Here is a 57,671-nt window from a genome sequence, read left to right as displayed (position 1 = left end):
CTGAAGACCCTTTCAAAACAAAAAATCCTTCTTCATTCTTACTGATGGATTCCACCTTTTCATTTAGCACAACCGTCGGATTAAAGGTCAGCCCCTGCTCGACCAGCTGTTCAATCAGCTTTGCTCCCGGAGTAGGAGTCAACCCGCCGACATCCCAAATCATTTTCTCGGGATACACATGGGTCTTTCCGCCCAGCTGCGGCTGAAATTCAATCAGTTTCGTTTTCATTTCTCTTAAACCGCTGTAAAAAGTGGAGTAAAGTCCAGCCGGACCTCCTCCAATAACCGTTACATCATAGATCTCCATCTGCTTCATTCCCGTTCACTCCTATAACCAATTATTATTGATTATCATTCTCACTTCAACTATACGTCCTTTCTTCTTCTTTTACAATGAAATTTTTTTCTTAGATGTTTTCCTTTATATTCTATTGACAGAAAAAACAGATAGACTTATAGTAAAATAGAACCGACACTGATAATCATTATCACTTATTTAAAATTTATTCTTACATAAACGGAGGTTACATAATGGTCCGTCTATATACAGATGGCTTGAACATTGGGTATAGCGAACGACTAATTGTAAAAGATCTCAGCGTCCAGATTCCCGATAAGAAAATCACAACAATTATTGGACCAAACGGCTGTGGGAAATCAACCCTTTTAAAAGCCATTACCAGGATCATTTCCCATCAATCAGGCACTGTCATTTTAGATGGGGAAAACATTTCAAAGGAAAATACGAAAATCCTTGCCAGGAAGATGGCAATCCTGCCTCAAACACCTGAAAGTGCAAGCGGTTTAACAGTAGGCGAGCTCGTCTCATACGGACGCTTCCCTTATCAAAAGGGATTCGGAAGATTGACGAAAAAGGATTATGAAGTCATCGACTGGGCTCTTGAAGTGACAGGCACCAAAGAATTTAAATTCCGCCCTGTTGACTCTCTGTCAGGCGGCCAGCGCCAGAGAGTGTGGATCGCCATGGCACTTGCACAGGAAACCGATATCATTTTCCTTGATGAACCAACCACCTATTTAGATATGGCACATCAGCTCGAAGTTCTCGAACTTCTTCAAAAGCTGAACGAGGAACAGGAGCGCACCATTGTAATGGTCCTCCATGATTTAAACCAGGCAGCCCGTTTTGCCGACCATATCGTCGCTCTAAAAGATGGTGAGATTGTTAAATCAGGAAGCTATGAAGAAGTCATTACACAGGATGTTTTAAGAAAGGTGTTCAATATTGATGCAGTCATTGGACGCGATCCCCGCACAAACAAACCAATGTGTATAACTTATAATTTACTAAAAGGAGAAAATCAACATGAAGAAACTTTTGATCCCATTTACGATCTTGCTGCTTCTGCTAATTAGCGCCTGCGGCAATACAGAAGAAAAAGATACAAGCTCGTCTGAACCAAAGGAAGATGAAAAATCCGGTACGATCACTTATGAATCTGAAACTGGACCGGTTGAGGTTCCAGCTGATCCTAAGAGAGTTGTCCTCCTTTCAGGCTTCACAGGAAATGTTATGCAATTAGGCGTAAATATCGTTGGAGTGGATACATGGTCTAAAAATAATCCTCGTTTTGAAGAACAATTGAAGGATGCTGAAGAAGTATCTGAAGATAACCTTGAAAAAATAATTGAACTGGAACCAGACTTGATTATTGCCTTATCTACTGTTAAAAACTACGATAAACTTAAGGAAATTGCACCAACTGTAACGTATACATGGGGTAAATTAGATTACCTTTCTCAGCATGAGGAAATCGGCAAGCTGCTTAATAAAGAAGAAGAAGCAAAGAAATGGGTAGCTGACTTCAAACAGCGCGCTGAAGCAGCCGGGGAAGACATTCGTGCAAAAATTGGCGAAGATGCAACCGTTTCTGTATTTGAAATCTTCGACAAACAGCTTTATGTTTTTGGCGATAACTGGGCTCGCGGAACTGAAATCCTCTATCAGGCAATGGACTTAAAAATGCCTGAAAAGGTTAAGGAAATGGCCTTAAAAGATGGCTACTATGCCATTTCAGCTGAAGTGCTTCCCGAATATGCAGGAGATTATATTGTTATAAGCAAATACTCTGATGCAGATCATTCATTCCAGGAAACCGATACGTACAAAAATATTCCTGCTGTGAAAAATAATCGTGTCTTTGAAATGGAAGGCAATGGCGCTTCCTTCAGTGATCCAATCACACTTGATGCGCAGCTGGAGTTCTTTAAAGAATCATTTTTAGGCAACTAATACGGCAGGAGGGATTCTTAATTTTTAGGAATTCCTCTTTCCTATTTAAAAAGCAGTTCCCCAATGGCAAAATAAACCCGAAGAAAGATGGAAGTACAATGACTAAAGAAGCTCAACCCTTCATTCCATTTATATATAAACTTGCAGCAAGCTTCATCCTTTTTGCCGGCATGTTTGTAGCTGCCTGTGTGTTTGGGGCAGCCGATGTTACGGTCAGAGATGTTTGGCTTGCACTAACCTCCAATACTTCCGGAGAAAAAATCTCCATCATTCGTGAAATACGTCTGCCCCGAGAAATTGCGGCCATTTTTGTCGGAGCAGCACTTAGCATCTCTGGCGCCATCATGCAGGGAATGACAAGAAACCCTCTTGCTGATCCAGGCCTGCTCGGATTGACGGCCGGAGCAAATGCTGCACTTGCCATAACGCTTGTTCTTATCCCTTCAGCAGACTACATTGGAATTCTGGTCGCCTGTTTCATCGGTGCGGCTATCGGTGCAGGGATGGTTTTCGGCATTGGCGCCATGAAAAAAGGAGGCTTTTCTCCGATTCGAATCGTTTTGGCCGGAGCCGCGGTTTCTGCCTTCCTTTTTGCAATAGCTGAAGGGACTGGCATCTATTTTAAGATTTCAAAAGACGTCAGCCTGTGGACAGCAGGCGGGCTCGTCGGCACATCCTGGACCCAGCTGCAAATAATTGTCCCGGTTATCTCAGCAGGCATACTTCTATCCCTTTTTCTTTCCAAGCAGCTTACGATACTAAGCTTAAATGAAGAAGTGGCTGTAGGCTTGGGACAAAATACAACTCAGATTAAAGTCATCCTGTTTATCTTAGTCACCCTGCTTGCAGGGGCAGCTGTTGCACTGGTCGGCAATATGGCATTTATCGGATTGATGGTGCCTCATATCGTCCGTGCTTTAGTCGGAACAGATTATCGTTTTATTCTTCCCATGTCAGCTCTCACAGGAGCGTCATTTATGCTTCTTGCCGATACACTCGGGAGAACTATCAATGCTCCTTACGAAACTCCTGTTGCGGCCATTATTGCCGTAATGGGGCTGCCTTTCTTCCTGTTCATTGTTCATAAAGGGGGTAAGGCGTTCTCATGATTCAGCCGGAATTAGTTAAAAAACAGCGAATTTTAATGGCAGTTTTATCCGTACTTATTATTGTTACCATTGTTATAGGAATGGGATTAGGCTATGCCTCCCTTTCATATGACCGGTTAATCCCGACTTTCCTGGGACAGGGAACTTTTAAAGAGGAGTTTGTGTTATTTTCCATACGGCTGCCGAGGGTATTTATCACAGTGTTAGCCGGCATGGCACTGGCATTATCGGGTGCGATTTTACAGGGAATTACACGCAATGACCTGGCGGACCCAGGCATCATCGGCATAAATTCAGGTGCAGGGGTTGCGATCGCCGTTTTCTTTCTGTTCGTCCCTATTGAAGCAGGCACTTTCATCTACATGCTGCCGTTATGCGCATTTTTCGGCGCTTTGCTTACCGCCATCCTCATCTATGCCTTTTCCTATAAAAGAGACGAGGGGCTTCAGCCAGTGAAAATGGTTCTTGTCGGAGTCGGGTTTTCCATGGCGCTATCAGGTGTAATGATTGTCCTGATTTCCTCAGCTGAAAGAGAGAAAGTTGATTTCATAGCAAAATGGCTATCAGGGAATATCTGGGGAACGGATTGGCCTTTCATCTGGGCACTACTCCCCTGGCTGCTAGTGCTTATTCCATTCACTTTATATAAGGCAAATCGTTTGAATCTATTAAGCTTAAGTGAGCCTGTCGCCATCGGCATAGGGGTATCCATTGAAAAAGAACGGATCATCCTTCTGCTTACAGCCGTTGCATTGGCAGCTTCTGCTGTTTCTGTAACCGGCGGGATTGCCTTTATCGGCTTAATTGCTCCGCACATGGCTAAAGCGCTTGTCGGACCTCGTAATCAGCTTTTCATTCCGATCGCTATTCTTTTAGGAGGCTGGCTTCTATTATTTGCCGACACGCTCGGCCGGAACCTGGCAGATCCGGACGGCCTGCCAGCCGGAATTATGGTTGCGATTATCGGAGCTCCATATTTTATGTATCTATTATTAAAGAAATGACGTGCCAGCAGGCACGTCATTTCTTATTATTTAGTTTTTTTTCTGGAATTCCTGGGCAAATATATATAGTCTCATAATTTAACAGTTTAATAGAATTGGAGGAATTTAGATGTTTTTTCATGTAAAGGAATTGCAATTTGAAGCGAAGCCGGAACGTCCGGATCCCGTTTTTGCGAAAAAGCTTCAGGAACTGATTGGCGGGCAATATGGTGAAATGACCGTTGCCATGCAATACATGTTTCAGGGCTGGGCCACTCGCGGAAATGAAAAATATCGTGATCTTCTCCTCGATATTGGAACTGAGGAAATTGGACATGTGGAAATGCTCGCGACAATGGTTGCCAGACTGATGGACGATGCCCCAATTAATCAGCAGGAAGAAGCAGCGAAGGATCCAGTCGTTGGCGCAATCATGGGAGGAATGAATCCCCAGCATGCCATTGTCTCCGGACTTGGTGCCCGTCCGACTGACAGTGTAGGGAACCCTTGGATGGGTACTTATATTACAGCCAGCGGAAACTTATTAGCAGATTTCCGTTCAAACTTAAATGCAGAGTCGCAGGGCCGGGTGCAGGCTGCACGCCTCTATGAAATGACAGATGATAAGGGCATTAAAGATCTGCTTTCCGTCCTGATTGCCAGAGACGCCTACCACCAAAACCAATGGGCTGCAGCAATAGCTGAGCTTGAGGAAAAAGAAGGCCTTCTTGTCCCGAGCACCTTCCCGCGGGAAAATGAACGCACAGATATCTCTTACACACTCTACAACCTGTCAGCAGGCGAAGAAAGCAGTACTGGCAGATGGGCACAGGGCCCTGCACTTGATGGCCAGGGAGAATACAAATATGGAAGCAATCCGAAGCCGGAAGGAGACAAGCCAATGCTTAAGCCTGCACCTCCAAATCTTCATAACACATTGCCAATGGATTAAAATACGTTCAAAACAGGCTGATGCATTCAGCCTGTTTTATTCTTTCAATCAAACGTTTGATTGAATTGTACCGGTTATCCTCTTTAATATTCATCATCTCCATTGACTTCCTTCAATTTTTTTATATGATAAAACCATCTCACCTTAAATCATGAATGGAATAATTTCCTTACATTCACACTGAACATTAAGGTTATCCTCACTATTAAAAGGGAATGAAAATAAGTGATTCACCCGCTGGAAAGGATCTTGTTTGCATGATTTATTTTATTACCGCCGCACTGATTATATTTATTAGTTACGCAGTTCTGCCCACTGTGCTCATACGATCTCTGAATTGGGGAATTGTAAAAGGTATAACGGAACCAAATTCCATTGCTTTAACCTTTGATGATGGCCCTGATCCCCAGTATACTGCGAGACTTCTGGATGTCTTAAAAAAGCATGAAGCAAAGGCAGCCTTTTTTGTTGTCGGAGAAAAAGCAGCCCAGCACCCATTGCTGCTTAAAAGAATGCAGGAGGAAGGGCATACAATTGGCATCCATCATTACCGGCATATCTCAAGCTGGATCCTTTCACCGGGATCATTAAAAAAACAGCTGGAGCAAACAAAACAAATTATTGAAGAAACAATTAATGAAGACGTCTATTTCTACCGTCCGCCATGGGGCCACTTCAATTTATTCACACTTTGGATCGCAAGGAATTATAAGATTATTATGTGGTCGGGGATTTTCAAAGATTGGAAGATCAAGCATATAAGGAACACGCTTTCCGAGTCGCTGGCAAAAGAAACCGTGCCTGGCCGTATTTTTCTTCTCCACGACAGCGGTGAAACTCTTGGCGCCGACTCCAGTGCACCTGAACATATGATTAGCCATCTGGACGAGTATTTGCAGCAGGCAGCACTAAAAGGAATACGGTTTATTTCTTTAAAAGAAGAATATCAGGGGCATCGGACATGAGTACTGAAACAATTATAGAATTTATTTCGTCATACGGGTATTGGATCATCTTTTTATTTTTATTTTTCGGGATTGTTGGCATTCCCGCTCCGGAAGAATCGCTACTATTCCTGATTGGCGTGCTAATTGGAAATCACAGATTAAGCTTTGCCGAATCTGCTGTGTGCGCTGAAGCAGGTGTGCTGCTCGGAATGCTTTCAGCCTATTGGATCGGTAAAAAAGCAGGTACTTCCTTTCTTAGAAAATATGGAAGATATATTGGCATCACGGAAAAAAGATGGAATACCGCACAGAAAAAATACATGGAAAACCACCGTTTTATGATATTTGCCGGTTTCTATATGCCGGGAATACGTCAGATTAACCCTTACCTTGCCGGCATTTCACAAGTTCCTTTTCATCAGTATCTTCTATATTCTGCGGCAGGCTCCTTAAGCTGGGTGCTCCCTATAATTGCTGCGGGATACTTTGCAGGAAGCTTTTTTGATATTAATCCTGAATACGTGCCATACCTCGGGGTTTTATTATTAGCTGTATTCGTAATCTACATGCTCTTTAAGTATGCCAAAAACAAACTCAAGTGACAGAAAGGAGGTTATTATGAAAGTTCTCCTGCTCCCATTATTTCAATTCCCCACGGGACACTCAAAAGTTGCAAAAACACTTCAGGACCATATTATAAGCCAATATCCTGATGCGGAAATCAAAATAATCGATTTTCTTTCCTATTGCAGTGATAAGCTCGAAAAGCTGGTCTCAGGCATATATTTAAAAGGATTCCTGGGGGCCCCTTTCCTTTACAGGGCCTTATATTACACCATTATGTATAAACAGCATCCCTTTAAATTGCAGCCTGATTTACAGGTTCTATCCTATTATTTTGAAAGAAAAATGCAGAAGTTCCTTGATGAAGAAAATCCTGATTTAATATTTTGCACTCATTCTTTTCCATCCGGGATCATCAGTTCACTAAAGCAAAAGGGACGATACCGGGACATTACTGCGGTGAATGTTTACACGGATTTTTTTATAAATGATATATGGGGAAAACGGGGAATTGACTTTCATTTCGTTCCTCATAATGAGGCAAAGGAAAAGCTTATTAAAAAACACCATATTCCGGATGATCATATTTTTGTTACGGGCATTCCGGTTCATTCTGCCTATCACCTCCCGGTTCCATTTAAGAAAGATGACCGGATACGCCATATCCTGGTTGCAGGAGGAAACAGCGGCTTGGTAAACTGTAACTTTATCGAATCTATACAAAAGGTTCGGCATATTCGGTTTCTGATCCTTTGCGGAAATAATGAGGAATTGTATAGCTCACTCAAAGCACTTGATTCAAAGCAAATCGAGCCCATTGGATATATTGATAACCCAAATGAAATGAACCAGCTGTATAATAAAGCGGATGCTATTTTGACCAAACCAGGCGGAGTTACAATTAGTGAAGCACTGCAAAAGAAACTTCCGATTCTGGTCCATACCTCACTTCCGGGACAAGAGGAAATCAATTTGGACTATTTGCTTGAAAAAAATTTGGTGACTGTCATTTACGACAGGCAAATTACTGAACAGCTTAAAAACGAAGAAGCTATACTTAGTCTAAGAAAACACATTGATTCTTATCTGGAAAAAATCACTTGCCCATTGGACTATGCCATCTTCATTTCAATTAAAAGCACTGGCAGAAGAACGCCGGACACTGTTCATTCCTTGAGAGCCGTTCCAACTATCAAGTAAACCTTCAGTTCATTAAAATATATAAACAGCCTGGAATCTCCAGGCTGTCTTACATTTTCAATCAAACGTTTGATTGATCAATCCTTCTTCATAAAGAATATCCTCAATACCTGGGCCATTGCCCTGATCAGCTATGTCTTCCTCACAGCCAATTGAAAAATAGGTATACGAATAGTCATATCCATCTCCCTGTACACCGCCTGCTCCGCCATGTGAAATACAGCTGTCCGGTATAGGTTCACGCTTTCCCTTGTCATCCACATAATAGTACAAGTCTTCAATATACCCTTCGCTCTGGGGTAAAGAGGTAATGGCATATCCCCTGTCATTCACCCGAAATACATCATACTCCCCTTCTGTCTCAGGCGCAGGAGCATTCTCTATTTCATGAACAATCCTCACCTGACCAGCATACCCTTTTGGAATCAAATAAAGGTCATGTGTTTTTTCTTCCAGATCTGCCTGCTGCAGCATCCAAAAGAACCCTGCCGGCAGCAGGCAAGCGATGAGAAAACCGGCTGTATTTAAGGTAATTCTCCTCCCTCCTGGCATCTCACGGTCCCACTTTCGCCACTCGTCAACTAAAAAGAAAAGAACCGCTGCAATTACTGCATAATAAGCAAACCCTTCCATAATAAAATAAGTCACAGCAGCTAAAAAGGTATGAAAAAATGCAGATGCCGGGAATCGCCATACTGCCAAATTTCTGGTTAGAAACTCAGAAAGCAATGAAACCGGAATGCCGTATATAACATTTCCGAATAAACAGTACAAAAAAACCACGATCAGGAAAAAAGAAAACAGTTCCCCTTCTGAAAAGAAAAAGAGAAGCCAAAATCCAAAGGTAAAAAGAATGGAAGCCTGCAGGGCCGTTTTTATTTTTGATCCCAGCATTGAAATAAACTCCCTCCCCTTATATTGTGATTATTTTCACATATATACTAGCATACAAACAAGGCAATTTCCCATACTCCCTATATAAATTTGCGCAGAAGGAATGTGGGGAGGCCTGCTCCCCTACCTGACAGACCCGGCCTCAATGACTTCTCTTGCCCATTGAATTCCTTCTTCTGCCATTTTTTCCGAAGGGTTCGTGTGTGGTGTATATTCCATGACAAAAAACACATCCTCACATTCCTTTGCCAGAAAATCCATCAGTTTCTTTATTTTATGATGACGGCCATCATTCTCATGAGATGGATGCACAGGGACCCAGATATATTTATCGTCCTGGTATTCAACATTATGTAAATGAACAACTCTCACAAACTCAGCCCATTTTCCTATATAATTTATGGCCTTGTCGTCCGTGGCTAATATATAATCCCCGATATCAATACAGAGGCTGAGGCCATATTTCTTCCATGTCTCTACTGGAAAACTGTCAAGATAATCGATTCCTGCCGGCGATTGCCTGAATCCTAATTTTGGTTCACACACGATCATAATCTCATATTTTTTCTGAAGAGCACTGAGTTTCTTGAGTCCCTCCTCAATAATCTCTGCCGGATTCCCACTTGCTTCCTTTTTAAAATAAGGAAAGTGCACCAATATGTATTCAGCACCAAGCCGGGACATCCTTTCCACTTCCGCCTCAAACTGGATCCAGGCTTCCTCTGGATTCATACTGACCTTTTCCAGAAGATCGTATTTGCTTTGTCCCCGGAAAAGAGGCGAATGAAGACCAAAGCTTTTGTTTGTTTTGCCCATCAATTTAATAAAGCATTGAAAGGATTCCTCATCTTGAAATTCCCCTATCTCAATATGCGGCAAATGACGTTTAAAAAGTTTATGAAACAGCTTGCTGTCTGACAAAATGACGCTTCCTGATACCCCTATTTTATGAACCATTATATCCCCTCTCTTATGAATGGTTATAACAATCTTATCATACCTTCATGTAACTTATTGGGAAATAATACCGTCTATTCAGTAAAATAGGTGAGGTGTACTTATGGTTAAAAAGGTATTTACTTCAATAATTGGAGTACTGTTATTTTTCATTCTTTTTTTTCGGGGTGGAATCATTCTGGATTCCATCGGCATTCATTTCGGAAATCCTTTTGCAAAGAAACTGGAGATGCCCTCTGATTACTCACAGGCCGATTCAAATCAAAACGGCATTGCTGATCCGCTTGATATGGTCCAGACAGCCAGAAAAGAAGTGGAACAGCGCACGCCATATAAAAGTGCCTACTATGCGGGAGGCTATCCGCCCGATGGCGAGGGTGTCTGTACAGACGTGATTTGGAGAGGTTTCCAGGGGGCTGATGTAACCATAAAGGATCTTATTGATCAGGATATCGCCGAAAATACGGACTTGTATTCAAGAGTCCATGGCAAGCCTGATCCGAACATTGATTTCAGAAGGGTACCAAACCAGAATATCTTTTTTAGCCGGTTCGCAAAGTCATTAACAACAGAACTGATTCCAGGAGATGTTAAGAACCTTCAGCAATGGCAGCCGGGTGATATTGTGGTTTTCCTTTCTCCTAAATTCGACCATGTGGCTTTCATATCTGACAAACGGACTAAAGATGGCATTCCATACGTAATACATAACTCCACCCCATTTGCAGCAGAAGTAAAACTATCTTCTTTTAAGACTCCCATTACCGCTCACTACAGATGGGATTTTGAAAAAACGCCTGCACTGCCATAAAGCAGATGCAGGCGTTTTTCTTATTAAATAAGAAAGTATAAAATTTTGAACTTCGATAACTCTCTAGCGCAAGCAGCCTGCACATCGAGGTGTCGAGGGTGAGCGAGTCGCTTACGCTTTTCTATCTGACTGCTGCCGGATTGCCCGCCGGCCACTCTTCGCAGGTATAAGCCATCTCCCAGAAACCAAGCTCCAGCTGGCAGCTTTTTCGGAAAGCATCCTTCATTCGCTGCCTTTCTTCCGGTGATGCCGCTTCAGCAAGTTCATCCAAACGGTTTCTCATATTCATGGTCACAGCTTCGACTCTAAGGTTTGCATAAAAAGAAATCCACGGATAAAACGGATGGTTCTCATCTGGCTCATATTGCTTCATGAGCTCAAGCCCAATTTCCCAATAAGTCCATGGGCAAGGCAATAATGCAGCGAGTATTTCACCCATGCCGCCTGTATGGGCATGATACATCATATGCTTTACATAATGATCGGCTGTCGGCGGAAGCGGATATCCCTGCAATGCTTCGTAATCCACCCCAATCTGCTGGCAAAAATTATGGTGGGGGTGTACTTCGCTGTTCAATACAAATTCTATTTGCTGGTTAAAGTATGCAATATCCTTACGTTCAGCTGACTTTGAAATCGCAATTCCGTAAATATGCATGAACGCATTCAAATACTCAAAGTCCGCTTTAATGTAATGAGCAAGCGCCTCTTTCGGCACATCCCCTCTCCCGATCCCCTGAACAAATGGATGTTCAAATATCAGCTGAAACAAATCTTCATTTTCCTTGCGCAGAATTTCTGAAAAAGTCATAAAAAATAGCCTCCTTAATTAAATACAGAAGCTGCCGGGGAAAAAGCATGAGGATATATAATGAGGTCCTCACTGCTTCCCTGCGCTGGCATTATCCAGATCAGGTTCCAAGGGACCAAGGAAAAGCTCCTTATCTCAGCCGTAGCGCCCCTAGCAGTTTTCTAACATTTTTAATTGTTTTTTTATCGATTGTCTAACTTGACGTTTTTCGCTCATACATTTTGGATCTCGCCCATAACTCTTGAAAATCGCTCATAAAGTCAGATTGCTATGCTGCTCTCCCTTACTCTGCTAACCAATCTTACTTCTCCAGCCCAAAATCATCACATATTCTGAACCAAATTCTTCTCTTTAACCTTCGCTAACACCAACCAGCCTATCGCCGCACCGGCAATGCTGCTGACCAGAAACGGCGGCACAAAGAAGAATGCACCAGCTTCACTGCCCATGAGAAATTTTGCATACGGAACAGCAAACAATGCTCCGATTATACCGGTGCCCAAAACCTCGCCAGCGGCAGCCCATATTTTCCGGCCGAATTTCAAATAAAGGACACCAGCCAAAAACGCACCGATCATGCCGCCTGGAAACGCAAGCAGCGTCCCGAATCCAAGCATATTACGCAGCAAAGCAATCATAAAAGCAATGGCTGCTGCCGGCAGTGGTCCAAGAGTCACCGCGGCCAATACATTTACCGCATGCTGAACCGGATAGGCCTTGGCTATACCTGCCGGAAACCAGAGCAAATGGGATCCCAGTGTCCCAATCGCCGTAAATAGTGCCATCGTAGTCAACAATCGGGTTCTGTTCATCTAAACCTCCTTTCTAAAAGGGCAGCCTGATTGCTTATCTGGATGAGAAGTATGTATACAAAAAAGCCAGATCCCCACAAAGGACCCGGCTTGGTTTAAGTATATGAATCGACATATTGTCAAATCCTACTTCCCTCCGCTGGCATTAACCAGATCAGGTCCATAAGAGTCGGAAAGCTATAAGCGCTTTCCTCTCAGCCCGCACATTCGGGGCACCCCTAGTAGTTACATAGATATTTAATTTGATAAGCTATTTCAAGCTTAACAAATTATTCCGGCACTGTCATCAAACTTTTAACTTATATACTTCTCTTGATGCACTGGATTAAGCGCTCTTCAATTTCTGCTGCGAAGCTTTGAACAGATTCGTCATTGATTAGCTCAATCATACTTGTCGGCTTAGGCATCCCAATTTTCGTTTTGCCCTTGTCTTCATAGACGACAATTTTACAAGGCAGGAAGTAGCCGGCCATTTTATTCTGTGTTAAAACGCGATGTGCTTCATTCGGATTACATACCTCTAACACATGGAATGCCTCGTTATATTCCAAGCCTTTTTCCTGCAGCTTCTCCTGAACATTAAACTGCCATAGAACTCCGAACTTTTCGTCCTTCAGACTTCCTTCCAGTGAGGATATCGCTTCTTCAATTGATTTTTCGGTTTCAGCTGTGTAATCGAACATAACTGCATCTCCTTTAGTAATGGCATATTAATAATGTACCCCTATAGGTATACTATTAAACACAGTCTCAACTGTCAACAACCCAGAATTTTTTTAAGAAGGTTTTATCGAATTAACCGCAGACCAGCAATATCCTTTAAATTCCCCACCCCCGCAAGAGACAGAGACACTTTTGTTTCTTCTATAAAGTTGGCAAGCACTTTTTCAACTCCTTCCTGCCCGCCAATGGCCAAGCCGTACACATACGGCCGCCCCAGACAAACGGCGTCAGCTCCCAGTGCCAGAGCTTTAACCACATCTGAGCCTCGGCGAATGCCGCTGTCAAACAATACTGGAATCCTTCCTTTAACTTCCTTCGCAATCGGTTCAAGCGCATCAATCGCCGCAATCACTCCATCAAGCTGTCTGCCGCCATGGTTGGAGACAATGATACCGTCTATCCCTCTTTCAACGGCCAGCCTGGCATCCTCAGGGTGGAGAATGCCCTTTAATAAAATGGGCAGGCTGGTTTTCTCTTTTAATCTGGCAATATGTTCCCAGCTTAATGTTGGATGATGAATATTATCAAGGATTCCCTGTACGACATCACCGTCCTGGAGAGAAGCCATAAAGAAGGGATCGCTTTCATAGTTTGCTTTACCATAGCCAAGCTTTAACGGGGAAAAATTGTTTCTTAAATCGGCTTCCCTCCATCCCATCATCACCGTATCAACCGTTAACACAATTGCCTCATACCCCGCTTCTTCCGCACGGCGAACCATACTGAAAGATGCTTCTTCATAATTGGACCAATATAATTGGAACCATTTTGGACTCGAGCCTGTTGCCTTTGCGATTTCTTCAATGGAATAACTGGATACTGTGCTCTGGATAAAAGGAACTCCAAACGAAGCTGCTGCCCGTGCAGACGCCAGCTCTCCCTCATTATGTTCAAGCCGCTGCATCCCAATTGGTGCCAGGAAAACCGGGTAAGGATATGTTTTTCCACATAATTTCACACTTATATCAGGCACTGAAACATCTCTCAGCATCCTCGGTACTATTGAGTATTTTGCCAAGGATTCGATATTCTTTTTCAGCGTTTCTTCCCCGCCGGCTCCTGATTGAACATAGCCAAATCCACCTGCTCCCATTACTTTCTCTGCTTCTTCTTCCAGTTCCTTAAATGAAATAGGAAAGTTTTCTGCGAAACTAATATTCTCTACTTTTGCCATCATCCAGCCCGCCTTTTTTTGAATTTATTGAAAATAATATCACTTTTTTAGATTTTAAGAAACTATGTAACAATTTTGGAGCCTTTTCTCTGCAAATTAGCAGGGATTTCACAAAAAATCGGGAATAACCATGTTAACTTAAGGCTCTTTTCGTAAAAATAGTTTTTTCGCCTATCAATGTTGTCCGTTGATTTTCGCTCCAGGATGCTCAGCGAACAGCGGGGCGGGCGGTGAGCCTCCTCAACACTGCGCGTCTGGGGGGTCTCACCTGTCACGCTACTCCCGCAAGTTTCCATTGAGTAAACACCGCACGAAGAAAATGCGAATGCATTTTCGAGGATCTCGCACCTTTCGCTCCAATCAACTCAGCAAATTAAATATATAAAGCAACAAACTTTGCGAAAACAGCCTAACTTAAAGAAATTGGAGTGTAGAAAATGCTAATCAAACAGCCTTTTGATGAATTTCTGAAATTCCATTACGAAAGAATCAGTGATAGCAAAATGAAAGTCACTTTGCCCATCCAGCCGCTCTTTATTAACAGCGCCGGACTGGTGCATGGAGGGATCATTTCCACTCTTGCGGATGTAGCAATGGGGAATATTTTCGAGCCGGATGAAAATCAGAAGCAGTCCGTGGTGACCGCTGACTTGAAGGTCAGTTTCTTAAAGGGGGCGACAGGGGAATATCTAGTTGCCGATGCTCACCTTGTTAAAAGAGGACGGACACTCAGCCACACAGATTGCCTGATTTTTAACGATCAGAATCAGGTGGTTGCCAAAGCATCGGGAATTTTCGCATCTATTTAGAGTGATTAATCCTATCGTTGCCTGAATAGTTTCGCTGACAGCGATAGGAGGAATCATTTAGAGCTTACGGAAAATCCTAATAGCTTCTTTTCTTCTTTTATAAAAGTGAAAAACACTGTAAAATACTCCCATCGCCATTGAAACAACAAATAAAAGCTGTAAGCCAGATAAAGATAGTGCATTGGCGAATGAAAGAGAGTAAGCCAGTAGCAAGGAAGTTGCTATTTTGGATATAGAAGCAATTCCCAGGAACTTTTTAAATGATACACCACCCATTCCTGCTCCAACACAAATGATCTCATCCGGCAATATCGGAATAACAAACAGCAGTACTAGTATGGAGTTTTCATTTCTCTCCATGTATTTTTGGTATTTGTCCAGGTGCCGCTCCTTTATAAACCTTGATACAAGCTTTAATCCCCCTATCCTTGCAGTCCAGAACATAATAATAATCCCCGAAAGTGTACCTGTGAATCCAAGAAAGGCAGCGGCAGCAGGACCGAAAACAGCACTTCCTGCAGGCAGTGTGACGGCTTCAGGAAGCGGCAAAAGGATGGGCTGTAAAAAGCAAATCAGGAAAAAGATGAGCTTTCCTTCCGCTTCATATTCCCTCAGTATACTCTCGAGCCCATAGGCATCAGTAAGAACGAGTATCTTGGTTAAATAAAAGGTAATAAAAACGATTAAAAGCAGACTGAACATATAAATCAGTGCCAGTCTGCTGTATTTCAACCGGGATAACCTGCCTGCAGAAATAAAGTAAACATCCATCACTAATATGGCAGCCATGCCTGTAATATTAACCCATTTATAAGCCGGCAAAAGTGTCGGCATAAAATTAAACAATATATACAATGATATTAAAATGATAAGCCCATGCAAACTAACTTCCAATTTTTCATTCATACATTTTCCCCTTCTTGCTTTTCTTACCTATAGTTTAAAAAGAAATACAAGAAGGATTAAGCTCCCTCAGCATTAAAATAATCTAAGGCCAGAGACTTAGTTAAGAAAAGCGCAAGCGCCTTGTTCATGAAGGAACGCAGACTAAGATCGCCACGTCCTGTGGCAACGTCTGCATGACCCGCATCCTCCCAAAAGCTATCCCTTTCGGTCGTGCGATGTTTATGCTGACGAGGCCTTCCTTGTCCTGCGGGCCTCAAGTACAAGACGAGCCTTACGGAAAGGCGTCCTTTGCCTTTTTGGGAGGATCGGCTTGTGACCTCGAGGGGGTAGGCGCTGGAGATAAGACAATTATCGACGTTCAAAATTTTATACTTTCTTACCTTAGAAAAAAAGCAGGGATTATCCTGCTTTTTCTAATACTCTATCTCATCATAATCCTTAGGCTGCGGAACCGGCTGATCCCCCTTATATTTTCCAAACTCATTGACAAGCTCCCTCTCCTCTTTTGGACCTTGTGTCTGTTTCTTTTTTTGCTCATCTTTTCTAGACAACTCATTCGCTCCTTCCTTATGGTTCTTTAAATTAATATGTACTCATTACTTTTATTTCACGCATAACTTAGAAGGATTTTTCCTGAACTCTGTAAAATAGATAAAAAAAGAACAATTAGATGATAAATATAAGGAGATTCCCATGGTAAAATTAGAACCTTTTACAGAAGAAGACTTCGATTTGCTCATCAGCTGGATCAGCACACCGGAATTAATGATTCAGTGGAGCGGTGCTCATTTCGAATTCCCGCTTGATCATGTGCAGCTTGCTAAGTATATAAGCTCTGCGAATCTGGATACCAGCTCGGATTATATATTCAAAGTTATGGCAAACGATGAAATCGTCGGTCATATTTCCCTAGGCAGAGTAGACCGTGTCAACGAAACTGCGAGGGTTGGAAAAGTTTTCATCCGCCCTGAAGCACGGGGGAAAGGGTATGCTTCAGAAATGATTCATCAAATCCTGAACTTAGCCTTCCAGAAGCTGAAATTAAATAGAATCAGTCTCGGAGTTTTCGATTTTAATTTGCCTGCTATTAAGATCTACAAGCAAGCAGGTTTCCAAAAAGAAGGGCTTCTCAGGCAGACCAATAAAGTTAAAAATGATTATTGGAGCTTAATAGAAATGGGCATCCTGAAAGAAGAATGGCAAGCTAGCTCCGGGCTCATGGGTATTCAATCAAACGTTTGATTGAAAGTGCTCATTAAAAAACAGGGCGGATAACCTCCGCCCTGCTTGATCAGCTTGCTTTTTCCTCTGCTGGCACTTCCTGTACTTCCTTGGAAAGAATCCATCCAGCTAATGCTATTCCAATTAAGACTACGTAGAAAGTAGCTTTCCATTCCGTCGACTTGGCAAATCCTTCAGGCAGGATCGCCAGCGCCGGATGGGACATTGTGTAGACAGCCAGTTTGACACCAACCCAGCCGACAATACCAAATGCTGCAACCTCAAGTCCAGGTCTCCTGTGAAGCAGATCCACAAATAGGTTAGCAGCAAAACGCATAATGATCAATCCGATCATACCGCCTGCAAAGATGACAAAGAACTTTCCGCCGTCAAGTCCGCCTACATGGCCAAGTCCTGAATCCGGAAGAGCCACAGCCAGGGCAACTGCTGCCAGAATAGAGTCTACAGCGAAAGCAATATCAGCAAGCTCTACTTTAAAAACCGTAAGCCAAAAGCCTGATTGCTTTTTTGATTTTGTAATCTCTGCTTCTTCCTCGCCTTTTTTCACAAGAAACTTTCTTAATATATGATTGGCCGCGATGAACAGAAGATACAGTGCTCCGATCGCTTGAACCTGCCATACGTCAACTAAATAAGAAATTGCAAATAACGATCCAAAGCGGAAAACAAACGCTCCAGCCAACCCGTAGAATAAAGCCTTCTTCCTCTGCTCCTCCTGAAGATGCTTTACCATAATCGCCAGCACCAGCGCGTTATCAGCAGCCAATAAACCCTCCAGCGCCACAAGCAGCAGCAGCACCCATCCATACTCAAGTATTAGTGATAATTCCATCTAAGCACCCTCCCTTATTTCACCTTTGTGTATTTTTCGTCTAAACGCTTTTCAATTTTCTCAAGCATTGCTTGATCTCTCAGCAGCTCTTCTTTGTTTTTCTTAATTAATTCAGCAAACGATATCTTAGCTTTTTTCATCTTGGTCTCCTTTCCTTTGTTTTTTAAGTATTGAAAGCTTCGCACTGTTTCCCTGCAGTTATGTCGATTGAGGATTTCCATTGCCAAGCTATATCAGGCAATAAAAAAACCTCTACCAGCAAGCGGTAAAGGTTTTAAAAAACAAAAAGACCTTTACCCGAAACAGGCAAAGGTCTTGCTAACAACGTTAAGGTTGCCAACAAAGCCGGGAGCTCTTAACTCCGAAATGACGACTCTGCTGTAAAAGCTACTCCCCTTTAGGAGAAACTATTCAACTATTTAAATAAATCATATTCTATTTTCATCAAAATGTCAATGCTTATGCAAATCGGTAATAAATTAAAATGAATGTCGCAAGGACGAAAATAAAGTTCAGGAATACAAACACAAATTGATCCGCCTTAGTTTTGTGCAGCTTGATCGGCGGGTTATAGAAAGACACCCCTTCAATGATGAAAATAATCAGCACAATATGAATCATAAAATGCCCGATCACTTCTGTCATGCCAAACAGCATTGTGGTAGTGATGAAAATAACTGTCACGACGAAGCCAACTACACGGTTAAGAATCCCTACTACAAGAAGGTAACCGACCACAAATTCAATGAATGCAGCCATAACAACGAATGCAGCAGGTGCAAATCCGAATGTAGGGACTCCATGATTGGCCACAATATCCAGTGACATGCTTGGATATACCCATTTTTCGACAGCCACCCAGCATAAAGATAAACCTGTGCCCAAATATAAGAATGGAAATCCAACCTTCTCGAGCTTCGTGCTGCCGACCATCAGGACTCCAATAATGGCAACATAATATCCATAATCAAGCATATGGAAAATGCCATTCTGCATGGTAACGTACACAAACAGCCCCAGTAAAATAACGGCCCCGGCCTTTGTTGAAATATGATGAGGAATTAGCAGAAAGCCAATCGCAGCCCACGTTAATATCATAGCAATCGTGCTGGTTAAATGAAATTCAGGCGCAAACAATGTTCCGTTCGTTACCTGGATTATTAACGCCGCAGCAGTTCCATACTTCAGGATATATCTGCTGTATTTGCGGAATCCTGAGAGCCAGTCATCAAGCTTTTTGACTTTAGCCCATTGTGAAGTCTTTGGGATAATCAATGTCAATAGCGCAAGGACAATCGCAGCCGCCAGGGCCAGTCCCATGAATAAAGGTGATAATATATTTTCAATGGTTTCCTTTTTAGGCGCCACATTCGTGAACCATTTCACATGAGCGCTTGTAAAAAAAGGCGTCATGACTAAGCCTATTATTAATAATAACTGAAATATTTTTTTCATGGTGAAGGTGCCTCCCTGTTGGATTTTTAGATAAACAATATAAGTACAGTATTAATATATTATACTGTTCATTCCAGTGGATTATTCAAAAATGAATATTATGTGAAACATTTCACAAATTAACACACAATAAAAAATACAGGCTAATTTGCGCCTGTATTTTTATTCCCTACTTTTCTCTTTTCAGAGCTGAAAGTGCCGGCTTTTTCTCTTCTTTCATTCCCTCATCTGACACTAAGTCTTTTGCCGCGCTTTTAAACTCAGTTAATGTCCGCCCAAACGCCCTCCCAATTTCGGGAAGCTTTGATGGCCCAAATATGATCAAGGCAATGACAAGAACAAGAATTAAGCCTGGAATGCCAATGTTAGAAATCATCTTCTCACCGTCCTATTAATGTAATACCTTTTCGCGCTTTTTCTTAAGCTGCTTTTCATGTGCCCGGTTATGGGCACGATGACGGTCTTCCTCAACCTCGGCAGATATTCGAACTCCCTGAGGGACAGCAGAAGCCGAAACCTGCTTCAATCCAGCCTGATCTTTTTCAAAAACAAATGATGCTCTTGTTGAAATATCCGCTCCTGGCTCTGTTACGAATGGAAGAACCCGATAATCCGCACGCCATTGCTCTGGTGTTACCCGGCAGCGGACATAGCCTCTATAATTATTAAAAAACTTAATATGCGGATTCTCTGCAAGCGTCTTTTCCGTATCTGCTCTCACATCTGATCCGTTCCCTCCTGATGTGATAGAGGTTCCGACAAATTCGGCCCCAATCAGCTTTGCATTTGGATCATCATAGTCTGTTAGAATATTGGAAGCCCAGCTTGCATGAACATCTCCAGTCAGGACGATCAGATTTTCGATATTGTTTGAAGCTGCGAAATCAGCCAGGCGCTCCCTGGCAGCAGGATATCCATCCCATGCATCCATGCTGAACTTCGGCGAAGCACTTGTCCCGAAGTTCCTCTGGACAAAAAACACCTGCTGTGCAAGCACATTCCAATGAGCATGGGAGGTACTAAGATTGCTTTCAACCCACTGTTCCTGTTCTTTTCCAAGGAGAGTCCGGGCTGGATCAAGCGACTCCGGTGTATGCGGCTTGCTGCCATCACCATTTGCCTGGTCATCCCGATATTGCCGGGAATCAAGCACAAGGAATGACGCCAGGCTGCCATAGCTGAACTCCCTATACAACTGCATACCATCACCATTTGGCATGGAAGATAACCGGAGTGGCATGTGCTCATAGTATGCCTGATAAGCTGCTGCCCTGCGTTTAATAAATGCTTCAGCTGACTGGCCTTTTTCCGGAATCCCTCCTGCATAGTTATTTTCCACTTCGTGGTCATCCCAAGTGACCACCCAAGGGAAAGCAGCATGAGCTTCTCTAAGATGCTGATCAGATTTATACTGAGCATGGCGATTCCGATAATCTTCTAGAGAGATAATTTCCGGCCCGCTATGATGGCGGACATTTCCTGTTGGTGAAATATATTCATTTGGTCCATATTCATATATGTAGTCGCCAAGGTGAATGACAAAATCCAAATTTTCCTTTGCCATATGCTGATAGGCTGTAAAAAGTCCATGTTCATACTGCTGACATGAAGCAAATGCAAATGATAGCCCTGATACTTTGGCACCCGCAGGCGGAAGTGTCTTTGTTTTGCCGATTGGACTAAGCTCATTGCCGCTTTTAAAACGATAATAATAAACAGTGTTTGGCATTAAGCCTTCTGCCTCCACATGCACAGAATGCGCCAATTCGGGCACTGCAATTTCAGTCCCGTGTTTAACAACTTTTCGGAAGTGTTCATCTGCAGCAAGTTCCCATTTGACCGGTACAGCATGATTTGGCATCCCGCCTCCATTAAGTGGATCGGGCGCTAGCCTTGTCCATAAAACCACACTGTCAGAAAGAGGATCTCCTGATGCGACACCGAGCGTAAAAGGGTATTTGCTGAACTTAGGAGCAGCATCAACCTTTAGATTACCCACCCCTAATGATTGCGCCATAGCCAGCGCCAGCGAAAAGCCGGCTATTTTCCCTGCACCAGATAGAAAGCTCCGGCGGTCAATGTCCCTCTTCAGATTTTCTTCATTAAACTTTCTGATTAAATCATCAATCGATCTCTCATTGTTCATTTTCTTCACCTCTTAATTCAATCTGGATTCACATTTGATTATAAGAGGCATTTTTTAAAGCAATATGAAGATGTGTAAAGGAGAATGACAATACCTCTGCCTATTTTATCAGGTCTTTTGTAAGGATTTGGTTATTCTTTCGCCTGTAATCTAGACTTGCAGCCAAAAAGCCTTTGTTCCCCTGTATCATTTGTCCCAGCTATTTTTACAATATATACATAGAATATTAACGAATCCTGTCAAAATCTTTTAGTTTACTAATCTATAAATAGTGGTTATGATGATAGTTATAATCTTGAAAAGGGGTGAGGGAATGAGGAAACGCCAGGTAATGCCACTTTTACTGCTGTCTGTGTTTTTATCCTTTCTCATTACCCAATATCCTGGTGTCCATTATAATGACATTCCGATGGACCAAAGCAAAGCGGTAACAGTTTCGGACTTTACCGAGAGCTTCCTATTAAAAGATGATCCCAAAAAGCATATCTTCACGTTGGATATCATCTCTTTATCCTTTACAACTCTGGCAGTTATCCTTTTTGTATATAGTGCCCTGCACATCGCCCGCAGGAAAAAGATATTTTATACTCCAATTTTCTACGAGGCGAATTATGTCATTCAAGCTCCTTAATTGTCCAACCAAACAATTAAAGGAGGAAGACATAATGTGGATTAGATTTTTAATGATTGGGTTATTTTCATTAACAGCTTCCAGCCTGTTCTTTTATCAGGGTATGGAAATGTATCATGCTTTCACAGATTTCTTTAGACAAAAATAAGAAGTTGGCGCCCAGGGATTCCCTCCCTGGGCGTTTTTATTTCATAAAAAACCCGGCCTGTTTTATTCCCAGGCCGGGTTTCCTTTCTTACTGTGCTTTTACATATTTATCGTCTATTTTTTTTTCAATCTTCTCAAGCTCACGGCGATCTTTTAAAAGTTCTTCTCTATTAACTTTAATCATTTCAAGCATTGATAATTTTTTCTTTTTCATTTCTGCTCACCTTCTTTCATGATGTTGGTAACTTCTTGATTCAAGATCTTTATTGAAGCTCTTTTCGTATAATTGTTGTTTTTTGCCTTTCAATGTTGTCCGTTCATTTCTGCTCCAGGCTGCTCGCTTTCCGCGGGGCGGGCGTGGTCTCGCACCTTCCGCTCCAATTAACTCAGTAAATAATATTTATTAAGCAACAAATCTTGTGAAAATTGAAAGTCCTCTTAAAAAACAATCGTCTTATTACCATGCACTATTACTTTGTCTTGCACATGCCATGCCACTGCCTGTGCGAGGACCTGCCTCTCCACATGCCTGCCGGCAATTTTGAGATCCTGTGCAGTGTGCCGGTGGTTAACCCGCTGGACATCCTGCTCAATGATCGGCCCTTCATCCAAATCATTTGTTACATAATGGGCAGTTGCCCCAATCAGCTTGACCCCGCGGTTAAACGCCCGTGCATAAGGATTGGCTCCCACGAAGGCCGGCAGAAAACTATGATGGATATTGATAATCCTATTTGGATATTTGGAAATAAAGCTCGGTGAAAGAATCTGCATATATCTCGCAAGCACAATGAAATCCGCTTTTCCATCCAGCAGCTCTACTGCCTTTTGCTCAGCTTCCGATTTAGTGTCGGGCGTAATCGGAATATGATGATATGGTATTCCAAACCCCTCCACCACTTCCCTCATGTCAGGATGATTGCTGATCACAAGGGGAATTTCCACTTCAAGCTCCTTCGATTTCCAGCGCCACAGCAGCTCGAGCAGACAGTGATCCATTTTAGAAACAAATATAGCCATCCGCTTGCGCTCGCCTTTGCCGCTCAGCTTCCACTCCATAGAGTATTCCTTGGCCATCTCAGGCAGATCCTCTTTCAGTTTTAAAAAGGACTCATCAAAATGATTCATATCGAATTCAATCCGCATGAAGAAGATGCCTGCCAGCGGATCGGTTGTGTGCTGGTCAAAATGCACAATGTTCGCGTTATGCTCCAGCAGAAAGTTAGAGACTGTGGAGATGATGCCCGGTCTCTCTGGACAGGATATCAGCAATGTCGCCCGGTTTGCGTTAATATTTGTATTCATATAGATTCCTCCAACTGCCTTGCCATCCATATAAAAAGGACAGAAAAAAGGCGGCTTCTTTATCCCCCTTCTCTGTCCTTTTACCTGAGAGTTTGACCCCTTTGGTGTCGCAAAGTCCATGCGCGCTCTCCAGAGATGCGTCCGACTGAGGTTCTGTCTACCTGAGAGATTGGCTTCAAGGGTATTTTTGAAGCTTGCTCCTTCGGTGGCTACTGTATGCTCTCTCCCGCAGCCGTCATTCGCTCAATATTTTTGTTATTTTCAGAATAATGTATTTTTTAACTTATGTCAATCGAACTAGGTTTCTTTCACAAAATTGCCACAATTTCAGCCTGGCTTTAAAGCTGATTTTTTATGTGAAAAAGAAAAGTAAAAAAGCTTGAAGACAACGTCTCCAAGCCTTTTTCTACACAGCTGCCTTTGGTTTTGGCTCCTTTTTCTGCCAGGCAATCGTGATAAACAATGTAACGATCAATAGGGCCAAACCAAGAACAAACGGATAGGTTATCCGCACATCGTAAAGTACGCCGGCAATCGTTGGCCCCAGAACGTTTCCAATGCTCATATAAGCATTGTTCATTCCCATCGCAAATCCCTGTTCATTACCGGCCATTTTAGAGATTAACGTTGTTAAAACCGGGCGAAGAATGGAAGTTGCAAGGAAAATGATCAGCGAAATAACGAAGAAAAGTGCATAGCTGCCTGCAAACAGTGAAACTAGGAACCCTGATGCTGCAACAGCCAAAAAGATATTCAATACCTTTCCTTCACCGAATTTATTAACCACACGATCGACTACAAATAATTGAACAATAACACTAATGACTCCTGTCGAAGTCACCATAATGGCAATTTCCTGCGGAGTAGCAGCAAATTCATTATCAAGGTAGAGCCCAAGAACTGACTCATACGCCATTAGTCCAAAGCTCATCACCAATGTAATGATAAGCGGAATAAAATAAGGCTTCTTAACGGACATGGCCAGTTTCTTGACCATCGGTTCCTCTTCAGGCATATCTCCCGGCACTGTCTGCAATGTGCTGCTTTCTTCGAGGAGCACAATGGAGAATAGAACAGCCACTAGAGATACAAGCGCTGAAATCAGAAATGGCATTTTTAAGCCGAAGTCTGCCAAAAACCCGCCTATCCCAGGTCCAACCACAATTCCAAGTGACATTGCAGCTGAGACAAGACCATTCCCTTTTGCACGCTGCTCCATTGTAGTAATATCAGCAATGTAAGCAAAAATAGCTGGAATCAGCAAGGCAGCTCCAATGCCTCCAATGACACGTGAAAAGTAAAGCAGCCAAATGGAATCTACTGCATAAAAGACAAGCATGGATAATGTCAAACCAGCTAACCCGTAAATAATCATCTTTCTGCGGCCGTACTGGTCAGCCCATTTTCCCGCGATAGGAGAAAAAATCAGCTGGGCACCCGCAAAAATGGCAATCATCAGGCCTGCTGCCGTTCCTCCCTGATTAATGGATTCCAAATAAGCCGGCAAAATCGGAATGATAATACCAAAGCTTCCGATTGCAATAAACATATTGATCATCAAAATGATCATCTTTTTCTTTTGATCTCCTGACAAACGGATACCCCTCCTTCTATATGTGAAAAATTTACATTATTTTTTTCGGCACGCTAAATAGCTTATAATGAGACATGCTGCTTTGTCAAAGGAAAAAAAAGAGAAGCCCCAGCAAAGCTGAAGCCTCTTGCAGTCACCCTTTAAATTTGTTCGGGAATTGCTTCACAACCGCATCAGAAATGGCATCTGCCATCATAATAATATGCGACACTCCCTCATCAATCGAAACAATTCTTGCTTCCCAATCCTTAACAAGGCTTGCTGTCAGATCATTTGTTACTAATTCCAAATGCTTATAAAGCAGTTTTTTCACATCTTCATTTTTCAGATTTGGATTGGCTCCGCTTAGAAAAGCAGCGATATCATCGGCATTGCGATACCATTTTTTGTTCAGCTGGTTCACCTTTGCACCCTGTCCGCTCTTTGCTGCCTCCACAATATCACCCGCAATGACAATATGCTCTTTAAGCAGTTCTGTCAGCTTAGCTCCTGCAGCTTCTCCGTAATATGGCTTAATGGAATTCCCTATGTCCTCCTGATTTTTAAGCAGGCGCGCCAATACCTGCTTCTGATCCTCCGCCCCTGCAGTTGTGGCACTTGTAATATAGTTGCTTGTCCATAATACATGGTCGATCCATAGTCTTCGGAATTCGTTTTCAAACTTAACCTCTGATTGAGTAAGACACGGTTTTTGTGCAGCTGCACTGCCCGGAGCTGCCAGCATATTCAGCGGCATGAGCAGCATTATTCCTATGATCAGTAATTTCTTCATATCCTTTTCTCCTTCCTAATTGAAAAAGTTTCCTTCTTATTTTGATTATCCTAAGATTTTTCATACAAAAAAAATAAAGCCCGAGGCTAATGCCCCAAGCTTTTTCAATCAAACGTTTGATTGATTGCATATAAAGCCTATTTACTTTGGCTCTTTTCGTATAAACATATTTACCTTCGCATAAATGATCACACTACTGCCACCGCAGCAAAAAACTCATTATAAAGCGCCTGTACCGCACGTACCTCATCCGCTGCCTGTACGCCAAACATCATGCTCACTTCAGATGAGCCCTGATTGATCATTTCCATATTGACTTTCGCTTTAGCGAGGGCTTTGGAGGCACGGGCCATTGTTCCGATGTTCTGGCGCATCCCTTCTCCAACCACCATAATAAGTGAAAGGCTGTGCTGGATTTTCACTTCATCTGCATGAAGTTCATGCTGTATGCGGTTCAGAATTTCTTCCTCCATCCCATCAGTAAATTGGTCTTCCCGCAGGATAATGGAAATGTCATCAATTCCTGAGGGTGTATGCTCATAGCTGAGGCCATTCTCTTCCAAAATGGTCAGCAGCCTCCTCCCAAAGCCGACTTCCCTGTTCATTAAGTATTTGCCGACATAGATGCTGCAGAATCCCTGATCACTGGCAATCCCGATCACAGGTCCGTTCGTGTTATCCCGCTCGTTCACAATCCTGGTGCCGGGAGCAGACGGATTATTCGTATTTTTTATTTGCACAGGAATTCCGGCCCGAAATGCCGGTACAAGCGCTTCATCATGCAGGACAGTAAAGCCTGCATAAGAAAGCTCCCGCATTTCCCGGTATGTCAGCTCTTTGATTTCTTTAGGGCTTTCTACAATAAAGGGATTTACCGAATAGACCGCATCCACATCTGTAAAGTTTTCATATAAATCCGCCTTGGCTGCACCGGCCAAGATGGAGCCTGTCACATCCGATCCGCTTCTTGAAAATGTGAAGACCTGGCCATCCCTGCTATATCCAAAGAAACCCGGAAAGATGATGATCCCGTCCTGCTCCCTTAATGCAAGCAGCTTGTCATATGCTTCAGGAAGCACCTGAGCGTTGCCGGGCTCCGGACTGACAAGCAATCCCGCTTCCTTCGGGCTCACATATCTTGCTTCTATTCCCTGCTGCTGAAAATAGGCTGCTACAAGCTTAGCGTTGTTATCTTCACCGCTCGCTTTGATCAAATCCATGAAAACTTCAGGATTATGCGTATCACTGGAAAGCCTCGTAAAAAGATCATCCCTGATGATATCTTTAATTTCCGGACCAAGCTCTAATTCATCAGCGATTTGGCCATACCGATCCAATACAGCTTCAGCCAAATCATCTGCTTCTTCCCCCTGAATCCGTTTCTCTGCACATGCGATTAATAAATCAGTAACCTTGTCATCCTCTGAGAATCGCTTTCCAGGAGCCGAGACAACAATGATCTTTCGCTCTGGATCAGCATTTACAATATTGAATACCTTCTCGATTTGCTTTCCGGATGCTAAAGAAGATCCTCCGAACTTCACCACTTTCATCCTGACATCTCCCAATCTCTGAAAATTTAATCTTTATTTTACTCTTATCCTCACAGAAATCAAGAGAAAATTCCACCATATAAATACAAGTGTTCATCATAAAAATACAGAAAAATATTCAGATATAATATTATTACTTGTTTTCTATGAACACACCGTTAAATAATATTATTTTAAGAAAATAAAAGAAAACGCTTACAATTAGTATTTATTTTTTGGATTAAATAAAGCCAAAAATGTTCAAATTAGTGGTTTTCACTCTCCCATAATAGGGTATATGTTAAGGATATTTATAGAAAGAATTAAATCGTAAAACACGGGAAGGGAAAAAGTCTATGGGAATCCTAGTTGTGGACGATAATCAAGCCAACTTATTTGTTATTCAACATATATTAAAACGCGCCGGGTATAAAGAACATTTAACGTTTTCTTCTGCAAAGGATATGTTTCAGCATCTCCAGGGATATTCACCTTTTTCAGCTGATATAAAAGCAGACGTGATCCTGATGGATATAATGATGCCGGAGATGGATGGAATTGAAGCATGCCGCCGGCTTCAGCAGATTCCACATTTGAAGGATATCCCGGTGATTTTTGTAACTGCATTGGAGGACTCAAATAAAGTTGCAGAAGCTCTTGATGCGGGCGGGACCGATTATGTAATGAAGCCCATTAATAAGACGGAACTGCTTGCCCGCATTCGTGCTGCCTTAAGGCTTAAATATGAGAAGGACTGGCATAAGGAGCAGGAAAATAAAATCAGGAATGAATTGGATTTATCCATGCAGGTACAAACCAGCATGCTGAGCGAACCGATTTATCACGAACATACACTGTTAAAGGCTTCCTACCTGCCAGCCAACAAACTTGCAGGAGATATGTATTACTGGCACCAGATAGATGAACATCGCTATGCTGCCATACAGCTGGATATGATGGGCCACGGAATTTCAGCTTCTCTTGTATGTATGTTTATCTCTTCTGTTCTCAGAGATGCCATCAGAACATGCAGTGATCCTGAATACGTCATGAACGAACTAAATCGGTGGATGAATTCCCTAAACCAGCGCAATCAGCGAATTCCATACTATTTTACAGCTATTTACCTCGTTCTAAATAAAAAAGACAAAACAATCGAGTATGTAAACGCCGGACATCCAGCCGGATATGCACTTGTAGACAAAGATGAAATGTTCAGCTTATCAAGCAATATGTGTGCAGTGGGTTTTTTCGAAGATATTACGATACAAAAAGAAACTATTCCCTATACAGAGTCCATTCAGCTGCTCTTGTTTACAGACGGGGTGGAAGAAGCGGTAGAGCAGAATAATCTCAATCCATGTGAGTATCTTCAGCGCTTCGCATCCTTTCACTGGAATGCAGCCAGAACAGCAGAGCCAATCGATATGATACTGACTAAGCAGCAGCAGGCAAGCGCTGATGATGATATGTGTATTGTTCTTATTCAGGCAGATTAGGATGAATACATAATATTTCTTACATAAAAACAGAGTGCAGTCCCTCCAAAATAGGGACCGCACTCTGTTTTTATTTTACATGAGAAACCTTCCTGAAAATCTTTTCCTGCAGGTTGATTTCTTCGAATACAGGGTATTCCATCCGCAGCGCTTCCTTGCTGCCAAGCCCCAGAAATCCTCCCATGCTGAGGCTTTCATTAAAAAGATTAAAAACGTGGCTTTGCAGGTCTGTATTAAAATAGATCATCACATTGCGGCACATAATCACATGAAACTCATTAAAGGAGCCATCAGTCACCAGATTATGCTGGGCAAAAACCATTCGATCAAGCAGGGATGCATTCAAATAAGCCGCTTCACAATCGGTTGTGTAGTATTCAGAAAAGGATTTTTTTCCGCCTGCCATAATGTAGTTCTTTGTATAGAGCTGCATTTTTTGCAGAGGGATTATTCCGCTCTCTGCCTTTTTAAGCACCTTTTCATTGATGTCTGTGGCGTAAATCTTCGTTCGTTCCCCCAGCCCCTCTTCTTCCATCAAAATAGACATGGAGTAGGCTTCTTCCCCAGTCGAACAGCCTGCATGCCAAATTCTGATCTCCGGCAATTCTCTGAGCATCGGGACAACCTCATTTCGAAAAGCCTTAAAAAATGAAGGGTCCCGGAACATTTCTGTCACATTGATTGAAAAATCGCTCAGTACCTTTTGCAGGTACCCCTCTTCATGTATAACCTTTTCTGTGAGGCTTGTTATGCTGGGCAGCCGATCCCTGCTAAGACGAGCTTGAATTCTCCTGGCAATAGACGAGCGCATATATTGCCGGAAATCATATCCGGATAAACTATAAATGGCCTTTAAAAGCAATTCTATTTCTAATTCTTCCTTTTTCAATTCCTTCATTCCTCAACTTTCGAGAACAAAATAATATTAGCGATGTCCGTATGTTGTCCGGACTGGTCCTCCCTGCCATCTATGAAAGCCATACTCTCATAACGGACAGCAGCTGGTCCAGTTTTAAAGGCTTGCTGATATAATCCGTAGCACCCGCGTCCATGCACTTTTCCCTATCGCCTTTCATCGCCTTGGCAGTAAGGGCAATGATTGGAACATCCTGGTGCCTGTCCAGCCCGCGAAGCCTCTTCATGGTTTCATAACCATCCATAACCGGCATCATAATATCCATCAGAACAATATCAATCTGTTCTGTACCCATTATCAAATCGAGGCACTGCATCCCGTTTTCTGCTGTAAGGACATTCATGCCTTCTTTTTTCAAAGCATTTTTCAGCGCATAAATATTTCTGTGGTCATCATCTACAACAATGACCGTTTTGTCTTTAAGCTCCGTACCTGTATGCTGATGCTCTATTTCAGCATCTCCTTCAGCAGCTTGCGTTTCAGCTGCCTCAGACACTTCCGGAACAGGTTCAGCGGTTACAGCAGCTTCTTCGAAAGCCAGCGAACCGGCCTCTATTTCAGGCATTCCGTTTGGAAGATTCGGGATAACGAGTGTAAACCGGCTTCCTTTTCCTTCTTCACTCTCCACTTTGCAGATACCGCCGAGCAGCTGGGCAAATTCCTTGGAGATGGACAATCCCAGGCCCGTTCCGCCATATTTCCTCATTGTGGCGCCATCAGCCTGCTGGAAGGCTTCAAAAATCAGCTCCTGCTTCTCGGACGGAATGCCAATACCTGTGTCGAGCACTGTTATTTTCAGCCAGTCATTTGTATAGCTGGATAACGGCAAGCCAAAGAAATCGCCTTTTGAAGCTTTTTCAAACGTGACTGCTACTGAACCTTCTTCCGTAAACTTAAATGCATTTGAAAGGAGGTTTTTCACAATTTGCTGCAGACGCTGCTCATCGGTATTGAATACAGAAAGAACTTCTTCCGAAGAGCTTACAGTAAATTCAAGATTTTTATGCCTTGCCACCTGTGTAAAATGCTGTTTCAGACGCTGAGACATTTCTCCCATATTGACTTCCTCAAAGCTGATTTCCAGTTTCCCTACCTCTACTTTTGAAAGGTCGAGAATATCGTTAATGAGGGCAAGTAAATCCTGTCCAGATGTATGTATAACCTTGGAAAACTCTTTCTGCTCCTCAGTAAGGATTTGATCCGGGTCTTCTGCCAGCATTTCTGATAAAAGCAGGATGCTGTTAAGAGGCGTGCGCAGCTCGTGGGACATATTTGCCAGGAACTCTGATTTGTATTTTGAGCTTAGACCCAGCTGTTTTGCTTTTTCCTCCAGTTCTTCCTTGGCAGCCTGAAGTTCTTCGGATTTCATTTCAGCATCTCTTGAGCGCTCTTCAAGCTGCTCATTAATCATACGCAGCTCTTCGGATTGACTCTGCATTTCTTCAGATTGCGCCTGCAGCTCCTCAGACTGGGATTGCAGCTCTTCAGCCTGTGCCTGCAGTTCCTCTGTCTGTGCCTGGGATTCGGCCAGTAAGCGTTCAATCTCCATTCTTCCGGAAATATTCGTAATGGCTATTCCTAATGTTTCTATTACTTTTTCCAATAGTTTGATCTGAGCTTCAGTGAACGGCCTCAAACTCGCCAGTTCCAATACTGCCACTACCTCGTCCTTTAGCATAACGGGAGCCATCATGATGCTTTTCGGCCTGACATCTCCCAAACCAGTTGATAAGACTTTGTAATCCTCAGGAACATCCTCGAGGAAGATTGTTTTCTTATCCCTGACAGTTTGCCCTGCTAAACCTTCCCCCTCATAGAAAAAGTCTCTTCCTGCATCATCCGCTCCATCTGCATACGCAGCCTGCTTCTTAAATACAGGTTTGCTTCCGTTGTCATCTTTCACATAAATGACTCCAAGATCAGCTCCGGCGGCAGGTGCCAGCCTTGATATAAAATCATCTGCCAAATTGGCTATAGTCACATGCTGGCTATAGATGCTTACTAATGCAGCAGACTGGCTTTGGATCCAGTTTTGCTCACTGATTTCAGCCGAATAGCGCTGTTCTTTCACGTAATAATTCTCAAGGGAATCAGCCATAGAATTAAAGGCTTTCGCAATATTGCCGATTTCGTCATTGGATTCGACATTCAGCCTTGAAATGGAAGAAAGATCCTGATAATCAATATCCTTAATCCCTTTTGTAATTAAACTGATGGTTCTGCCTGTGCTTTTGATCACCCAAACCGTCACTCCAACGATTAAAACAATTGCTATTGCAACCGCAGCAACCAAAGTAGATACTAACTGGCTGTACGTGTCATTTGCACCATTCAGCGATTCCGCCATAAGGGATTCCTGATACTCTTTAAATTCAGCCAGCTTGTTCAGCAGTGCGTTTCGGTTTTCTCTCTCACTTCTGTATAGCGCTTCCAAAGAGTCCATATCACCATTACTCATTAATCCAATGAAGCTGTTTTGCATCTGGGCATATGATTCATATGCCTGCTCCACTTCTTTTAAAAGCAATTTGGATTTTTGTCTATTTAATTCTTGTTCTAAATTAAATATTCGGGTTTGTATCCCCTCATGGTTGGCTTTCACCAATTCAGCCGTCATGGCTGAATCGCTTGAGACTTTATCGGTGAGCACACTTAGCAGCTGCTGGTCTGTCTGGTAAAATAGCTGTCTGATCTCTGTAGCCTGATTTACCTTATAGTATCGATCCTCCACAATTTCCAGCATGTTTGCTTTCATTCCGTTTACCATAGACAGAATGACAAACATTAGAATAAACAAAAAAAATACGGTTAAGCCCAATCCCATCATTTGCTTTCTTTTAAAGCTCACCTGTTCTCTCCTTCTTTCCCCCGATTTTTCTTCATCATTTTTCTTTGCATGTTCATGCTTTATGAGATTAAGGTTTTAATAGACCAGCTTCTTTACCCTTATATGTTAGAGGTCAAACCTGTATTTCGCCTTTTTTATAAAAATTTTTGTTTTTAGCCTAAGTATTCAGCCCGTTGATTTCCGCTGCAGGCACTCAGCAAACCCGCGGTGCGGGCGGTGAGCCTCCTCGATGCTGTGCGTCTGTGGGGTCTCACCTGTCCTGTCCCGCTACTCCCGCAGACTTTGAATAAGCTTCCTTTAATAAACAACGCACGAAGAAAATGAATAGTATTTTCGAGGATCTCGCACCTTCCGCTCCAATCAACTCAGTGAAAAAAATAAGTTTTAAACATAAAAAAGAGGAAGGATTACTCCTTCCCAATGTTCAACGATATTCCTTAACTCTGTCCCCTGCTGAAGTCATCCATTCAAACTGGCGGAGCTTCAGGTCAAATAGTGTAAGAGGATCCTGGTAAATCTCTGGATTTTTGCGCATATCGCTTAATGCTTCTTTATTTTCCGCAATGTTCGTATATGTCTCTTCAACTGTATGATTCAATACGTCAAACGGATTTCTGAAGAACATCTTAATATCCCGCTCAAGCGATTTCTCGAAGAGTTCAAATTGCTGCATGAATTTATCGGTGATGAATTCTGCGATTTCGCTATAGTCTTCATGCTCAATGAACTGTTTATATTTATTATGGAGCATGGTTTTATTCTGCTGAATCGCCCCAAGCAGTTTTCCTGCACTCTTGAGCAGGAACTGCGATGGTGAAAAGCGGTTTAGAATATTGGCCTTTTCTAGCTGAACACTCCCGCGCGTCATCCGGTCAGCGTCGCGTCGCCAGTCATCCAGGACTCTGAAATCGCAGTCCAGCGCGATTTTCTCCTCGCTGTATAGCTCATTGAAGCCTTGGCTGATTTCATCCAAATATGCCTGGCTGCTTCTGAACTCTCCTTCACTTTCCGCAATCCAATCTTGTATGGAAACATGAAACTCCGGCAAAACCGTATCTTCAATATATTGATGTACCCGATTATTCATTTCATCATTAAGTTCAGTATGGATTTTTCCAAAATCACTGTCTTCTGTCACCATTTCTGAACAATTCCGAAGCAGTTCCGGAATCTGCTTCTCAAGATCCGCTCTCATTTCATCTTTAATCTTGCTGTACGATCTTTTAATCGTCCGGACCTTCTCTTCCTCCATATCCATCAGCTGATTCTTGGCACCCTTCAGTTTTGTCACCATCTCTTCATTCCATTTAATCGTATCAATCAAGCTGTTTTCCATCTCAACACGTTTTTCAAGCAGGAATTTGATGGATTTTTTTATATAGTAAAGAACCTTTGCTGTACGCTCTTCTTTCCGGTTCTGTCCATCGATCATCGACTTGATAAAGACGGCTAAATCATTGAGCTGGCTTTCGCTTTCATAATAGGCGGAGAAAGCAAACACCTTTGCTTTCGGGAAATAGGTATGAACACGGGACTGAGTTTCGTCAAGAAGCTCAATGGCATCCTGACTGTCCGGAATCCGATCCATTTTACTGAGAAGGAAATGAATAGGCAGTTCCGGAGCCTGCTCTCGCATTTTTACAGCAAGATCCAGCTCTTTATCTGTCAAAGGGGAATCCGCATTCAGGACAAATAGCATGCTGTCAGCGAAATGGAGGTATTGGAACACACCATTTCTGAACTTGCTCTGCCCCGCAAGACCCGGCGTATCTATGACAGCGAGTCTATTATTCTGTAAAAAGCTGAATGGCATCTTGCAGCGTATGAGCGTCTGCTGGCTTTTCTCTGCACTTTGCCTAAAATCCTCAAGATCAGAAATGCTTCTGACCTCCTCGTCCGTAATAGCATGGATTTCCGCTTCATCACTATCCTTGAACAGCACTGAAGCAGAGGTTGAATCCCCCATCAGCTCTTCACCGAGAAGAGTGTTCACAAAAGATGATTTTCCATTTGATGCTGCACCGGCAATCAGCAAGTGGCCGGAATCCAAATCAAGGAGCTCACGGACCATCCATTCAAATCGCTCACCCATCAGGACGCCTTTTTCCTTTGCCCATTTCATGATATTTTCGAAAAGCTTAAAGCTTTCCTCCAGACCTTCCTGATAACGGACAGAACGGTTCACAAGGCTTTCTGCTTCACTGACAGCAGAAGAATCAATATTGGATGGAAATATTTCGCTCCATGCCAGCACTGCCGATGCCGAAACAAGATAATGAGAAGGAGCAGCTATTTTCACCCAATTCGTTATGTGATTTGGAATCAGATGGGATAAGTCCCGGATTAAATGCTTCCCGCTGATCATTTCAAGATAAGTATCTTTATAAAGCTCCGAAAGCACGCTCCATGTATGTGAGCGTCCCGGCTCCATATTCAGGAGAAGATGATTATATTCTTTCAGCCATGAGAAATACAGGTCAGATTTCTTGTAGCTGTCCCACAGAGCGGCTGATAAACCTTCAAAGTGAGCCTGATCTGCACGGTATAACACCGAAAGCGCCTCACTGAAATAGTTCGGCTCCATTTTTGCTGTCCGCCCCTGTTCCACATACGAATGAAGAACTTCAAACCAGGATAGTGATTCCGTCCTTATTGCTTCATTGACAGCCAGCTCCACTGCATTTCCCCAATCACTGTGTTCTTCAAAGAACCCTCGTGCCAGATCGGTCACATCCGGATAATCCGGATTTAGCCGGACCGCCTCTTTAATGGATTCAACAGCCAATTCAAGCTTGCCGCGCTGTATGTAAAGTGAAAACAGCTGGAGGAGCACTTCGGTCTTTAACACCTCTGAATCTGTTTCAATCGATTTATAAAAGTCCTCTGCATTTGAAAGCAGATCTAATTCAAAATAGGCATCAGCCATATTTTTCTGAGCCCACGGCCCCAATTCATTCGGAATGCTTTCCCATTTAAAAATGGCCGCTTCATAATCCTTGTTAAGGAAATAGACTTCACCCTGGGCGAAGCGGATATTAGTTAAATCAGGCACCTCGTTCTGCTGCTCAGCCACATACAGTTCACCCAAAACCCTGATCGGATGCACATTTTCATTAGATTCCATGAAGGTCTTATAAAAGGTTTTGCTGATTAGCTTCTTCTCTAAAGTCATCTTGATCCCCCGCAGTGCTATTTTTAAAAGTCCGCCTAAAGGCGGCGTCTTTTAAAAGAATTTTATTGATCCAGCCTGCTGATTTCCTAATTTCATAGGGCTTTATCAGCATACTTTATAAGAAAAGCGGAAGGCGCCCGCCTATCGGCGACAAGCATAAGACGAGCCGGCTGAAAGGTTGTTCTTTAACCTTTTGGACGGATTGAAATAAATTTTGAGGCGACTGCCCAGGGACGACTAGCATAAGACGATCCCTGTAAGAAGGTGTTTTTTCCTTCTGGAAGGGAGCGGCTTATGACCTCGAGTCCCTAGGAGCCGAAACAAGACAAGCTTATGACCTCGAGCCGATGGCGCCTGGAGCTAGACAGTAATCTAACTTCAGAATTTACCTTCTTATCTTTTAAAAAAACGCATAATACGCCAATTTTCATCCTTTATCCTTATATTGTAGCAAAAATTTTTCTGCAAAAAATTTCATTTCTCTATCATTTTTGAAACATTGCTGTATTCCTGTGTAATATTTTTAATAGTTAGAATCAGCTTCTCTCTATTAATACCACCTCAAATCAAAATAAAAACTGGCAGACAGAAATATATATTCCTGCCTGCCAGTTTTCATTCTTCATTATGAGGCCTGCTGCGGCCGGGCGGCCCGGCGCCGTTTCCCATAGATGACTGTAACAGCCATGCCCAGAATCAGGAACACACTTGATATTTGGAAGAGCGCCGCCGTTTCCACAAACTGTGCAAGCACCCCAAATACAAGCCCGCTTAGTCCAATGCCAAGGTCGATGGAGGAGAAGAACATTCCATTTGCCACACCGCGCCGGTTGGATGGTGTCATGGATAACGTCCAGGACTGCAGAGTAGGAATCAATGAGCCAAAGCCAATTCCAAACAAGATTCCGCTAATGATAATAAACAAATTCGAATGAGCGAAGGAAAGTACCCACATTCCTATGAAAGTCAGGAACGTGCACAGCAGCACGAGCTCCATCGGCCCCCGCTGGTCAAACCACTTTCCGGCAACCGGCCTTGATAGCGATGCCATAATCGCATTAAACAGGTAGAATAGGAATATCTGATCAATGCCCCGCTCTTCGCCAAAAATAACGATGAACGTTACGATGGAGCCATATCCAAAGGTCACAAGTATTGTGATGAACGCAGGAAACCAGCTGGATTTTTCAACTAAAGAGCCCAGATAAGAGAATTTAAGATCTTCTTTCCTTGTTTTCATAACAGCCTCAGGCGTTTCGTAGCGGACAATGGCCAGGAGCACAATGGCAATCACCCCTAGTACGCTTGAGATATAAATAAGATTTGTAAAGGAAGTAATCTGATATAGATAGATTCCAAGACTTGGAGCAATGATCATTCCAATCGTAACGCTCAGGCCATAGTAACCCATTCCCTCTCCGAGCCTGGAATTAGGCACTACATCTACAGCCGCTGTCCCATTCACAGTAGTTGACCAGCCCCATGCAAGGCCATGAATGAATCGGAACAACAGAAAAATCATCACCACGCTTGAAAGCGGATAAATAATGGTTATTGCCAAAAGCGCTGCTGCACCAATCAGTACCAGCTGCTTTCTTGCTTTATATTCCAGCATGAATCCGATGAAAGGCCTGCTCAAAACGGCTCCAATCGAAAACAGTGCCGTTACCAGCCCAATTTCAAGACCAGTCGCCCCAATGGACTTTATATATGGAGGCAATGTTGGAATCAGCATCTGAAACGACATAAAAACAAACAAATTCCCAACCATCAGCATAATGAAAGACTTTGACCATAAAGTCTCTTTTGCAGCCTTTTCCAAGTGCATCCCTCTTTCATCTATTAAAGAAAATGATAACGTGAAACTTCAATCAGTGGGGGTTTTCCTTATCCCCCACTGATTGTTAGTTGAGGCCCACAGGAAGTGGGTCACAAAGACGTTGCCACAGGACGTGGCGTTCTTAGTCTTTGTTCTTCTTTTCGGGCCTTTACGGGCAGTTTGACCCCCGCTTATCCTCCTTGGATTCCTCTGAGCCTTGAAGTGGGGGTCTTACTGCCCGTTAGACTGCGATTAATTATTTCGCATCACTAAATGCTACCATAACTGGCTGCAAAAAGGAACGGGAATTTGCATCAGATCAAGGCATACAAAAACTATTGGGACAATGAAAATATCCTTTTAAAGTCCAAAAAAAAGGAGCCTGGGTAAGCTCCCCTCATCACCCCTGAAGGCTGCTTGTTTCCAGTGCCCTCTGCAGAAAATGCAGTGTTCTATCTATAATGATATCCTGATCGTTATCCAGCGTTGCTACATGATAGCTGTTGTCCAGGGTGACTAATTCCTTGGCAGCTGATTTAATGCCGCTGTATATTTCCTGTGAATTGGAAGGAGGAACTACATGATCTTCTTTTGAGACAAAAATCAGCGCAGGACAAGTCACTTTCCCTAAATCGGCTTTCACCTTCTTCATTAGTTCCGTTATTTGACCAAGCGATTTTACCGGTGTCTTTTCATAGGCAAGCTCTTTTATATCAGGGTTTTTTATGTCTGAACCAATTGCATCAAGGAAACGGACATCCTCCAGGCTGGCTGCTGCCGCCATATCAGGAATCTCAACTGCTGCATTAATCGGGATAATCCCCTTAATCTCCGGATATTTCTCGGCCATATACAATGTCAGGGTGCCGCCCATTGACAGACCTGTAACGAATATCGTACTGCAGCGCTCTTTCAGCCACCGATAACCTTCTTCAACAGAATGAATCCAGTCCTGATAGGTCGTTGTTTCCATTTCTTCATAATGAGTGCCATGTCCCCTCAGGCGTGGACCGCAGACCGTATATCCAGCATTTGCATAAGCTTCCCCTATCGGACGCATACTTTGAGTTGAACCGGTAAAGCCATGAGAAACCAGAATCCCAATCTCATTACCTTCAAAATAAAAAGGTTCTGCTCCTTCTAAAACCGGATACTTTACAGACATGTTCCTTCCTCCATTCAATAGATTTTTTCTTATTAAGAGATATTCTTTTCACATCCCTCTATCCCTCCTCTTTTGAAAGTATTTAACATTTTTGTAAAACTTCGCATCCAGCATTGAGAAAAACTTTTTTTCCACCATCGCCTTGTTTATAATAGAAAGAATGAATAAAGAGTATTGCCTAATAAACGACAGCAACACAGCTAAGGGAAGTTTCGCTTTATTTTCCTTCCCGATATAATTAAAATAAGTACTAACTACATAAACAGAAAGGCTGATACCGGTTTGGAAAACAATTCAAATTTTATACGAACGATTATTAAAGAGGATCTGGAGTCGGGAAAGCGCAAAGATGTCATTACCCGTTTCCCGCCTGAGCCGAACGGTTATCTTCATATCGGACATGCCAAATCGATTGTCATCAACTTCGGCCTGGCAGACGACTTTAACGGCAAGACGAATCTTCGTTTTGATGACACGAACCCGCTTAAGGAAGATCAGGAATATGTGGATGCCATTAAAGAAGATGTTAAATGGCTTGGCTACGAGTGGGAGGAGCTTCATTTTGCTTCAAATTACTTCGAAGAAATGTATAACCGCGCTGTTCTTTTAATTAAGAAAGGAAAAGCTTATGTGGATGATTTAAGCCAGGAAGAGATCCGCCAATACCGCGGAACACTGACAGAGCCTGGAAAAGAAAGTCCATACCGCAGCCGTTCAGCAGAAGAGAATCTGGATTTATTTGAACGCATGCGCAAAGGCGAATTCGAAAACGGAGCAAAGGTTCTTAGAGCGAAGATTGACATGTCTTCACCGAACGTAAACTTGCGTGATCCGGTTATCTATCGTGTTTCACATGCAACTCACCATAATACAGGTGATACATGGTGCATCTACCCGATGTATGCTTTTGCCCACCCGCTTGAAGATGCAATTGAAGGGGTTACCCATTCCTTATGCACAACTGAATTTGAAGACCAGCGCCCGCTATATAACTGGGTTGTCTCAGAGTGTGAAATGGAAAGCACACCACAGCAAATCGAGTTTGGCCGCCTGAATATTACTAATACAGTAATGAGTAAAAGAAAATTAAAGCAGCTTGTAGAAGAAAATTATGTTGATGGCTGGGATGACCCGCGGATGCCGACGATTTCCGGTTTAAGACGCAAGGGCTACACTCCGGAAGCAATCCGCGAGTTCGTAAAAGAAACGGGTGTTTCAAAAGGCTCAGGTGTAGTGGATGAAGCGATGCTTGAGCATTTTGTGCGCGAAGACCTGAAAATGAAGGCTCCCCGCACAATGGGTGTACTTCGTCCGTTAAAGGTTGTAATTACGAACTACCCGGAAGATCAGACTGAAATGCTTGATGCAGAAATCAATCCGGAGAACCCGGAAATGGGCATGCGCCAAATTCCATTCTCAAGGGAGATTTATGTAGAGCAGGACGACTTCATGGAAGATCCGCCGAAAAAATATTTCCGCCTCTTCCCTGGCAATGAAGTCCGCTTAAAGCATGCTTATTTCATCAAGTGCAACGATGTCATTAAGGATGAGAATGGCAATGTTGTGGAACTTCATTGCACATATGACCCTGAAACAAAGAGCGGATCAGGCTTTACCGGCCGAAAGGTAAAGGGGACTCTTCACTGGGTGGATGCCAAGAGTGCCATTCCGGCTGAATTCCGTTTGTACGAGCCATTGATTCTTGACGAAGATGCCGATCGGAATGCTGAGGCAGATACGGATGAGGCTCTTGAAAACGAAGCAGAAGGCAAAACGTTCCTTGACTACGTGAATCCGAATTCGCTTGAAATTGTTCATGGTTTCATCGAGCCAAATATGAATGATGTAAAAGCCCAGGATAAGTTCCAATTCTTCCGCCATGGCTATTTCAATGCAGACCCAAAATATACGACAGCAGAAAAACCTGTCTTTAACAGGATTGTTTCACTGAAGAGTTCATTTAAATTGAAATAGGCATTAAGCTTGAGGGATTCTTTCCCCAGGCTTTTTTACCCGTAAAACATTTCATAAACTGCCTTTCCGCAGGAAAGTATGGTAAGGTACTAAAAGTAAGCATTTACATAAGGAGGAATAGATTATGTCAAATCAGCATGACCCAAATACATTACCGCCGAAAACATGTTCAGTAGACCGCATGGTTACCGTTAAAGAGGACGTTGAAAAGGTTCTTGCAGGAAAGAAAACAGCTACACGCCGCAACGGCCGCTATGCTGATGTGGGAGAAATCATGACACTTGAGGGACAGGACTTTGTTGTAGATAAAGTTTATTCACAATCCCTTGGTGAGTTAACAGACGAGCATGCCCGCCAGGAAGGCTTCGAAAATTTGGAAGACTACAAGCAATCCATCCTTTCCATGCATCCGGGAATGCCTTGGCTTCCGCAAATGCGTGTATGGGTTCATGAATTCAGCGCAGTGACGAAGTAATCTGCCGGAATGGACATATTGTACCGAATACTGCTGTATATCCATGTCAGCAGTGCCATTCTTTCTGTTGGACCATTTTTTATTCTGATCCCAATCGTCAATAAATTGGGAACGGCTCATCCCGGGGTCCAGCAGGCATATATCGGCATCTTCAGGACGTCCGTGCGCCTTGTCAAGCATGCAGGACATGTACTTGTAGGCTCGGGTATCCTTTTAATCGTGAACAGCCACTGGGCCTGGACGACATCTTGGATCGTCGCTACCCTGGCAGTCATGGGAGGCTCAGTCTTTTTTCTCGCCCGGGCCTTCACTCCCGTCCTGAGGAAATTTGATGAGCCAGGAGCAGATCAGCATTTCCTAATCAGAAAGCTTACACGCTCCGTCTGGATCTATCTTTTTCTGTTAATGCTCATGCTCTGGTTCATGGTAGCCAAGCCGGTGCTTTGGCAGGTATAAAAAACAAGCGCTCATGATGTGCGCTTGTTTTTTTATGAATGGATAAATTCATTTTGCCGCGGTTTGATGCAGTTTATTTTACTTTTGCTGGAGAAGCGGTGTCTTATGTGGATGCGTGGATAATCAGAATTTCCACATCCAACAAAATCATTATTTCAAAAACCTTTCCGGAAAATCAGTCATAATCACTTCTACTCCGGCATTAGTTAAAAATTCGCTGCGGGTTTCATCATTTACGGTATATACCCGCAGCGGAAACCCTGCTTCCATTGCTCTCCTTCCAAGCTCGGATAGGGCAAACCTCTCTTGACAATGAATACTGTCTGCACCGATAGTTTTCGCCATTTCAAGTGCATTTTCAGGAATGCCTTCAATCAAATAACCCGTCTGTATCGTTAAATGGCAGTCCCGGACTCTCCTCAGGCTCTCCGCATTGAAGGATGAGATAATGACGCGCTGTTCCAACCCATACTTAAAGATAAGGTCAATCACCTTTTTTTCCATCCCTGGATAGTCAATCAAATCATTTTTCAATTCAATATTGATCAGCAGTTCGTTGCCCTCCATCACTGCCCATTTTAAGAATTTCTCCAAATCGGGGATTGTTTCTCCGGCGTTAACTTCCGCAAACCAGCTCCCGGCATCAAGCTGCAGGATTTCTTCAAAGGTCATGTCCTTAATATAACCGGTTCCGCCTGTCGTTCTGTCCACTTTTTCGTCATGAATGATTACAAGCATACCATCCTTCGCCATCTGCACATCCAATTCAATGCCATCTGCTCCTGCCTCCAAAGCAGCCTGGAATGCGGCCATCGTGTTTTCCGGAAAATGCCCGCTGACACCGCGATGCGCAAATACTTTCGCTCTTTTATTCAATTTATCTCCTCCTATGACAAAAACATCATCATTAATATTCTATTCTACGGCCGGCATCAAAATCATTTTTTCAACCTTAGAATAGCTAAGTTTCACTTCGCATTAGATTCCATTATAATGAAAACTATGAAACTTCTTTCTTTCCAGTACGTATAACAAATTATCCATACATAAAAACGAATTTAGGAGTGAAATCTGTGGGAGTTCGATTGAGCAAGGGACAAAAAGTAGATTTGACCAAAACCAATCCTGGTTTGCAGGTTGTGATGGCAGGATTGGGCTGGGATGTCAGCCACAATCAATCTCAATATGACCTGGATGCTTCAGCATTTTTAACAGGCGCATCCGGCAAAGTGCAAAGTGACAGTGACTTTGTGTTTTATAATAATCCATCCGGCGGAAACGGATCGATTCTCTACAGCAGTGATAACAGAACGGGAGCTGGCACCGGGGATGATGAGCAAATCCGCATCGAGTTGAATAAGGTGCCGCAGCATATCCATCGAATTGCGTTTACTATCACCATTCATGATGCCCAGATGAAGGGACAGAACTTCGGACAAGTTTCAAATGCCTATGTAAGAATTTTTAATGCCATGACGAACGAGGAGCTGCTCCGCTTCGACCTTGGCCGTGACTTTACTGTTGAAACAGCCATCGTCGCTGCAGAGCTTTACCGCCACAATGGCGAGTGGAAATTCAATGCCATTGCAAGCGGATTTCAGGGAGGATTAGCTGCCCTCTGCCGCAATTTCGGTGTTTCCGTAGATGATGAACCTGCTCCAAGTCAACAGCCGTCATTCGGGCATGGCCAATTTCAGCAGCAGGCAAATTACGGACAGCAGTCTCATGGATTCAGTCCACAGCAAATCCAGCATTCTCAATCAGGCCACAGCCCGTCTTCTTTTGGCCAGCCTGCCTACAATCAGACTGCATATAGCACGCCTCCTTCCCAGCCTTCTGCGATGGGCGGCCAAACAGGTTTTGGACAGCCGGTACAGGCTCAATCCTATACAGATGGGAATATTGCCTGCACCCGGTGCGGATCCACTAACATCCGCACCGGCCAAAAGGGATTTGGCCTTGGAAAAGCAGCAATCGGAGGACTCATCCTTGGCCCTGTAGGACTTCTTGGCGGCTTTATTGGTAAAAATCAGCTGAAGCTCACCTGTAATGCCTGCGGTAATTCATGGTCACCTAACCAGACAGATTACGCTCAGTGGGCCAATGACCAAAAGCGCCGCGCACAGGAGCTGTTCACCCGATTCAAGAGCCAGGATGTCATGGACGCCGTTGTAGCTTCATGCGCTCTTGTCGGCATGGCAGATGGCAGGCTTGATCCATCTGAACGCCAAAAGATGATCGAATTTGTAAACAGCAGCCAGGAATTAAAAGTGTTTGATACCCAAAAGGTGATACAGCAATTCAATATGTTCGTCCAGCGGATTGAGATGGACCCGATCATCGGCCGGGCTGAAGCCTTCAAAGCAGTTGGCCGGGTAAGAAATAAGCCTGAGATCGCCCGCCTCGTAGCCCGTTATTGCATCGCGATCGGTTATGCTGATGGGAACTTTGATCAAAATGAAAAACAGGCTGTTACAGAAATCTGCATGGAACTCGGATTAAACCCTCATGAATTTCTATCTTAATTTTCCAAAGCTCTGCCATTATGCGGCAGAGCTTTTTTTGCATATATTCCCTCCTCCTCCTGAATATGCCGCATACAAAAGTCACATGCGGGTATACTCAAAAAGATAAGGGGTCTGTTATTTTTAAAGGAGGTAATATTTTTGAAGGAAAGTTCATCAACTGAACGCTATATGCCCATGACTTCCTCCACGAGCGGAATGATTGTAAACGAAGCGGATGGAGTTTACTGCCTGACAGTTCAGATTGTCAATGTTTGTTTTGTGCGAATATCAGAAAAGCCCGGCGACTGGGTTCTGGTTGACGCAGGCATGCCAAAATCTGCAGAGAAAATCATGGATGCCGCCGAAGAACTTTTTGGAGAGAACGCCAGACCGAAAGCCATTATTCTTACACATGGCCACTTTGACCATGTTGGTGCAATTATTAATTTGGTTGAGCGCTGGCAGGTTCCTGTATACGCACACACACTGGAAATGCCATTTTTAACAGGTCAGCAGGATTACCCAAAACCTGACGCGAGTGTTGAAGGCGGACTTGTCGCAAAGATGTCCCCCACTTTTCCGCATGAAGGCATCGATCTCGGAACCCATGTTCAGTCCTATCCTGAAGACGGAAATGTTCCCCATATGGAAGGATGGAAATGGATCCACACACCAGGTCATACCCCTGGCCATGTTTCCTTGTTCAGGGAGTCGGATCGTGTGCTGATTGCAGGTGATGCTTTCGTAACTGTGAAACAGGAATCCTTATACAGTGTCCTCACCCAGGAACAGGAAATCAGCGGCCCGCCCCGCTATCTGACGACAGATTGGGATGCGGCCAGGATATCCGTACAGAAACTTGAAGCCCTTCAGCCGGATGTTGCCATCACAGGACACGGCATTCCCATGGCTGCCGCTGTATTAAGGGAAAGCCTCACCAGACTTGTAAATGATTTTGATGAAATTGCCGTTCCAGACCACGGAAAATATGTAGACGGGGAACGCTAGAAAAAAAGCAAGGTCCAGCATAATGACTGGATCTTGCTTTTTTGATGTTTAAAACACTCAAATAAAGGAAGAGTATAAAAAACGAATTTTAATAGTTCAGGAGGTTCATATATGCATCTTGAAAACTTTACAGGTCAAAAGATCCAAATAAAATTCAAGAACTTTCCAAATGATCTCGTCGGCTCCATTACAGGCATTTTTCAGCCCGATGAGTGGTATCTTGTTAAACTGATCAAAACAGAAAGCATGGGAATTTGGGTTGAGAACCCTTGCTTCAAGCGAACAATGGTACAAAAAGAAGACGGTACCAACATCCCGGAAGAACAGCAAAAGGAAGAAGATTGTGTCACCCATTTTCTGATCCGCTGGGATTACATCAGCTCTGTCATTACCTTCCCGGATAAGACGACGCTTGGTGTCGATAAGAAAGCCAAATTAATAGGTTTTCAGCCCTCTTAATAGATAGATCATCCCCCGGTGCCTTACACCCGGGGGATATTTTATTAGAAAAGTTCTCCTTTATAGACTATGATATATTTACCGACTTTTCAAAAAAATAAAATGGAGGCACACACATGACAAAAAGAACCTGTATCATTACCCATGATCTGGAACCCTCACAGCTAAAAAAAATAAAAGAAATCATTCCCGATTGGGAGCTCATTTCCGGCAAGGATTCCGCAAACTGGCAAAATGAAATGAAAAAAGCCGAAGTCATCGCCGGCTGGAAAAAGGAACTTAAAGAGATGGTCCTTGACGGAGACAGCAAACTCCGCTGGTTCCAGTCCTGGAGTGCAGGTGTCGATTCCCTCCCCCTGGCAGAAATGGAATTACAGGACATCCAGATTACGAGCGCTAATGGCGTACATGCCAACCCTATTTCTGAAACCATTTTCGCTCTCATGCTCGGGCTTACCCGCAAAATCCATACATATGTGAAAAATCAGCAAGCTAAAGTATGGCACCATTCCGGACTAAAGCTCGAAATACATAATAAAACCATCGGCCTGATTGGCACAGGAGCCATCGGAAAAGAAACGGCCAGGATTGCCAAAGCATTCGGCATGAAGGTGATTGGAGTCCGTCACTCCGGAAAACCTGAAGAGTATTTTGATGAAATGTATACGTCCGGACAGCTGAACGATGTGCTTCCGCAATGTGACTATGTTGTGGTCACCCTTCCGCTTACACAGGAAACCCAACAGCTATTCGGATCCGAACAGTTTGCTCTCATGAAGGATTCTTCCTTCTTTATCAATATCGGCCGGGGTGAAATTGTAAAGGAAAGAGATTTGATCGACGCACTGCAGAACGGCGTGATTGCCGGTGCAGGGCTTGATGTATTTGAAAAAGAACCGCTTTCTGAAGACAGCACGCTGTGGGAGCTTGATAATGTCATCGTTACTCCGCACACAGCCGGATCAACGGAATACTATACCAGACGTGTAATTGAAGATATATTTATTCCCAATTTAAAAGAATATATAAACAGAGGTATACCAGGCATTAATCTTGTTGATTATAAAAAGGGATATTAATAGAGAGAGCCTTGCAGATGCAAGGCTCATTTTTTATAAGCTACAATATAAAACCCTTCTTCTTCCGACCATTCCGCACAGAATATTTCTTTGATATTATGATAGCCTTCGGTTTTAATGGATTCCCTCAGCCACTTTCCATCTTTACCCAATAATGTCAAGCCGTCTTCCACTACTTCTCCTTCATCAATCAGTAAAATGGAAGGATTCTTTTCCTTTACCTCAAGTTTCATCATTTCAGGAGTGACAGGCTCTCCTTTTTGATATTTCATTACGCTTAAGCCCCCATTGGTTTCAAGATAAGCATATTTGACTTCGTTCATGCTGAATACTCCTTTCTGGCGCAGCATCGTCCTAAGCTGTTCCATCTCAAGATGATTTTTCTCCATCTCTTTTACATCCAGCTTGCCTTCCTTGACCAGGATCGACTCTCTGCCTTTTAAAATCCTTCTGAATATATTTTTCTTTTTTGCCAGAATTTCAATGATATAAATAAATGCTCCCCATAATAGAGCCGAATAGATAACTTGAAGCGCCGTTACTTTCTCATCATAAATCGTTTCCTCAATGATCCCTCCAAGAACAACCGCATAGACAAAGTCAAAGGGGGTTACCTGTGAAAGCTCCTTCTTTCCAAGAATACGGGTTACCGCTAACAGCATTACCAGCCCCACAGCCATCTTTACTGTTATAGATAAATACATCCATGCTCCTCCTCTCTCTATAGCCCCTCTATTCCCTTTAGCGGCCTTTGAATACACCTTTTCCCCAATTCCACTTTTTGCAAAAAAAAGAGATCTCTATGTCGAGAGATCACTTTACATATACTGGCTATTCTCTTTTCTCCGCTTTCTGAAAACTAAATCCTCCAATGCTCCAGATCCTGAAAGAACACCTCCCACAATAAGAACCAGTCCAAGCAAGTGGTTGATGGTAATGACTTCACCAAGGATCAGCGCCGAGCCTGCCAATGAGAAAAAGGTATTCAGGTTCAAAAAAATACTGGCTTCTGCCGGCCCGATATTGCGGATGGCAGTGTTATAAACCATATGGCCGACAGCTGTTGCCAACACGGCAGATGCGGCAAATGCAGCCCAAACATAGGCTGGGGCTTCTGATATGCCCTTAAGTCCCCCAGGTTCCATCACGCTCGCCATAACAAACAGGATCACTCCTCCAAAAACCAGCATATAGCCTGTCAGCAATCGCGGATCCAGCGTTTTCGAGGCCTTGCTAATCACAATGAAACTAAGAGCCTGTGCAAGAATGGACAAAAACACAAAGAAATCGCCCGGAGTTAAGCTCGATATCCCTTTACTACCTGAAAGAACAATAAAAGTCACGCCTGCACCGCCAAGCAGAAAACCAAGCACCTGAATGCCTGTAGGCTTGTGGCGCAGCAGAATGGAAGACAATATAGCTGTCAAGAGAGGACCCGCACCTAATATAAGCCCTCCATTCACTGCACTTGTCCCCGTTAGTCCTATAGCCAGAAGAAAATGGTGGCTGACAACACTCAGAAAACCGCCAAAAACAATGTACGAGATTTCCCTTACGCTCGGCTTCCTCACTTTTCCCATTATGCCTAATATTAAAAACACCGTTATGCCTGCAGTTAATATTCGCAGAGAAGTAATCGAAACCGGAGGAAAATAACTGACAAGAATTTTTATTATGCTGACATTCAATCCCCACAAAGCCATGATGGAAGTGAGGAGAATGTATGTTTTTATGTTCTTCACACCGATCCTTCTTTCCAAAAAATCCAAATTATTAATTTGTATCATTTTATCATATTTCATATAGGAATATGTCTATTTAAAGCTTTAAAAAGGGAAAGTGAACGGGCATGAAAAACACTCTTCTGGACAAAATAACCATCAGCAGAATGAAGGGAGAGATCTGTTTGTCACCCGCTCAAGATAAATTCTTCCACAAACTCGTTGCTATTCAAGGTGATCTGACCCGGCAGGGGATTGAATACTGGCAGCAATACTCCCACCTCGGCACATGGCAGTTTTGGACTGTCACATGTCTGCTCATCCTGCCCCTGATGCTTGTATACTTTAAAATTGACCGAAAGCTCATTTTTCACATCGGCTTTTTCGGATTTGCTGTTCATGTCCTTTTTTCATATGTGGATGCAGCGGGAATCCGCTTCGGTTTGTGGGCCTACCCTTATCAGCTGATCCCGTTCATACCCAGCTTGTCATTAGATGCAGCCATTATCCCTGTCACTATTATGCTCGTATATCAATGGACTTTAAAAAACAATAAAAATTACTACCTTTATGCTCTTTTAACTGCATTGGCTTTCGGATTTGGCTTTAAGCCCTTGCTTGTCGCACACGGTTTATTCCAAAAGTATAAATGGGTTAATTATATTTATATATTTCTTATTTACATTACCTTATTCCTGCTGGCATACTGGCTTACCAGAGTTTTTCGATGGATGAACAAAAAGGGTGCATGATAAAGTAATCGCATCACTTCATTTGGTATAATATAACCACTAATATGTGGGGTGAATACTTGGATGAATTTTAAAGATTTGCAGAAGAAAGCAGCCGGGGAAAAAGCGGCCGACTTTGTAGAAGACGGTATGATTATTGGATTAGGTTCAGGCTCTACAGTGTATTGGTTTTTAAAAAGGCTCGGTGAGTTAGTTAATGCTGGTCTAACAGTTAAAGGAGTTCCCTCTTCTCTTAGAACGGAGGGGTGGGCAAGGGAATTTAATATCCCGCTGGCAGACTTTTCCGAAACCCAAATCCTTGATTTGGCCATTGATGGAGCAGATGAGGTTGACCCTGAATTTAATTTAACAAAAGGGGGTGGGGGATCGCTTTTGAGGGAAAAAATTGTAGACGCCAACGCAAAAAAACTTATCATCATCGTAGATGAATCCAAATTAGTGCAACAACTAGGCAAATTCCCCCTTCCTGTAGAAATTGTACCTTTCGGCTGGGAACTAACCACTAAGAGAATTACAGAATTAGGAGCGATACCACAGCTAAGGGTAAACGACGGAGAAGTCTTTGTATCGAATAACGGAAATTACATATTAGATTGCCAATTCGAGCGGATACCAAATCCAAAAGAGCTTCATAAACAATTAAAACAAATCACAGGTGTTGTCGAGACCGGGCTTTTTATTGAAATGACAGATTTAGTGCTAGTCGGCAGGACCGATAAAGTAGAAGCTCTCAATCGGATGGAATAATACAGAAAAGGAGAGGGTTAATCCTCTCCTTTCTGTTCTAACTTGATATCAAGTCTTTTCTTATTGGAGTAAAAATATCCAGGATAATACATTCTTCTATCACCTTTACCTTATGCTCAACATTAGATGGAATGTATTGAATATCTCCTTTAGAAAGGATTCTTTTTACTCCCCTTACTTCGAATTCCACTTTTCCTTTTTCAATATAACTAATCTGTTCTTCAGGGTGCTGGTCAATATCACCTGTAAATCCTTCTGCTAGTTCTACTTTTACAGCCATCAGTGAACCGTCACTGTTTAAAACTTCTCGTTTTACCATGATGTCTTCCTTTCTATACAAAATTTCCCTAAAATAATCCTGGGTTAATTAACTTAGGCACAAAGAATGCGATATCCGGGAAAAAGGCCACAAATATCAGTACAGCTAATACAATTAAAATATATGGAATTACAGCTGTTAAGGATCTTTCGATGCTAAGATTACCAATTTTCGCAGCCAATAATAAGCATAATCCGTATGGTGGCGTTACAAGTCCAATTGCCAAAGTCATAACCACTATAAGGCCCAAATGGACAGGGTCCATGCCAAACTGAGTGGCAGTCGGCAGGATGACCGGAACGAATAGGATCATGGCTGGAATGGCATCCATAAATGTCCCCACAAATAGGAAGAATGCAATGATAATTAAGATGAATACCCATTTCGCCCCGACATTATTAACGAAGAAGTCTTGAGCCATTGTTGATAATTGATAATAACTCATAAGTTCTCCGAGCGCACTTGCAGCAGCAAGGGCAAATAAAGAAAGGGAACTTAACGCTAAAGTATCCATAAGTATTTTGGGCAAGTCTGACAGCTTTAAAGTTTTATAGAAAAACATGCTGATTAATAACGTATAAAGAGACGCCACAGCCGCAGCTTCAGTTGCTGTGAAGAACCCTGATATAATTCCTCCGATGATAATAATCGGGGTAATTAAGGCAGGAACTGTCTCATACACCAGCTTTAAAAATTGCTGGACAGTTGCTCTATCAGACCTCGGATAACCCTTTTTCAAAGCCATAATATACACGAAAAGCATCATGCCTAACCCTACTAAAATTCCTGGGACAATTCCACCTAAGAATAGAGCTCCAACAGAGGCATTCGTTAAACCCGCAAAGATAATCATCGGAATACTTGGAGGAATGATTACACCAATCGTGGATGATGCAGCAGTAACACCTACTGCCGTTTCCGTGTCATATCCTTGCTTTTTCATATTAGGAATAAGGATCTTCCCTACTCCTGCTGTATCTGCCTGAGCGGCACCTGACACACCCGCAAAGATCATGGACACCAGAATGTTGGCATGTGCAAGCCCGCCTCGGATATGCCCAACAACGGCAAGGGAAAGGTCGATTAGCTTCTGTGAAATTTTACCGCTATTCATTAAGTTTGCTGCCAGGATAAACAAAGGAACGGCAAGCAAAACAAATGAATCGATTCCATTTAGCATTTTCATCGGAACGGTTACTTCGGGTATATATGGAACACTAAATATTCCAAGAAGGGCTACAATCCCTATGACAAAAGCAATTGGAACCCCTATAAGCATAAGGATCAAGAATAATCCTACTAGAATAACGCCAATCATATGTTAGCCTCCCTTCCCTTAAGCTGTTTAAAGTTATTGATCAGGTGGTTAATGGAGTAAATGGACATTGTTAGTCCCATGATCGGTATAGAAATCCAAACATAGCCCATTTTCATAGCCGGAAGGGATGCCCAGTTATAATTCCAGAAATTCTTTACAGCTTCAATTCCGTAATAGAAAAGAGCTAAAGCAAACAACAATACAATAACATCAATAACAATCAAAAGTCCTGCCTTGGATTTGCCCTGAAGCTTTTGTTCTAAAAAGTCAAAGCTAAAATGTTCCTTTTTATTCACCATGACAGAAGCACCCATAAAGACTGACCATATAAATGAATAATTGGCTACTTCCTCTGTCCATATAATCGGTATTCCCAAGTGCCTTGTGACGATTTGAATCATAATCGCAATAAAAAATATCGATAAGCTTATCACGCCGATGGCCATTTGTATCTTCTCAAGAATCTTAATCATGCTTATCGTCTTCCCTCCTATTAAGGATTAAAGGGAAGACCGCATTTCACACTCTTCCCTTTAACGCATTCGTTTCGGATTATTTAAGATCTTTAATTTTCTTCAGCAGTTCTTCAGCACCCATGTCTTTAGCCGCTTTTTCTTGCATTGGCTCAGCCAGTTCAACAAATGGAGTACGGTCAATTTCATTTACGACAGCACCTTCAGCAATCGCCTTTTCTTTATACTCTTCTTCTTGGGCATAAACTGCTTCTCTTTCGGCTTGAACAGATGCTTCAGCTGCTTCTAAAAGAATATCCTGCTGTTCTTTTGTATAAGAGTCGAACTTTTTGCCGTTTACTAATAAGAATCTAGTTGTATAGTCATGGCCTGTTTCAGTAATATATTTTCCATTGTCTGTTTTGTGATGATTTTGCTGAATAAAATATGGATATGAGTTTTCAGATGAATCTACAACGTTTTGCTGTAATGCCTGGTATAATTCTCCCCATGCAATAGAAGTAGGGATGGCACCTGTTTCCTTCCAATAGTCAGCAATTACACCTGAAGTTTGCGTTCTGAATGTCAAGCCTTTTAAATCTTCCATCTTTTCAATTGGCTTTTTGCCATAGTAATGTCTAACACCAGCAGACCAATAACCAACTAATTTAAAGTCATTATTTGACTTTTCCTTAACAAGCTTCTTCATTTCTTCTCCCACTTCGCCATCAACAACTTTTTCCCAATGCTCATAGCTGTCAAAAAGGTATGGAAGGGCTAATAAATCAATTTCCTTAATGCCTGTTTGAGTCATAAAGCCTGGTGATACTAAAACAACATCTGCTGCACCTAGCTTAAGCTTTTCGACTAATTCCGATTCTTCTGTACCGATCGTTCCTGCATGTACTTCAACTTCGATGTCACCGTTTGACTTGCTTTCTGCCACTTCTTTAAACTTTAATAAGCCTGTTTGGTAAGGATTATCTGGAGATGTCTGATTATGTGCCGCTACAATTTTAATCTTTTTGGAACCTGTTTCTCCGCCTGCCTCTTCTTTGCTGCTGCAGCCAGCTAATAGTGCTGATAATGCTAAAAGTAAAACAAAAGAAACTGACAATAACTTTCTCATTTTTATTTCCCCCTTGTTTAATTGGAATGGTAAATTATTTATTAAGCAATGCCGTATATTCAAGCGCTTTCTTCGTTAGCGTCAGGTAATCCTCATCACTGTTTAAGTTTTTAGGATTTACCAGGTTGCCTCCAACCCCAATCGCCAAAGCACCACCTTCAATATATTCCTGCATATTGCTCTCATTAATTCCGCCTGTTACCATCAGCGGGATATGCGGGAATGGACCATGAATATTTTTAATGTATCCCGGACCAAAGGCATTGGCAGGAAAAACTTTTATCATGTCTGCACCATTCTCATACGCTGTTAAAATTTCAGTTGGTGTTAGTGCTCCCGGTATACTTGCTATGCCATAGCGCTTTGTCATTTTAATTGTTTCAGTGTTAAGCGAAGGAGAAACGATGAATTGGCTGCCTGCCATTATGGCGGCTCTGGCTGTTTCAGGATCTAAAACTGTTCCTGCCCCCACCAGCACTTTATCGCCAAGCTCCACTCTTACTTTTTCAATCATCGCCATGACTCCGGGAGTTTCAGCGGTAACTTCCAATACTTTTACTCCGCCGTCATACAGAGCACTAGCGATCGGCACTATATTCTCTGCAGTTGCTTCACGTATAACAGCAACAATGACTTGCGCTTTAATAAAATCCACGGCTTCCATTTGTTTTACCTTCCCTTCGCTTGCATCTATTCCAAATTGGTATGTCTCTTGGTCATTTCTTCATAAGCTGAATCCTGATTATCTGTTTGCAATGTTCCAATGATAATTGCATCGAGAACAAGATGGACTGATTGGTCAAATTGATTGCCGAGCGGCTGAATAGTGCCTGGTTCACCCGGTCTGCGGTACTTTGTGGCAGCCGGAATGACGAGAACCCCATCACATATGGAAGCAATTTTGGACTCTTTATTTGTGGTTATCAGAAAAACCTTTGCTCCTATTTCTTTTGATTTGGCAGCAAATTGCAGAATGGCACCCGTTGAGCCTGAACCAGAGATGGCCACTAGCAAATCATCCGATTCAATACTTGGCGTGACCGTCTCCCCAATCACATAAACCGGAAACCCACCATGCATCAGGCGCATCGCAAATGCTTTTCCCATTAACCCAGAACGCCCTTCTCCATAAACAAAAATCCGTTTGGCTTCCCTGAGATGTTTGGATAGATGAATCGCTTCTTCTTCATTAATACTAGCCAGAACGGCTGAGATTTCATCAGCCACGGTTTTTATAATAGATTTCATTGATTTAACAATCCTTTCATGGCTAAAGCAGCTTCATAGGGACTTCCAGCTTTCGTGATAGCGCTGCCAACTATGACCGTATTAGGCCTTCTCTCTAAAATTCCCGGCAGTGTGTTTAGATTGATTCCGCCAGCAACAGCAACCTCCAGTCCGGTAAGCCCATGTGTAAGAGAGAATAGATCTGTTCCCATCTCTCCTTCGGCCTGCATATCTTTCCCAAAATGCAAGCTAACGAGTTCTACTCCCATATTCTGCAATTCTATAACTTTGCTGCGTTCCGATATGCCCAGCAAGTCGATCATAATGCGTTTCCCATACTGCTCTGCTGTTTTAAGGGTATCTGCAATTGTTTTATCTGCAGAAAATGCCATCACCGTGGTGATATCAGCGCCTGCCTCAAACGCTTGTGCAGCTTCATATTTGCCGGCATCACATGTTTTCATATCAGCCACGATTGTTTTGTGAGGATATACTTGCTTAATCTCACGAACAATTGACATGCCATACTCCTTAATTACACCAGTGCCAAGTTCAATCCAATCTACAAAAAGCTCGGTTTCTCTTAAAATCTTTAAGCACTCTTCCCTCGTAAGGCGGTCAAGGGCTATTTGAAGATTCATACTCTCACCCTATCTTTCTATGAATTCTCTTTCTCCCAATTGAACGAGAACGTCCTCCAAGTAAGGAAGGCCTTCATTATCTCCTGAAACACTCACGACCATAGAACCTATGACATTTGCAAATTGTAAAGTCTTTTGAAGCGGCCATTGGTTTAATAGCCCGTAAATAAATCCGGAGTCAAATCCATCCCCAGCCCCTACTGTATCCACAACTTTTTTCGCTTTAAAAGCTGGAGCTTCAATGTACTCACCGTTCTGATAACCCACAGAACCTTTTTCCCCTTGCTTAATAGCAATATGGCTGATGCCGAAAGCTTTGCCAAGTTCAATGACTTCTCTTGGGTCACTGGTTCCCAGCAATAATTCAGCTTCCTCCTCGCCCGTCAGAAAAATATCAACATACGGGAGAAACTCTCTTAAAACAGTCCTCGCCTCTTCCTTAGTCCATAGTTTCAATCTGATGTTTGGATCAAATGAGACTAGAACGCCGTGCTTCTTAGCGAGAGAAATTGCATATTTAATAAGGTCAATATTTTTCTCCTTATCCACTGCAGGGAAAATTCCGGTGATATGGAGGACCTTTGAATTTTTAATATATTCTTCACTTAATGTTTCAATTGTTAAAGCTGTAGTTGGAGAATTAGTTCGGTAGTAAAAAGTTCTTACACTTCCATCCCCCATAATCTCTTTAAAATTAAGAGATGTCGGATATCCGTCAACAAGCTTTAATTGTGAGACATCAATTCCTTCTCCGCGCACTGTATTAAAGATGTGCCTTCCAAATTCATCATTTCCCAGACGACTAATCCAGCCGGTTTTTAATCCTAACCGGGAGCAGCCAATCGCTACATTCAGCTCTGCCCCGCCAATTTTACGTTCAAAGGTTGGTACAAACCTCATTGGACCGGTTGCCGAAGGGTTGAATGTTATCATGGCATCCCCAATGGTAACTACATCTTTCATGGCAAAACACCCTTTTCATTTCTATTAGCACGATTCTCTTATGATTAATTTTGGCTCAAACCGATAAACAAGCTTCTCTTCTGCAGCAGTTTTTTTCTGAATCTGGTTCAATAAGAGTTCTGCTGCTTTCTTGCCTATTTCAAAAGCCGGCTGTGCAACGATCGTTAATCCCGGTTCATAGAAGCTTGCAAAAGAGACATCGTCAATCCCTATAATGGCCAAGTCTTCCGGTACTTTTAAATTATTTTCTTTCACATATTTAAGGATCTCGATTAAAGTAAGATCGTTTCCGGCAAGAATCGCTTTCGGAGGATCTTCCAGTTCAAGCATCTCCTTAAGCCCTTCTTTTATTTTGCTGACTTCCAAACTTTTAATATATTCTTTCCTTAACGGAAATCCATTTAATTCAAGCGTTTTTTTGTATCCGTTTAACCTTTCCATCCTTGGGGTAACATTTCGAATTACATTTGTGATGATTCCGATTTTTCTGTACCCATTGTCAATAAAGTGCTGAACTCCTAACCCTGCTGCCTTTTCATTATCCAGGAGCATAGATGGAATCGGCACATCAGGCACTGTTCGGTCTACAAAAACAATCGGGTATTTTTCTTTGAGCATTTCATTATAGAGATCTGCATTATCACCGGTGGGAAGAAGGATGATGCCATCAACCTGTTTTGCCCGAAGCATTTCAATATACTTTTTTTCCTTAATAGGGTCATCATCGGCATTACAGACAATCGTATGAAAGTCAGAATCATGACACATATCCTCAATTGCCCTGATAACTTGGGTGGAAAAAGAGTGAAGGATATTTGCCACAATAACCCCAATCGTTGTTGTTGATTTCTGCTTTAAGCTTCTTGCCACAATATTAGGCCTGTAACCAAGTTCATTAATGGCAGCTTCAATTCTTTTCTTGGTGTCTTCTCCCATGTAATCAAACCTTTTATTCAAATACTGGGAGACGGTGCTTTTTGAAACTTTTGCATGCTGAGCTACATCAGCCATAGTAACCGTTTTCATCATGTCTTCTCCGAATCATCTCTTTTATCTAAATCGATTTACTAAACCGGTTTACTAAATCGATTTATCACAATTATAGAAAAACTGAAAGCGCTTTACAAGTCTTTTTTTAAAAAGACATCAGACACTTCATAAAAAAAAGCCTCCCATCTCAGGAGGCTGCTTTTCTTTTCTGCTTTATTTTACATCCTGCTCATAAACCATCTCAGGTGCTGCTTTCATTTTATGCTTCTTTTTCGGTTTAGGGCCCATGTTGTCAAAACGCGCTTTATCATAAATGGCAGTGCCCACAATTTCCGCTGTATCCTGAAGCTTTTCCTTGCTTATTTTATCAATTGTATCTTCTGGAGAATGGTACCACGGCTCAGTAGGGCTGTGAATGAATAATGCGGCCGGGATGCCCGCTTCCGCGAATGGAACATGATCACTTCTGCCGC

59 protein-coding genes and 3 riboswitches (2 of these 62 running past the window's edge) are annotated in these 57,671 nt (G+C 42.8%); of the genes, 22 read left to right on the top strand and 37 right to left on the bottom strand.

Features of this window, described 5'->3' with window-relative positions; all coding sequences use genetic code 11:
* Positions 1–316: the start of an NAD(P)/FAD-dependent oxidoreductase gene (locus NAF01_RS02325; RefSeq protein WP_250801641.1), read on the bottom strand. Its footprint begins 734 nt before the window's first position; the window shows 316 of its 1,050 coding nt (coding positions 1–316); its start codon is at positions 314–316; the stop codon falls past the left edge of the window.
* Between the two features lie 215 nt (positions 317–531).
* Between NAF01_RS02325 and NAF01_RS02320 the strand changes: the two genes are divergently transcribed.
* The 8 genes from NAF01_RS02320 to NAF01_RS02285 all read left to right on the top strand — a co-directional run bounded on the left by NAF01_RS02320 (position 532) and on the right by NAF01_RS02285 (position 8,009).
* Complete coding sequence (locus NAF01_RS02320; RefSeq protein WP_226620212.1) at positions 532–1,377, top strand: ABC transporter ATP-binding protein; 846 nt, start codon at positions 532–534, stop codon at positions 1,375–1,377.
* The gene (locus NAF01_RS02315) at positions 1,328–2,254 is read left to right on the top strand and encodes an iron-hydroxamate ABC transporter substrate-binding protein (protein ID WP_163144870.1); all 927 of its coding nucleotides are present in this window, start codon (positions 1,328–1,330) and stop codon (positions 2,252–2,254) included. Before NAF01_RS02320 ends, NAF01_RS02315 begins: the two co-directional genes overlap by 50 nt.
* 98 nt (positions 2,255–2,352) lie before the next feature.
* Positions 2,353–3,363: a FecCD family ABC transporter permease gene (locus tag NAF01_RS02310; protein WP_226620211.1), complete on the top strand. Its 1,011-nt coding sequence runs from the start codon at positions 2,353–2,355 to the stop codon at positions 3,361–3,363.
* Complete coding sequence (locus tag NAF01_RS02305; protein ID WP_226620210.1) at positions 3,360–4,367, top strand: FecCD family ABC transporter permease; 1,008 nt, start codon at positions 3,360–3,362, stop codon at positions 4,365–4,367. The genes NAF01_RS02310 and NAF01_RS02305 overlap by 4 nt, the downstream gene beginning before the upstream one ends.
* 109 nt (positions 4,368–4,476) lie before the next feature.
* The gene (locus NAF01_RS02300) at positions 4,477–5,298 is read left to right on the top strand and encodes a manganese catalase (protein ID WP_250801640.1); all 822 of its coding nucleotides are present in this window, start codon (positions 4,477–4,479) and stop codon (positions 5,296–5,298) included.
* A 257-nt stretch (positions 5,299–5,555) separates the two neighbouring features.
* Complete coding sequence (locus NAF01_RS02295; RefSeq protein ID WP_197249268.1) at positions 5,556–6,263, top strand: polysaccharide deacetylase family protein; 708 nt, start codon at positions 5,556–5,558, stop codon at positions 6,261–6,263.
* A complete protein-coding gene (locus tag NAF01_RS02290; protein WP_250801639.1) occupies positions 6,260–6,847 on the top strand; it encodes a DedA family protein in 588 nt (195 codons plus the stop codon). The genes NAF01_RS02295 and NAF01_RS02290 overlap by 4 nt, the downstream gene beginning before the upstream one ends.
* Before the next feature lie 16 nt (positions 6,848–6,863).
* Positions 6,864–8,009: an MGDG synthase family glycosyltransferase gene (locus NAF01_RS02285; RefSeq protein WP_197249267.1), complete on the top strand. Its 1,146-nt coding sequence runs from the start codon at positions 6,864–6,866 to the stop codon at positions 8,007–8,009.
* 57 nt (positions 8,010–8,066) lie between these two features.
* Here the strand turns inward: NAF01_RS02285 and NAF01_RS02280 are convergent, their stop codons facing one another.
* Together NAF01_RS02280 and NAF01_RS02275 are read right to left on the bottom strand one after the other, a co-directional pair.
* A complete protein-coding gene (locus tag NAF01_RS02280) occupies positions 8,067–8,903 on the bottom strand; it encodes a DUF6843 domain-containing protein (protein WP_226620207.1) in 837 nt (278 codons plus the stop codon).
* Between the two features lie 123 nt (positions 8,904–9,026).
* Positions 9,027–9,860: a TIM barrel protein gene (locus NAF01_RS02275; protein ID WP_250801638.1), complete on the bottom strand. Its 834-nt coding sequence runs from the start codon at positions 9,858–9,860 to the stop codon at positions 9,027–9,029.
* Positions 9,861–9,963: 103 nt separating this feature from the next.
* Here NAF01_RS02275 and NAF01_RS02270 point away from each other — a divergent pair, with 103 nt between their 5' ends.
* Positions 9,964–10,671, top strand: a complete 708-nt coding sequence (locus NAF01_RS02270; protein WP_250801637.1) for a DUF1287 domain-containing protein — start codon at positions 9,964–9,966, stop codon at positions 10,669–10,671.
* Positions 10,672–10,792: 121 nt separating this feature from the next.
* On the opposite strand, the gene tenA is transcribed toward NAF01_RS02270, so the two are convergent.
* The 4 genes from tenA to NAF01_RS02250 all read right to left on the bottom strand — a co-directional run bounded on the left by tenA (position 10,793) and on the right by NAF01_RS02250 (position 14,191).
* Positions 10,793–11,482 carry a thiaminase II gene (gene tenA / locus NAF01_RS02265; RefSeq protein WP_197212551.1) on the bottom strand — a complete coding sequence of 230 codons (690 nt, stop codon included), beginning with the start codon at positions 11,480–11,482 and terminating at the stop codon, positions 10,793–10,795.
* 60 nt (positions 11,483–11,542) lie between these two features.
* Positions 11,543–11,644, bottom strand: a riboswitch (TPP riboswitch).
* A gap of 161 nt (positions 11,645–11,805) precedes the next feature.
* Complete coding sequence (gene thiW, locus NAF01_RS02260; RefSeq protein WP_197249262.1) at positions 11,806–12,294, bottom strand: energy coupling factor transporter S component ThiW; 489 nt, start codon at positions 12,292–12,294, stop codon at positions 11,806–11,808.
* Between the two features lie 114 nt (positions 12,295–12,408).
* Positions 12,409–12,524: riboswitch (TPP riboswitch) on the bottom strand.
* Positions 12,525–12,593: 69 nt separating this feature from the next.
* Complete coding sequence (locus NAF01_RS02255) at positions 12,594–12,977, bottom strand: DUF302 domain-containing protein (protein WP_197212553.1); 384 nt, start codon at positions 12,975–12,977, stop codon at positions 12,594–12,596.
* 104 nt (positions 12,978–13,081) lie between these two features.
* A complete protein-coding gene (locus tag NAF01_RS02250; protein WP_250802412.1) occupies positions 13,082–14,191 on the bottom strand; it encodes an alpha-hydroxy-acid oxidizing protein in 1,110 nt (369 codons plus the stop codon).
* 437 nt (positions 14,192–14,628) lie between these two features.
* Here NAF01_RS02250 and NAF01_RS02245 point away from each other — a divergent pair, with 437 nt between their 5' ends.
* Complete coding sequence (locus tag NAF01_RS02245) at positions 14,629–15,000, top strand: PaaI family thioesterase (RefSeq protein ID WP_226620203.1); 372 nt, start codon at positions 14,629–14,631, stop codon at positions 14,998–15,000.
* Positions 15,001–15,057: 57 nt separating this feature from the next.
* On the opposite strand, the gene NAF01_RS02240 is transcribed toward NAF01_RS02245, so the two are convergent.
* Both NAF01_RS02240 and NAF01_RS02235 read right to left on the bottom strand, forming a co-directional pair.
* Complete coding sequence (locus NAF01_RS02240) at positions 15,058–15,906, bottom strand: TVP38/TMEM64 family protein (protein WP_250801636.1); 849 nt, start codon at positions 15,904–15,906, stop codon at positions 15,058–15,060.
* 413 nt (positions 15,907–16,319) lie between these two features.
* Positions 16,320–16,457, bottom strand: coding sequence for a hypothetical protein (locus NAF01_RS02235; protein WP_179289075.1), 138 nt, complete (start codon positions 16,455–16,457; stop codon positions 16,320–16,322).
* Between the two features lie 142 nt (positions 16,458–16,599).
* On the opposite strand from NAF01_RS02235, the gene NAF01_RS02230 reads away from it, so the two are divergent.
* Positions 16,600–17,148, top strand: a complete 549-nt coding sequence (locus NAF01_RS02230) for a GNAT family N-acetyltransferase (RefSeq protein WP_095245492.1) — start codon at positions 16,600–16,602, stop codon at positions 17,146–17,148.
* 49 nt (positions 17,149–17,197) lie between these two features.
* On the opposite strand, the gene NAF01_RS02225 is transcribed toward NAF01_RS02230, so the two are convergent.
* From NAF01_RS02225 to NAF01_RS02205, 5 genes are all read right to left on the bottom strand, one after another.
* Positions 17,198–17,980, bottom strand: coding sequence for a TerC family protein (locus NAF01_RS02225; RefSeq protein ID WP_250801635.1), 783 nt, complete (start codon positions 17,978–17,980; stop codon positions 17,198–17,200).
* Between the two features lie 14 nt (positions 17,981–17,994).
* Positions 17,995–18,120, bottom strand: coding sequence for an FbpB family small basic protein (locus NAF01_RS02220; protein WP_076258308.1), 126 nt, complete (start codon positions 18,118–18,120; stop codon positions 17,995–17,997).
* Positions 18,121–18,439: 319 nt separating this feature from the next.
* A complete protein-coding gene (locus NAF01_RS02215) occupies positions 18,440–19,435 on the bottom strand; it encodes a hypothetical protein (protein ID WP_250801634.1) in 996 nt (331 codons plus the stop codon).
* Between the two features lie 169 nt (positions 19,436–19,604).
* Positions 19,605–19,811 carry a twin-arginine translocase TatA/TatE family subunit gene (locus NAF01_RS02210; RefSeq protein ID WP_226620198.1) on the bottom strand — a complete coding sequence of 69 codons (207 nt, stop codon included), beginning with the start codon at positions 19,809–19,811 and terminating at the stop codon, positions 19,605–19,607.
* A gap of 15 nt (positions 19,812–19,826) precedes the next feature.
* The gene (locus NAF01_RS02205; protein ID WP_250801633.1) at positions 19,827–21,581 is read right to left on the bottom strand and encodes an alkaline phosphatase D family protein; all 1,755 of its coding nucleotides are present in this window, start codon (positions 21,579–21,581) and stop codon (positions 19,827–19,829) included.
* A 313-nt stretch (positions 21,582–21,894) separates the two neighbouring features.
* Here NAF01_RS02205 and NAF01_RS02200 point away from each other — a divergent pair, with 313 nt between their 5' ends.
* Positions 21,895–22,212: a hypothetical protein gene (locus NAF01_RS02200; RefSeq protein WP_250801632.1), complete on the top strand. Its 318-nt coding sequence runs from the start codon at positions 21,895–21,897 to the stop codon at positions 22,210–22,212.
* Positions 22,213–22,447: 235 nt separating this feature from the next.
* Here the strand turns inward: NAF01_RS02200 and NAF01_RS02195 are convergent, their stop codons facing one another.
* The 5 genes from NAF01_RS02195 to NAF01_RS02175 all read right to left on the bottom strand — a co-directional run bounded on the left by NAF01_RS02195 (position 22,448) and on the right by NAF01_RS02175 (position 27,583).
* Complete coding sequence (locus NAF01_RS02195) at positions 22,448–22,573, bottom strand: FbpB family small basic protein (RefSeq protein WP_226620196.1); 126 nt, start codon at positions 22,571–22,573, stop codon at positions 22,448–22,450.
* Positions 22,574–22,797: 224 nt separating this feature from the next.
* The gene (purU, locus tag NAF01_RS02190) at positions 22,798–23,664 is read right to left on the bottom strand and encodes a formyltetrahydrofolate deformylase (RefSeq protein WP_226620195.1); all 867 of its coding nucleotides are present in this window, start codon (positions 23,662–23,664) and stop codon (positions 22,798–22,800) included.
* A 138-nt stretch (positions 23,665–23,802) separates the two neighbouring features.
* Positions 23,803–23,903: riboswitch (glycine riboswitch) on the bottom strand.
* 167 nt (positions 23,904–24,070) lie between these two features.
* Complete coding sequence (locus NAF01_RS02185; protein WP_163144846.1) at positions 24,071–25,258, bottom strand: MFS transporter; 1,188 nt, start codon at positions 25,256–25,258, stop codon at positions 24,071–24,073.
* A gap of 133 nt (positions 25,259–25,391) precedes the next feature.
* A complete protein-coding gene (locus tag NAF01_RS02180) occupies positions 25,392–26,030 on the bottom strand; it encodes a glycosyltransferase (RefSeq protein ID WP_250801631.1) in 639 nt (212 codons plus the stop codon).
* Between the two features lie 188 nt (positions 26,031–26,218).
* Positions 26,219–27,583, bottom strand: a complete 1,365-nt coding sequence (locus NAF01_RS02175) for an aspartate kinase (RefSeq protein ID WP_250801630.1) — start codon at positions 27,581–27,583, stop codon at positions 26,219–26,221.
* Between the two features lie 335 nt (positions 27,584–27,918).
* Here NAF01_RS02175 and NAF01_RS02170 point away from each other — a divergent pair, with 335 nt between their 5' ends.
* Positions 27,919–29,061 (top strand): PP2C family protein-serine/threonine phosphatase, encoded by a 1,143-nt coding sequence (locus tag NAF01_RS02170; RefSeq protein WP_197212575.1) that lies wholly within the window; start codon positions 27,919–27,921, stop codon positions 29,059–29,061.
* Positions 29,062–29,131: 70 nt separating this feature from the next.
* Here the strand turns inward: NAF01_RS02170 and NAF01_RS02165 are convergent, their stop codons facing one another.
* The 5 genes from NAF01_RS02165 to NAF01_RS02145 form a co-directional block, all read right to left on the bottom strand.
* The gene (locus NAF01_RS02165) at positions 29,132–29,959 is read right to left on the bottom strand and encodes a CheR family methyltransferase (protein WP_250801629.1); all 828 of its coding nucleotides are present in this window, start codon (positions 29,957–29,959) and stop codon (positions 29,132–29,134) included.
* Between the two features lie 70 nt (positions 29,960–30,029).
* Positions 30,030–32,825 (bottom strand): ATP-binding protein, encoded by a 2,796-nt coding sequence (locus NAF01_RS02160; RefSeq protein ID WP_250801628.1) that lies wholly within the window; start codon positions 32,823–32,825, stop codon positions 30,030–30,032.
* A 424-nt stretch (positions 32,826–33,249) separates the two neighbouring features.
* On the bottom strand, positions 33,250–35,997 hold the full coding sequence (locus NAF01_RS02155; RefSeq protein ID WP_048009714.1) for a dynamin family protein: 2,748 nt from the start codon (positions 35,995–35,997) through the stop codon (positions 33,250–33,252).
* A gap of 625 nt (positions 35,998–36,622) precedes the next feature.
* A complete protein-coding gene (locus tag NAF01_RS02150) occupies positions 36,623–37,825 on the bottom strand; it encodes an MFS transporter (protein ID WP_048009715.1) in 1,203 nt (400 codons plus the stop codon).
* A 391-nt stretch (positions 37,826–38,216) separates the two neighbouring features.
* Positions 38,217–38,981 (bottom strand): alpha/beta hydrolase, encoded by a 765-nt coding sequence (locus NAF01_RS02145; RefSeq protein ID WP_197212582.1) that lies wholly within the window; start codon positions 38,979–38,981, stop codon positions 38,217–38,219.
* A gap of 282 nt (positions 38,982–39,263) precedes the next feature.
* On the opposite strand from NAF01_RS02145, the gene NAF01_RS02140 reads away from it, so the two are divergent.
* From NAF01_RS02140 to NAF01_RS02130, 3 genes are all read left to right on the top strand, one after another.
* On the top strand, positions 39,264–40,955 hold the full coding sequence (locus tag NAF01_RS02140) for a glutamine--tRNA ligase/YqeY domain fusion protein (RefSeq protein WP_250801627.1): 1,692 nt from the start codon (positions 39,264–39,266) through the stop codon (positions 40,953–40,955).
* Between the two features lie 124 nt (positions 40,956–41,079).
* Entirely contained in the window at positions 41,080–41,430 is a 351-nt protein-coding gene (locus tag NAF01_RS02135; protein WP_061792697.1) for an ASCH domain-containing protein, read from the top strand.
* A gap of 9 nt (positions 41,431–41,439) precedes the next feature.
* Positions 41,440–41,886 carry a hypothetical protein gene (locus NAF01_RS02130; protein ID WP_197204360.1) on the top strand — a complete coding sequence of 149 codons (447 nt, stop codon included), beginning with the start codon at positions 41,440–41,442 and terminating at the stop codon, positions 41,884–41,886.
* Positions 41,887–42,036: 150 nt separating this feature from the next.
* Here the strand turns inward: NAF01_RS02130 and NAF01_RS02125 are convergent, their stop codons facing one another.
* Positions 42,037–42,762 carry a glycerophosphodiester phosphodiesterase gene (locus NAF01_RS02125; RefSeq protein ID WP_250801626.1) on the bottom strand — a complete coding sequence of 242 codons (726 nt, stop codon included), beginning with the start codon at positions 42,760–42,762 and terminating at the stop codon, positions 42,037–42,039.
* A 197-nt stretch (positions 42,763–42,959) separates the two neighbouring features.
* On the opposite strand from NAF01_RS02125, the gene NAF01_RS02120 reads away from it, so the two are divergent.
* The 4 genes from NAF01_RS02120 (at position 42,960) to NAF01_RS02105 (ending at position 46,939) form a co-directional block, all read left to right on the top strand.
* Positions 42,960–44,411, top strand: coding sequence for a TerD family protein (locus tag NAF01_RS02120; RefSeq protein ID WP_048009721.1), 1,452 nt, complete (start codon positions 42,960–42,962; stop codon positions 44,409–44,411).
* A 171-nt stretch (positions 44,412–44,582) separates the two neighbouring features.
* On the top strand, positions 44,583–45,401 hold the full coding sequence (locus NAF01_RS02115; protein WP_250802411.1) for an MBL fold metallo-hydrolase: 819 nt from the start codon (positions 44,583–44,585) through the stop codon (positions 45,399–45,401).
* A 111-nt stretch (positions 45,402–45,512) separates the two neighbouring features.
* Positions 45,513–45,860, top strand: coding sequence for a hypothetical protein (locus tag NAF01_RS02110; RefSeq protein ID WP_048009723.1), 348 nt, complete (start codon positions 45,513–45,515; stop codon positions 45,858–45,860).
* Positions 45,861–45,976: 116 nt separating this feature from the next.
* Entirely contained in the window at positions 45,977–46,939 is a 963-nt protein-coding gene (locus NAF01_RS02105) for a D-2-hydroxyacid dehydrogenase (protein ID WP_250801625.1), read from the top strand.
* A gap of 26 nt (positions 46,940–46,965) precedes the next feature.
* Here NAF01_RS02105 and NAF01_RS02100 read toward each other — a convergent pair whose 3' ends face one another.
* Both NAF01_RS02100 and NAF01_RS02095 read right to left on the bottom strand, forming a co-directional pair.
* Positions 46,966–47,643, bottom strand: coding sequence for a DUF421 domain-containing protein (locus NAF01_RS02100; protein ID WP_250801624.1), 678 nt, complete (start codon positions 47,641–47,643; stop codon positions 46,966–46,968).
* A 114-nt stretch (positions 47,644–47,757) separates the two neighbouring features.
* Positions 47,758–48,681 carry a DMT family transporter gene (locus tag NAF01_RS02095; protein WP_250801623.1) on the bottom strand — a complete coding sequence of 308 codons (924 nt, stop codon included), beginning with the start codon at positions 48,679–48,681 and terminating at the stop codon, positions 47,758–47,760.
* Between the two features lie 107 nt (positions 48,682–48,788).
* On the opposite strand from NAF01_RS02095, the gene NAF01_RS02090 reads away from it, so the two are divergent.
* Complete coding sequence (locus NAF01_RS02090) at positions 48,789–49,412, top strand: CBO0543 family protein (protein WP_250801622.1); 624 nt, start codon at positions 48,789–48,791, stop codon at positions 49,410–49,412.
* Between the two features lie 63 nt (positions 49,413–49,475).
* A complete protein-coding gene (rpiA, locus tag NAF01_RS02085; RefSeq protein WP_048009726.1) occupies positions 49,476–50,159 on the top strand; it encodes a ribose-5-phosphate isomerase RpiA in 684 nt (227 codons plus the stop codon).
* A 37-nt stretch (positions 50,160–50,196) separates the two neighbouring features.
* Here rpiA and NAF01_RS02080 read toward each other — a convergent pair whose 3' ends face one another.
* The 10 genes from NAF01_RS02080 to NAF01_RS02035 all read right to left on the bottom strand — a co-directional run.
* Positions 50,197–50,478 carry a cupin domain-containing protein gene (locus NAF01_RS02080; RefSeq protein WP_048009727.1) on the bottom strand — a complete coding sequence of 94 codons (282 nt, stop codon included), beginning with the start codon at positions 50,476–50,478 and terminating at the stop codon, positions 50,197–50,199.
* Positions 50,479–50,506: 28 nt separating this feature from the next.
* Positions 50,507–51,796 carry a TRAP transporter large permease gene (locus NAF01_RS02075; RefSeq protein ID WP_197204368.1) on the bottom strand — a complete coding sequence of 430 codons (1,290 nt, stop codon included), beginning with the start codon at positions 51,794–51,796 and terminating at the stop codon, positions 50,507–50,509.
* Positions 51,793–52,269 carry a TRAP transporter small permease gene (locus tag NAF01_RS02070; RefSeq protein WP_048009728.1) on the bottom strand — a complete coding sequence of 159 codons (477 nt, stop codon included), beginning with the start codon at positions 52,267–52,269 and terminating at the stop codon, positions 51,793–51,795. The genes NAF01_RS02075 and NAF01_RS02070 overlap by 4 nt, the downstream gene beginning before the upstream one ends.
* A 79-nt stretch (positions 52,270–52,348) precedes the next feature.
* Positions 52,349–53,377 (bottom strand): TRAP transporter substrate-binding protein, encoded by a 1,029-nt coding sequence (locus tag NAF01_RS02065; protein ID WP_163144829.1) that lies wholly within the window; start codon positions 53,375–53,377, stop codon positions 52,349–52,351.
* A gap of 34 nt (positions 53,378–53,411) precedes the next feature.
* Positions 53,412–54,041, bottom strand: a complete 630-nt coding sequence (locus NAF01_RS02060) for a bifunctional 4-hydroxy-2-oxoglutarate aldolase/2-dehydro-3-deoxy-phosphogluconate aldolase (protein ID WP_197212613.1) — start codon at positions 54,039–54,041, stop codon at positions 53,412–53,414.
* Positions 54,042–54,067: 26 nt separating this feature from the next.
* Positions 54,068–54,625 carry a 6-phospho-3-hexuloisomerase gene (gene hxlB, locus NAF01_RS02055; RefSeq protein WP_048009731.1) on the bottom strand — a complete coding sequence of 186 codons (558 nt, stop codon included), beginning with the start codon at positions 54,623–54,625 and terminating at the stop codon, positions 54,068–54,070.
* A complete protein-coding gene (gene hxlA, locus NAF01_RS02050) occupies positions 54,622–55,245 on the bottom strand; it encodes a 3-hexulose-6-phosphate synthase (RefSeq protein ID WP_048009732.1) in 624 nt (207 codons plus the stop codon). The genes hxlB and hxlA overlap by 4 nt, the downstream gene beginning before the upstream one ends.
* A gap of 9 nt (positions 55,246–55,254) precedes the next feature.
* The gene (locus tag NAF01_RS02045) at positions 55,255–56,208 is read right to left on the bottom strand and encodes a sugar kinase (protein WP_226620181.1); all 954 of its coding nucleotides are present in this window, start codon (positions 56,206–56,208) and stop codon (positions 55,255–55,257) included.
* 24 nt (positions 56,209–56,232) lie between these two features.
* Positions 56,233–57,234 (bottom strand): LacI family DNA-binding transcriptional regulator, encoded by a 1,002-nt coding sequence (locus NAF01_RS02040; RefSeq protein WP_197212617.1) that lies wholly within the window; start codon positions 57,232–57,234, stop codon positions 56,233–56,235.
* 177 nt (positions 57,235–57,411) lie between these two features.
* Positions 57,412–57,671, bottom strand: partial view of a M28 family peptidase gene (locus NAF01_RS02035; protein ID WP_250801621.1) — the final stretch only. 1,141 nt of this gene lie beyond the right edge of the window; 260 of the gene's 1,401 nt are visible here — the last part of the coding sequence; its start codon lies beyond the right edge, outside the window; its stop codon occupies positions 57,412–57,414.

This window comes from Cytobacillus firmus (assembly GCF_023657595.1).
Classification (GTDB): domain Bacteria; phylum Bacillota; class Bacilli; order Bacillales; family Cytobacillaceae; genus Cytobacillus; species Cytobacillus firmus_B.
The sequence above is the reverse complement of the archived record's forward strand: the minus strand, read 5'-3'. Positions and strand labels throughout refer to the sequence as shown.

Bases quoted from the DNA above. Each gene is read 5' to 3' on its own strand.
- NAF01_RS02320 (WP_226620212.1), top strand. From the start codon at position 532: ATGGTCCGTCTATATACAGATGGCTTGAACATTGGGTATAGCGAACGA.
- NAF01_RS02315 (WP_163144870.1), top strand. From the start codon at position 1,328: ATGAAGAAACTTTTGATCCCATTTACGATCTTGCTGCTTCTGCTAATT.
- NAF01_RS02310 (WP_226620211.1), top strand. From the start codon at position 2,353: ATGACTAAAGAAGCTCAACCCTTCATTCCATTTATATATAAACTTGCA.
- NAF01_RS02305 (WP_226620210.1), top strand. From the start codon at position 3,360: ATGATTCAGCCGGAATTAGTTAAAAAACAGCGAATTTTAATGGCAGTT.
- NAF01_RS02300 (WP_250801640.1), top strand. From the start codon at position 4,477: ATGTTTTTTCATGTAAAGGAATTGCAATTTGAAGCGAAGCCGGAACGT.
- NAF01_RS02295 (WP_197249268.1), top strand. From the start codon at position 5,556: ATGATTTATTTTATTACCGCCGCACTGATTATATTTATTAGTTACGCA.
- NAF01_RS02290 (WP_250801639.1), top strand. From the start codon at position 6,260: ATGAGTACTGAAACAATTATAGAATTTATTTCGTCATACGGGTATTGG.
- NAF01_RS02285 (WP_197249267.1), top strand. From the start codon at position 6,864: ATGAAAGTTCTCCTGCTCCCATTATTTCAATTCCCCACGGGACACTCA.
- NAF01_RS02280 (WP_226620207.1), bottom strand. From the start codon at position 8,903: ATGCTGGGATCAAAAATAAAAACGGCCCTGCAGGCTTCCATTCTTTTT.
- NAF01_RS02275 (WP_250801638.1), bottom strand. From the start codon at position 9,860: ATGGTTCATAAAATAGGGGTATCAGGAAGCGTCATTTTGTCAGACAGC.
- NAF01_RS02270 (WP_250801637.1), top strand. From the start codon at position 9,964: ATGGTTAAAAAGGTATTTACTTCAATAATTGGAGTACTGTTATTTTTC.
- tenA (WP_197212551.1), bottom strand. From the start codon at position 11,482: ATGACTTTTTCAGAAATTCTGCGCAAGGAAAATGAAGATTTGTTTCAG.
- thiW (WP_197249262.1), bottom strand. From the start codon at position 12,294: ATGAACAGAACCCGATTGTTGACTACGATGGCACTATTTACGGCGATT.
- NAF01_RS02255 (WP_197212553.1), bottom strand. From the start codon at position 12,977: ATGTTCGATTACACAGCTGAAACCGAAAAATCAATTGAAGAAGCGATA.
- NAF01_RS02250 (WP_250802412.1), bottom strand. From the start codon at position 14,191: ATGGCAAAAGTAGAGAATATTAGTTTCGCAGAAAACTTTCCTATTTCA.
- NAF01_RS02245 (WP_226620203.1), top strand. From the start codon at position 14,629: ATGCTAATCAAACAGCCTTTTGATGAATTTCTGAAATTCCATTACGAA.
- NAF01_RS02240 (WP_250801636.1), bottom strand. From the start codon at position 15,906: ATGAATGAAAAATTGGAAGTTAGTTTGCATGGGCTTATCATTTTAATA.
- NAF01_RS02230 (WP_095245492.1), top strand. From the start codon at position 16,600: ATGGTAAAATTAGAACCTTTTACAGAAGAAGACTTCGATTTGCTCATC.
- NAF01_RS02225 (WP_250801635.1), bottom strand. From the start codon at position 17,980: ATGGAATTATCACTAATACTTGAGTATGGATGGGTGCTGCTGCTGCTT.
- NAF01_RS02220 (WP_076258308.1), bottom strand. From the start codon at position 18,120: ATGAAAAAAGCTAAGATATCGTTTGCTGAATTAATTAAGAAAAACAAA.
- NAF01_RS02215 (WP_250801634.1), bottom strand. From the start codon at position 19,435: ATGAAAAAAATATTTCAGTTATTATTAATAATAGGCTTAGTCATGACG.
- NAF01_RS02210 (WP_226620198.1), bottom strand. From the start codon at position 19,811: ATGATTTCTAACATTGGCATTCCAGGCTTAATTCTTGTTCTTGTCATT.
- NAF01_RS02205 (WP_250801633.1), bottom strand. From the start codon at position 21,581: ATGAACAATGAGAGATCGATTGATGATTTAATCAGAAAGTTTAATGAA.
- NAF01_RS02200 (WP_250801632.1), top strand. From the start codon at position 21,895: ATGAGGAAACGCCAGGTAATGCCACTTTTACTGCTGTCTGTGTTTTTA.
- NAF01_RS02195 (WP_226620196.1), bottom strand. From the start codon at position 22,573: ATGAAAAAGAAAAAATTATCAATGCTTGAAATGATTAAAGTTAATAGA.
- purU (WP_226620195.1), bottom strand. From the start codon at position 23,664: ATGAATACAAATATTAACGCAAACCGGGCGACATTGCTGATATCCTGT.
- NAF01_RS02180 (WP_250801631.1), bottom strand. From the start codon at position 26,030: ATGAAGAAATTACTGATCATAGGAATAATGCTGCTCATGCCGCTGAAT.
- NAF01_RS02175 (WP_250801630.1), bottom strand. From the start codon at position 27,583: ATGAAAGTGGTGAAGTTCGGAGGATCTTCTTTAGCATCCGGAAAGCAA.
- NAF01_RS02170 (WP_197212575.1), top strand. From the start codon at position 27,919: ATGGGAATCCTAGTTGTGGACGATAATCAAGCCAACTTATTTGTTATT.
- NAF01_RS02165 (WP_250801629.1), bottom strand. From the start codon at position 29,959: ATGAAGGAATTGAAAAAGGAAGAATTAGAAATAGAATTGCTTTTAAAG.
- NAF01_RS02155 (WP_048009714.1), bottom strand. From the start codon at position 35,997: ATGACTTTAGAGAAGAAGCTAATCAGCAAAACCTTTTATAAGACCTTC.
- NAF01_RS02150 (WP_048009715.1), bottom strand. From the start codon at position 37,825: ATGCACTTGGAAAAGGCTGCAAAAGAGACTTTATGGTCAAAGTCTTTC.
- NAF01_RS02145 (WP_197212582.1), bottom strand. From the start codon at position 38,981: ATGTCTGTAAAGTATCCGGTTTTAGAAGGAGCAGAACCTTTTTATTTT.
- NAF01_RS02135 (WP_061792697.1), top strand. From the start codon at position 41,080: ATGTCAAATCAGCATGACCCAAATACATTACCGCCGAAAACATGTTCA.
- NAF01_RS02130 (WP_197204360.1), top strand. From the start codon at position 41,440: ATGGACATATTGTACCGAATACTGCTGTATATCCATGTCAGCAGTGCC.
- NAF01_RS02115 (WP_250802411.1), top strand. From the start codon at position 44,583: ATGCCCATGACTTCCTCCACGAGCGGAATGATTGTAAACGAAGCGGAT.
- NAF01_RS02110 (WP_048009723.1), top strand. From the start codon at position 45,513: ATGCATCTTGAAAACTTTACAGGTCAAAAGATCCAAATAAAATTCAAG.
- NAF01_RS02105 (WP_250801625.1), top strand. From the start codon at position 45,977: ATGACAAAAAGAACCTGTATCATTACCCATGATCTGGAACCCTCACAG.
- NAF01_RS02100 (WP_250801624.1), bottom strand. From the start codon at position 47,643: ATGTATTTATCTATAACAGTAAAGATGGCTGTGGGGCTGGTAATGCTG.
- NAF01_RS02090 (WP_250801622.1), top strand. From the start codon at position 48,789: ATGAAAAACACTCTTCTGGACAAAATAACCATCAGCAGAATGAAGGGA.
- rpiA (WP_048009726.1), top strand. From the start codon at position 49,476: ATGAATTTTAAAGATTTGCAGAAGAAAGCAGCCGGGGAAAAAGCGGCC.
- NAF01_RS02080 (WP_048009727.1), bottom strand. From the start codon at position 50,478: ATGGTAAAACGAGAAGTTTTAAACAGTGACGGTTCACTGATGGCTGTA.
- NAF01_RS02075 (WP_197204368.1), bottom strand. From the start codon at position 51,796: ATGATTGGCGTTATTCTAGTAGGATTATTCTTGATCCTTATGCTTATA.
- NAF01_RS02070 (WP_048009728.1), bottom strand. From the start codon at position 52,269: ATGATTAAGATTCTTGAGAAGATACAAATGGCCATCGGCGTGATAAGC.
- NAF01_RS02065 (WP_163144829.1), bottom strand. From the start codon at position 53,377: ATGAGAAAGTTATTGTCAGTTTCTTTTGTTTTACTTTTAGCATTATCA.
- NAF01_RS02060 (WP_197212613.1), bottom strand. From the start codon at position 54,041: ATGGAAGCCGTGGATTTTATTAAAGCGCAAGTCATTGTTGCTGTTATA.
- hxlB (WP_048009731.1), bottom strand. From the start codon at position 54,625: ATGAAATCTATTATAAAAACCGTGGCTGATGAAATCTCAGCCGTTCTG.
- hxlA (WP_048009732.1), bottom strand. From the start codon at position 55,245: ATGAATCTTCAAATAGCCCTTGACCGCCTTACGAGGGAAGAGTGCTTA.
- NAF01_RS02045 (WP_226620181.1), bottom strand. From the start codon at position 56,208: ATGAAAGATGTAGTTACCATTGGGGATGCCATGATAACATTCAACCCT.
- NAF01_RS02040 (WP_197212617.1), bottom strand. From the start codon at position 57,234: ATGAAAACGGTTACTATGGCTGATGTAGCTCAGCATGCAAAAGTTTCA.